The 57671-nt window shown below is 34.3% G+C and carries 47 protein-coding genes and 3 tRNA genes (2 of these 50 cut by a window edge); 27 read left to right on the top strand and 23 right to left on the bottom strand.

The window, feature by feature from the left end; all coding sequences use genetic code 11:
• Both BM024_RS05940 and BM024_RS05945 read left to right on the top strand, forming a co-directional pair.
• A protein-coding gene (locus tag BM024_RS05940) for a porin (protein WP_090678649.1) crosses the window boundary here: on the top strand, positions 1-1073 show its 3' portion. 103 nt of this gene lie to the left of the window's left edge; the window shows 1073 of its 1176 coding nt (coding positions 104-1176); the start codon falls outside the window, past its left edge; it ends in the stop codon at positions 1071-1073.
• 278 nt (positions 1074-1351) lie between these two features.
• On the top strand, positions 1352-2227 hold the full coding sequence (locus BM024_RS05945; protein ID WP_090678548.1) for an AraC family transcriptional regulator: 876 nt from the start codon (positions 1352-1354) through the stop codon (positions 2225-2227).
• A gap of 33 nt (positions 2228-2260) precedes the next feature.
• Here the strand turns inward: BM024_RS05945 and BM024_RS05950 are convergent.
• From BM024_RS05950 to BM024_RS05960, 3 genes are all read right to left on the bottom strand, one after another.
• Positions 2261-2331: transfer RNA gene (locus BM024_RS05950), tRNA-Trp, on the bottom strand.
• Positions 2332-2377: 46 nt separating this feature from the next.
• Positions 2378-2728 (bottom strand): DUF983 domain-containing protein, encoded by a 351-nt coding sequence (locus BM024_RS05955; protein ID WP_090678549.1) that lies wholly within the window; start codon positions 2726-2728, stop codon positions 2378-2380.
• A 209-nt stretch (positions 2729-2937) separates the two neighbouring features.
• A complete protein-coding gene (locus tag BM024_RS05960) occupies positions 2938-3327 on the bottom strand; it encodes a hypothetical protein (protein ID WP_090678550.1) in 390 nt (129 codons plus the stop codon).
• 350 nt (positions 3328-3677) lie between these two features.
• Between BM024_RS05960 and BM024_RS05965 the strand changes: the two genes are divergently transcribed.
• Both BM024_RS05965 and BM024_RS05970 read left to right on the top strand, forming a co-directional pair.
• Positions 3678-4097, top strand: a complete 420-nt coding sequence (locus BM024_RS05965; RefSeq protein WP_090678551.1) for a DUF1801 domain-containing protein — start codon at positions 3678-3680, stop codon at positions 4095-4097.
• Positions 4098-4131: 34 nt separating this feature from the next.
• The gene (locus BM024_RS05970; protein ID WP_090678552.1) at positions 4132-4671 is read left to right on the top strand and encodes a hypothetical protein; all 540 of its coding nucleotides are present in this window, start codon (positions 4132-4134) and stop codon (positions 4669-4671) included.
• Between the two features lie 679 nt (positions 4672-5350).
• Here BM024_RS05970 and BM024_RS05980 read toward each other — a convergent pair.
• The 3 genes from BM024_RS05980 to mce form a co-directional block, all read right to left on the bottom strand.
• Positions 5351-5424: transfer RNA gene (locus BM024_RS05980), tRNA-Ile, on the bottom strand.
• A 33-nt stretch (positions 5425-5457) separates the two neighbouring features.
• Positions 5458-5531: transfer RNA gene (locus BM024_RS05985), tRNA-Ile, on the bottom strand.
• Between the two features lie 72 nt (positions 5532-5603).
• Positions 5604-6005, bottom strand: coding sequence for a methylmalonyl-CoA epimerase (gene mce, locus BM024_RS05990; RefSeq protein ID WP_090678554.1), 402 nt, complete (start codon positions 6003-6005; stop codon positions 5604-5606).
• 72 nt (positions 6006-6077) lie between these two features.
• On the opposite strand from mce, the gene rbfA reads away from it, so the two are divergent.
• The 4 genes from rbfA (at position 6078) to BM024_RS06010 (ending at position 9169) form a co-directional block, all read left to right on the top strand.
• A complete protein-coding gene (gene rbfA, locus BM024_RS05995) occupies positions 6078-6470 on the top strand; it encodes a 30S ribosome-binding factor RbfA (protein WP_090678555.1) in 393 nt (130 codons plus the stop codon).
• Between the two features lies 1 nt (position 6471).
• Positions 6472-7674: an ABC transporter permease gene (locus BM024_RS06000; RefSeq protein WP_090678556.1), complete on the top strand. Its 1203-nt coding sequence runs from the start codon at positions 6472-6474 to the stop codon at positions 7672-7674.
• A 112-nt stretch (positions 7675-7786) separates the two neighbouring features.
• Complete coding sequence (locus BM024_RS06005) at positions 7787-8203, top strand: hypothetical protein (protein ID WP_090678557.1); 417 nt, start codon at positions 7787-7789, stop codon at positions 8201-8203.
• Between the two features lie 180 nt (positions 8204-8383).
• Positions 8384-9169, top strand: a complete 786-nt coding sequence (locus BM024_RS06010; protein ID WP_090678558.1) for a DUF3575 domain-containing protein — start codon at positions 8384-8386, stop codon at positions 9167-9169.
• Between the two features lie 134 nt (positions 9170-9303).
• On the opposite strand, the gene BM024_RS06015 is transcribed toward BM024_RS06010, so the two are convergent.
• Genes BM024_RS06015 through BM024_RS06025 form a run of 3 tightly spaced genes read right to left on the bottom strand, consistent with a single transcriptional unit; the run spans position 9304 to position 13439 of the window.
• The gene (locus tag BM024_RS06015) at positions 9304-11688 is read right to left on the bottom strand and encodes a TonB-dependent receptor (protein WP_090678559.1); all 2385 of its coding nucleotides are present in this window, start codon (positions 11686-11688) and stop codon (positions 9304-9306) included.
• 40 nt (positions 11689-11728) lie between these two features.
• The gene (locus tag BM024_RS06020) at positions 11729-12592 is read right to left on the bottom strand and encodes a carboxypeptidase-like regulatory domain-containing protein (RefSeq protein WP_143077730.1); all 864 of its coding nucleotides are present in this window, start codon (positions 12590-12592) and stop codon (positions 11729-11731) included.
• A 34-nt stretch (positions 12593-12626) separates the two neighbouring features.
• On the bottom strand, positions 12627-13439 hold the full coding sequence (locus BM024_RS06025; RefSeq protein ID WP_090678561.1) for a tetratricopeptide repeat protein: 813 nt from the start codon (positions 13437-13439) through the stop codon (positions 12627-12629).
• 605 nt (positions 13440-14044) lie between these two features.
• Here BM024_RS06025 and BM024_RS06035 point away from each other — a divergent pair.
• Positions 14045-14704: an ATP-binding cassette domain-containing protein gene (locus tag BM024_RS06035; protein WP_090678563.1), complete on the top strand. Its 660-nt coding sequence runs from the start codon at positions 14045-14047 to the stop codon at positions 14702-14704.
• 108 nt (positions 14705-14812) lie between these two features.
• Positions 14813-15073: a VF530 family protein gene (locus BM024_RS06040; RefSeq protein WP_090678564.1), complete on the top strand. Its 261-nt coding sequence runs from the start codon at positions 14813-14815 to the stop codon at positions 15071-15073.
• A 134-nt stretch (positions 15074-15207) separates the two neighbouring features.
• Here BM024_RS06040 and BM024_RS06045 read toward each other — a convergent pair whose 3' ends face one another.
• The 4 genes from BM024_RS06045 to BM024_RS06060 are packed head-to-tail and all read right to left on the bottom strand — an operon-like array spanning position 15208 to position 21440.
• Positions 15208-18387 (bottom strand): efflux RND transporter permease subunit, encoded by a 3180-nt coding sequence (locus tag BM024_RS06045; protein ID WP_090678565.1) that lies wholly within the window; start codon positions 18385-18387, stop codon positions 15208-15210.
• A 20-nt stretch (positions 18388-18407) separates the two neighbouring features.
• Entirely contained in the window at positions 18408-19472 is a 1065-nt protein-coding gene (locus BM024_RS06050) for an efflux RND transporter periplasmic adaptor subunit (protein ID WP_090678566.1), read from the bottom strand.
• A 16-nt stretch (positions 19473-19488) separates the two neighbouring features.
• Entirely contained in the window at positions 19489-20826 is a 1338-nt protein-coding gene (locus tag BM024_RS06055; RefSeq protein WP_090678567.1) for a TolC family protein, read from the bottom strand.
• Positions 20826-21440, bottom strand: a complete 615-nt coding sequence (locus BM024_RS06060; protein ID WP_090678568.1) for a TetR/AcrR family transcriptional regulator — start codon at positions 21438-21440, stop codon at positions 20826-20828. Before BM024_RS06060 ends, BM024_RS06055 begins: the two co-directional genes overlap by 1 nt.
• A 275-nt stretch (positions 21441-21715) precedes the next feature.
• Here BM024_RS06060 and BM024_RS06065 point away from each other — a divergent pair, with 275 nt between their 5' ends.
• On the top strand, positions 21716-22690 hold the full coding sequence (locus BM024_RS06065) for a polyprenyl synthetase family protein (RefSeq protein ID WP_090678569.1): 975 nt from the start codon (positions 21716-21718) through the stop codon (positions 22688-22690).
• 1 nt (position 22691) lies between these two features.
• Positions 22692-23033, top strand: coding sequence for a hypothetical protein (locus tag BM024_RS06070; protein WP_090678570.1), 342 nt, complete (start codon positions 22692-22694; stop codon positions 23031-23033).
• Here the strand turns inward: BM024_RS06070 and BM024_RS06075 are convergent.
• The gene (locus BM024_RS06075; RefSeq protein ID WP_090678571.1) at positions 23017-23565 is read right to left on the bottom strand and encodes a hypothetical protein; all 549 of its coding nucleotides are present in this window, start codon (positions 23563-23565) and stop codon (positions 23017-23019) included. The two genes, BM024_RS06070 and BM024_RS06075, sit on opposite strands and share 17 nt — an antisense overlap.
• A gap of 113 nt (positions 23566-23678) precedes the next feature.
• On the opposite strand from BM024_RS06075, the gene BM024_RS06080 reads away from it, so the two are divergent.
• From BM024_RS06080 to dgt, 8 genes are all read left to right on the top strand, one after another.
• Positions 23679-26435 carry a 2-oxoglutarate dehydrogenase E1 component gene (locus BM024_RS06080; RefSeq protein ID WP_090678572.1) on the top strand — a complete coding sequence of 919 codons (2757 nt, stop codon included), beginning with the start codon at positions 23679-23681 and terminating at the stop codon, positions 26433-26435.
• Between the two features lie 49 nt (positions 26436-26484).
• Positions 26485-27705 carry a 2-oxoglutarate dehydrogenase complex dihydrolipoyllysine-residue succinyltransferase gene (odhB, locus tag BM024_RS06085; RefSeq protein WP_090678573.1) on the top strand — a complete coding sequence of 407 codons (1221 nt, stop codon included), beginning with the start codon at positions 26485-26487 and terminating at the stop codon, positions 27703-27705.
• Between the two features lie 364 nt (positions 27706-28069).
• The gene (locus BM024_RS06090) at positions 28070-28972 is read left to right on the top strand and encodes a DnaJ domain-containing protein (protein ID WP_090678574.1); all 903 of its coding nucleotides are present in this window, start codon (positions 28070-28072) and stop codon (positions 28970-28972) included.
• Positions 28973-29324: 352 nt separating this feature from the next.
• Complete coding sequence (locus BM024_RS06095; RefSeq protein ID WP_090678575.1) at positions 29325-30302, top strand: ribonucleotide-diphosphate reductase subunit beta; 978 nt, start codon at positions 29325-29327, stop codon at positions 30300-30302.
• A gap of 45 nt (positions 30303-30347) precedes the next feature.
• The gene (locus BM024_RS06100) at positions 30348-32762 is read left to right on the top strand and encodes a ribonucleoside-diphosphate reductase subunit alpha (RefSeq protein ID WP_090678576.1); all 2415 of its coding nucleotides are present in this window, start codon (positions 30348-30350) and stop codon (positions 32760-32762) included.
• A 129-nt stretch (positions 32763-32891) separates the two neighbouring features.
• Positions 32892-33116, top strand: a complete 225-nt coding sequence (locus tag BM024_RS06105) for a hypothetical protein (protein WP_090678577.1) — start codon at positions 32892-32894, stop codon at positions 33114-33116.
• 157 nt (positions 33117-33273) lie between these two features.
• Complete coding sequence (locus BM024_RS06110) at positions 33274-33987, top strand: AAA family ATPase (RefSeq protein WP_090678578.1); 714 nt, start codon at positions 33274-33276, stop codon at positions 33985-33987.
• A 24-nt stretch (positions 33988-34011) separates the two neighbouring features.
• Positions 34012-35352 (top strand): dGTP triphosphohydrolase, encoded by a 1341-nt coding sequence (gene dgt / locus BM024_RS06115; protein WP_090678579.1) that lies wholly within the window; start codon positions 34012-34014, stop codon positions 35350-35352.
• 170 nt (positions 35353-35522) lie between these two features.
• Here dgt and BM024_RS06120 read toward each other — a convergent pair whose 3' ends face one another.
• The 3 genes from BM024_RS06120 to rplU form a co-directional block, all read right to left on the bottom strand.
• Complete coding sequence (locus tag BM024_RS06120) at positions 35523-36704, bottom strand: hypothetical protein (RefSeq protein WP_090678580.1); 1182 nt, start codon at positions 36702-36704, stop codon at positions 35523-35525.
• Positions 36705-37032: 328 nt separating this feature from the next.
• Entirely contained in the window at positions 37033-37293 is a 261-nt protein-coding gene (gene rpmA / locus BM024_RS06125; protein ID WP_090678581.1) for a 50S ribosomal protein L27, read from the bottom strand.
• Positions 37294-37316: 23 nt separating this feature from the next.
• Positions 37317-37679 carry a 50S ribosomal protein L21 gene (rplU, locus tag BM024_RS06130; RefSeq protein ID WP_090678582.1) on the bottom strand — a complete coding sequence of 121 codons (363 nt, stop codon included), beginning with the start codon at positions 37677-37679 and terminating at the stop codon, positions 37317-37319.
• A 154-nt stretch (positions 37680-37833) separates the two neighbouring features.
• Here rplU and BM024_RS06135 point away from each other — a divergent pair, with 154 nt between their 5' ends.
• The 3 genes from BM024_RS06135 (at position 37834) to BM024_RS06145 (ending at position 41707) form a co-directional block, all read left to right on the top strand.
• Positions 37834-39159, top strand: a complete 1326-nt coding sequence (locus tag BM024_RS06135; RefSeq protein ID WP_090678583.1) for a M16 family metallopeptidase — start codon at positions 37834-37836, stop codon at positions 39157-39159.
• 17 nt (positions 39160-39176) lie between these two features.
• Positions 39177-41225 (top strand): M16 family metallopeptidase, encoded by a 2049-nt coding sequence (locus BM024_RS06140; protein ID WP_090678584.1) that lies wholly within the window; start codon positions 39177-39179, stop codon positions 41223-41225.
• An 86-nt stretch (positions 41226-41311) separates the two neighbouring features.
• Positions 41312-41707 (top strand): cation transporter, encoded by a 396-nt coding sequence (locus BM024_RS06145; protein ID WP_090678585.1) that lies wholly within the window; start codon positions 41312-41314, stop codon positions 41705-41707.
• 143 nt (positions 41708-41850) lie between these two features.
• Here BM024_RS06145 and gldD read toward each other — a convergent pair whose 3' ends face one another.
• The 3 genes from gldD to mutY all read right to left on the bottom strand — a co-directional run bounded on the left by gldD (position 41851) and on the right by mutY (position 44099).
• A complete protein-coding gene (gldD, locus tag BM024_RS06150; protein ID WP_090678586.1) occupies positions 41851-42420 on the bottom strand; it encodes a gliding motility lipoprotein GldD in 570 nt (189 codons plus the stop codon).
• A gap of 154 nt (positions 42421-42574) precedes the next feature.
• On the bottom strand, positions 42575-43021 hold the full coding sequence (locus tag BM024_RS06155; protein WP_090678587.1) for a single-stranded DNA-binding protein: 447 nt from the start codon (positions 43019-43021) through the stop codon (positions 42575-42577).
• Positions 43022-43058: 37 nt separating this feature from the next.
• Positions 43059-44099 carry an A/G-specific adenine glycosylase gene (mutY, locus tag BM024_RS06160; protein ID WP_090678588.1) on the bottom strand — a complete coding sequence of 347 codons (1041 nt, stop codon included), beginning with the start codon at positions 44097-44099 and terminating at the stop codon, positions 43059-43061.
• A gap of 138 nt (positions 44100-44237) precedes the next feature.
• On the opposite strand from mutY, the gene BM024_RS06165 reads away from it, so the two are divergent.
• Positions 44238-44534, top strand: a complete 297-nt coding sequence (locus tag BM024_RS06165) for an HU family DNA-binding protein (protein ID WP_090678589.1) — start codon at positions 44238-44240, stop codon at positions 44532-44534.
• Positions 44535-44843: 309 nt separating this feature from the next.
• Positions 44844-46391: an Rne/Rng family ribonuclease gene (locus BM024_RS06170; protein ID WP_090678590.1), complete on the top strand. Its 1548-nt coding sequence runs from the start codon at positions 44844-44846 to the stop codon at positions 46389-46391.
• Between the two features lie 63 nt (positions 46392-46454).
• On the opposite strand, the gene pbpC is transcribed toward BM024_RS06170, so the two are convergent.
• From pbpC to BM024_RS06185, 3 genes are read right to left on the bottom strand one after another with little or no spacing between them, the layout of a single operon-like run.
• On the bottom strand, positions 46455-48818 hold the full coding sequence (gene pbpC, locus BM024_RS06175; protein WP_090678591.1) for a penicillin-binding protein 1C: 2364 nt from the start codon (positions 48816-48818) through the stop codon (positions 46455-46457).
• Positions 48819-48874: 56 nt separating this feature from the next.
• Positions 48875-54364: an alpha-2-macroglobulin family protein gene (locus BM024_RS06180; protein WP_090678592.1), complete on the bottom strand. Its 5490-nt coding sequence runs from the start codon at positions 54362-54364 to the stop codon at positions 48875-48877.
• A gap of 17 nt (positions 54365-54381) precedes the next feature.
• Positions 54382-54822, bottom strand: a complete 441-nt coding sequence (locus tag BM024_RS06185; RefSeq protein WP_177190167.1) for a nucleoside deaminase — start codon at positions 54820-54822, stop codon at positions 54382-54384.
• Between the two features lie 74 nt (positions 54823-54896).
• Here BM024_RS06185 and BM024_RS06190 point away from each other — a divergent pair, with 74 nt between their 5' ends.
• Together BM024_RS06190 and BM024_RS06195 are read left to right on the top strand one after the other, a co-directional pair.
• Positions 54897-56657 carry a 1-deoxy-D-xylulose-5-phosphate synthase gene (locus BM024_RS06190; protein ID WP_090678593.1) on the top strand — a complete coding sequence of 587 codons (1761 nt, stop codon included), beginning with the start codon at positions 54897-54899 and terminating at the stop codon, positions 56655-56657.
• Positions 56657-57671, top strand: partial view of a DUF3078 domain-containing protein gene (locus BM024_RS06195; RefSeq protein ID WP_245753864.1) — the 5' portion only. The gene runs 227 nt beyond the window's last position; the window shows 1015 of its 1242 coding nt (coding positions 1-1015); the start codon lies at positions 56657-56659; its stop codon lies beyond the right edge, outside the window. Before BM024_RS06190 ends, BM024_RS06195 begins: the two co-directional genes overlap by 1 nt.

A 57671-nucleotide genomic window follows, 5' to 3' on the forward strand; every position in this document is an offset into this window, starting at 1 on the left:
ATTTAAAAGAGGAAGGTTTTTTGAAGAATATCGATGCGTATTTCTATTCTAGATTAGGGTTTCTAAATCATTCTGAACATGGGCGTGATGATGATTTTACCGAATTTCGAAATAGCTATGTGGCGATGGGTATTCGTGGACAGATCCATGAAAATATTGGATTTAGTTATCGTCAAAGATTTAATAAGAGTAGTGAGCGACAAAGTTTGGATTTACTCGATAATTCGATTGAGTTGGCTTATGTAGATTTAAAAGTAGCGCCTAAAACGCAACTCCAATTAGGAAAAATGTCTGCGTACTTTGGCGGATATGAATATGAGTTTAATCCAATTGATGTGTTAGAATACAATGAAGTTTCTAGTAATTTATTGGCTTATGTTTCAGGTGTAGGAATTACTCATCAAATTGCTAAAAACCATCTATTGGGGTTTCAAGCTCTAAATTCTCGCACCATGCGTTATGCCGATTTATATGAAGGGAAAGTAGAAGAGAATGTTCAAGAACCTAAATGGCCATTGGCTTTGGTTTTGAAATGGCAAGGTGATTTTTATGACAAGAAATTTCAAACTATTTATAGCATTAGTCGATACCGAATTGCTAAAGGTCATGCAACAACCTATGCAGTTACTTTGGGGAATAAATATCAAACTGAAAAATGGACTTTGATGTACGATTTCAATTATAGTCATGAACAATTGGATACGAAAGGAATAGTAACTTCAATTTTAAATACGGAGAAAATAGCACAGGATGCTTCGTATATTGAAAACTGGTTGAGAGCCGAGTATATGATTTCCTCTAAATTTCAAGCCTTACTAACCTTAATGAATAGTAATTCTTATGCTGAAAATGCAAAAGGTGAAAATAGTGGTTTCGATCATTTAAAAACAAGTTATGGAGTTATTCCTACACTTTATTATAGGCCATTCAAGGAAATAGATGTTCGCTTTTATGCTTCTTACATAGGTCGATATTACACATTTTCAAATTTTGTTAAAAAAGATTTAGATATTTCTAATTATAATACCAATGAGTTTCAAGTAGGATTAATGGCTCCTTTATGGGTTTTTTAAAAAAGGTTCACGACAAAATAAACAGTGTTTTTTTAGATGTACTTTTTAAATTTTACTAAAATGAGGCACTTTTCTTGGATTTAAGACCGATTAGCTGCTCTTGAGAATTTGAAGATGGTAAACTACTAGTAGTAAAGACTGTGATTACAGTGTTGCTCTATAGAAGAGTTCGTTTTATATTAAAGTGTTTTATTTTTAAAGATGAATTGCACGGTTTGGATTATAGGCAGATTGATACGCTTAAATATTTTGTATTTTTGACTTCTTATTATTTGAAGATGCGTGAAATTACAGTTTTAAATATTGATGAATTAAATCAGAACAGCTTTCAAGGTGATTTTTATGCTAGTACTTTGACAGTTCATTTGAAACAAAATCACGCACGTATAGAAAAACCGCATAGACATAATTTTTATGCTTTATTTTTATTTACCCGAGGTACTGGGGTGCATGAAATAGATTTTAATAAATATGAGGTGAAGTCTGGGAGTGTTTTTTTATTATCACCAGGACAGACTCATAGTTGGGAGTTGTCTGATGATTCAGAGGGCTTTGTGTTCTTTCATACTCAGGAATTTATAGATCTATTTTATGTTAGGGAGTTTTTGAGAGAATACCCTATTTTTAGGACTACTTTTTATGGAAATTGTATTCAAACTTCTAATGATTTTTACAATGTTGTTTTTAAACTGTTTACTAAAATAGAGGAAGAGTCAAATAATTCGTTGTGGAAGAAGGACTCTCTAATTGCAAGTACAATCTTGCAATTGTATATCGTTTTAAATCGGTATGTATTAGAGAAAGGGGGAGATGTTAAAAGTCAAGGTAGTGCATATGGTGTATTGTTACAAAAATTGGAGGATTTAGTTGAATTGAATTATAGAAAGCAAAAATCAGCTTCTTTTTATGCTGATAAAATGACTATAACGACAAAACATCTAAATCGTGTATGTATGGAGTTGGTTGGAAAGACTACTACGTCTATTGTATTAGATAGGGTTATTTTAGAAGCTAAAAGATTATTGCTTTATACTGGTAAAACTTTTACGGAAATTTCTACTGAATTAGGATATGAAGACTATTCGTATTTTTCCAGAGTGTTTAAAAAAACTGTTGGAGAGACCCCAAAGCAGTTTATGAAGAGATATAAATAAAAAAGACGTCTTGAAGACGTCTTTTTTATTGTGCACGGGTGGAGGGATTCGAACCCCCATCAACGGTTTTGGAGACCGCTATTCTACCCTTGAACTACACCCGTAACTGTTTTAAGTGGCGCAAATATAAGAAACTTTATAGTATATAAACTATTCTTTTTGGTAAAAAATATTCAGCCAAATTATACGGGATATTCTGTAATTAAAAGTAAATAGAAGAAATGCAATTATTGTGATGGCAATGAACATATTAAGTACAGATATGTTGAAAAGTAATCCAATTACCATCACAGCGACCATTTGAGCGACTGTCAAAGCATAGCTTACATACATTGCACCAAAGTAAAATCCAGTTTCTCTATGAAAGTTGTAATGACATTCAGAGCAAGTGTTTTTCATCTTGGGTAATCTGAACAAAAAGATGTTTCCTTTATCGTAAAAAAGTTTGGTTTTACCACAATTGGGGCAATTACCGCCGATTATTTTTTTCAAAAAAGACATATTGTTATTTTTTTACAAATTTCGACAAAAATAATCAATTACAGAGGGACAATTGGGTGCAATTTTGGTACTATTGAGACATTATTGTATATGAATCAAATAGGAGGTATCAAAAAATACCTCCTATTTGATTGTAATGCTAAAGTTGAATTAATAACTACAAGTTATTATAACTTGTAGTTATTAAGCAGTTTCTTTTAGGTGAAGTCTTAACGATTACAATTGGCGGTCCATACTTTACCGTCTTTGGTATAAGCAATAATTAATTTGCTTGCATCAATACGGATTAAATGAGCTTCGTCGGAACCGATATTAATAACTCCGCTATCTCCATCTTTTTCGAATTGAATACCTGTTAAATCTGGAATTTTATCTGAAAAGATAAAATTGTAATTTTTACCTACTTTAATTACTTCGACACTTCCATCGTCTTTATTTACTGTCATGTCTGAGTCTGCATATGAAATGCTTCCTTTATATTTTCCGACGAATAAGTCATTGTTGGTCGGGTCGTCATCTTTGCTACATGATGCAAATACTAAAGCAGTTAGCATTACTACTCCTAAAAGTTTAAACATTGTTTTAAATGAATTTTTCATAAGTATATTTTTTTAGTTATAGTAAAGGTAATTCAAAAAATGTGCTAAATAATAATGATTAGTGTAAAAAAATATTGAAATAGCGTTGGTTAATGGGGTTTTGTTGGGTTTTTATTTTTAAAAACATACTATCGAAAAGAATTGGAGTAAAAGTGATTGTGTATTTTTTTCTCGTACTGTTGTTTTTTTACGGAAAAGTGAATGTTTTTCTCTAAATGATATGTTTTGAATGGTGGAAATAGTATTTTATAGTGATTAGTGCTCTAATATGCCCTAATTAATTAATGTGCAATTTGCTTTAATAGGATGTTGGTGTTTTTTGTACATTAGAAAAAAATAGAAATATAAACATGGCGAAGAATAAAACTGAGGAGACACAAGAAGATGTTTTCAATTTTATTGAAAACTTTTGTAATAATGAACAAAAAAGAAAGGATGCGTTGGATCTAGTAGAATTTATGAAGAAGATTACTGGTTTTAAACCAAGAATGTGGGGGTCTAGTATTATAGGATTTGGTCATTATCATTATAAATATGCAAGTGGACACGAAGGTGACGCTCCTCTTATTGGTTTTTCTCCTCGAAAGACAGCAATTTCACTTTATGTTTTCACAGGGCTTGAAGAGCATAATCATTTGCTTGAAGGATTGGGGAAGTTTAAAAAAGGGAAAGCTTGTATTTATGTAAATAAGCTATCGGATATTGATGAAGCTGTATTAGAGAAACTGATTAGAACTACTATTGATTATTTACATAAAGTGTATTCTTAGGTTTTATGAAGAAGTTTTAATAATATTATTTAATATGATTCTCAATGAGTTGTTTTTGGAATTTAATAAATCTAAAGGAATAGTTGCAGTTGATGGAATTGCGTTTGGAATTTCATTACATGCGCAGGCTGTTGCTATTAGAAATTTAATAGGAGTGAAGGATGAGGCAGATAGAGCTTTGATGTTTTTGGTGGTAACTCCGTTAGATTTTAGCAGTTTCCTAAAAATGGTGATACAGGATTTTAAACTACAGCTAGTGTTACAAAAAAGCAATGGAAATGTATGTTTTATGGAGCAAAACGAGGAGCTTCGAGATGACTTTAAGGTAGTGTTCTGCATTTTAGATGTAGTGGACTATGTGTACGCATTGCTGTATTCTTCTAGATGTTCAAGCTTGAATATAATAAAACTATCTTGTGTAGATGCGCCGAAAACAGTGACTCAATTTTGGAAATTAGTACGATTAGGGAAATTGATAAGAGAAACTTTATATGGAACATTTTATACTAATGACGTTGAGCAAAAGGAGGTTTTAGAGTCTTTAATTCGCAAGATAGATATTGAATTAGCATAGTGTTGTTGTAGTTCTATTTTCGATTGTTTGTTTAAAATGATTTAATTTTTAAATCAATTCTTCTGAAGGGGGATGTTCTCCGTTTTAAAAGCTAAGTCACTTCGGTTTTTCTATTTTGACCTGTTTAAAGGAAGGGTTTTTTGATGAGTGCATCTATAGTGCATCTATACTCCATCTATAGATTGAGGTGTTTTTATAGATACACTATAGATGGAGTATAGGTTGATTTTAGATAGATAACTACATTGATGTAGTTTGTAAATCAAAAAAAGTCAAAAATATGTTTGTTGTTTTGTTTAATTAGAAGATACTTATTTCAGGAATAATATCTAAAATATTAAAATCTATTTGCGTTACAAAACAGAGTTTGTTTGGAGATATGTTTTGCAGTTCTATTTGTCGTTATCGATGTTTAATATTTGGCTATATTCTTCGAAGCGATGTTCTCGAATAGGACGTATATATGGTTCTGTCTTGAAATAGAGGAGGAGGCATGGGCTAATTTTTTTGTAGCTATCAACAAATTCATATTTTATGAGTTCGCCATCATTAATACGTTGTTTTATTTTGTTGTGGTAAGGATACATTGATAATAGTTTTATAAGCTAAATATAATAAAATTGGATTATAAGAGAGTGCTTAATAAAAAAAGCACCTACATTTCTGTAAGTGCTTTCTGTGGTCCCACCTGGGCTCGAACCAGGGACTTGCTGATTATGAGTCAGCTACTCTAACCAGCTGAGTTATAGGACCGGAGTTAAAAACGTTCTTTAAGAGTTACCTTAGTGGTCCCACCTGGGCTCGAACCAGGGACTTGCTGATTATGAGTCAGCTACTCTAACCAGCTGAGTTATAGGACCGGTATTAAAGCGTTTTTAACGGTTGCAATATTACTGCGTTTTATTGGTTTATGCAAGCGTTCGAAAGAAAACTTATTTAATTTCTTGACAAAGTTCAATCAATACCCCATTTGTGCTTTTTGGATGTAAAAAACAAACCAATTTATTGTCAGCTCCTTTTTTGGGTTTTTCGTTTAGTATAATAAAACCTTCTTTTTGTAGTCGCTCCATTTCAGCTTCTATATCTTCTACGTCAAAAGCTATATGATGTATACCTTCTCCTTTTTTTTCAATGAATTTGGCAATGGGGCTCTCAGAGTTGGTGGCTTCTAATAATTCTATTTTATTAGGACCGCTCATGAAAAAAGAAGTTTTCACTCCTTCACTTTCAACTTCTTCTTCTTTGTAAGGAGGGGCTCCAAAAAGTTTTTCATAAATAGCATTTGCGCTTTCAATATCTTTAACGGCTATGCCGATATGTTCAATTTTTTTCATTGTAATTGTACTATTATATATCAAAGGCAAATATAAAAAACATTACAATCCAAAAAATTGTATTTTTGCAGTATGGAAACGAATAGACAGAAAAAAATGGGAGCTTTATTGCAAAACGATCTAGTAGATATTTTGCAAGGTGAAGTACGTAAAAATGGAATTTCTAACTTGATTATTTCAGTATCTAAAGTTAGTGTAACCACCGACTTGGCAATCGCAAAAGTATATTTAAGTATTTTTCCATCCGCTAAAGGTGGAGAATTGTTAAAAAGTATACAGTCGAATGCACCACTAATAAAACATGACTTAGCTCAGCGTGTAAAAAATCAATTGAGAAAAGTTCCAAATCTTATTTTCTATATTGATGATAGTCTAGAGTATATAGAGAAAATTGATAAGGCTTTGGAAGAAAAAGAAAATCCAATTGAAAACAGGGAATTATTAGCTCCAAGAAAGAAAAAATAATTTGAGAGTCCCTCTTTACATAGCTAAACGATATGCCTTCAGCAAGAGTAAAAGCAAAGCTATTAGTGTAATTACTAAGATAGCTTCTGTGGGTATTGTTGTAAGTGCTATGGCGATGTTCATTGTAATGTCTGTGTTTGGTGGTTTAAGATCTTTTAGTTTGTCCTTCACACATGAGATGGATCCAGACTTAAAGCTTTTTCCTACAGAGGGAAAATATTTAAAAGTATCAGACGATCAACTTCAAAAGATTTCTGATACGGAACTCTTCGATGGTGTAGCTAAAGTTGTTGAAGATAGAGTTTTGTTTCTTTTTAAAGAAAAGCAATTAGTTGCTCACGTTAAAGGAGTTGACGCAAATTACTCTTCGGTGAGTCCTATGGAGCAAAATCTTTTATATGGACATTGGCTTGATGTGAATTCCGACGAAGCGGTTGTTGGAGTTGCAATTTCTTATCAATTGTCAATGGGGCTCTTTGATACAGAAAATTCTTTTCAGGCATATGCAATAAAACCAGGAAAAGGTGCCATTGAAAATCCGCAAAATGCATTCATTAGAAAACATCTTACTCCAGTTGGTGTTTATACTTTGAGGAATGATGAATTAGATAATAAATATGTCTATACTTCATTGAATGTTGCTCAAGAACTTTTGAGTATAGATTCTACACAATATACTAATCTAGAGTTTGCTGTGAAACCTGAGATTTCTGAAAACAAAGCTGTTGAAGCTATTCAAAACGTATTTGGAGATTCTGTTGTTGTCAAAAATAGAGTTCAGCTTAACGATGGTTTATATCGGATGTTGAATACTGAAAATGTAGTTGTATACTTAATTGTTACTTTGGTGGTTATTATAGCTCTATTTACTATAATTGGTGCAATGATTATGATTATCTTAGAGAAGCAGAACAACATGAAGACTTTAAGTAATTTGGGTATGTCTTTAAAGCAAATTCGTCGTGTGTTTTTAGCTCAAGGATTGATTATTAGTTTTTCAGGTGGAGTAGTAGGAGTTATTCTTGGAGCTATAGTGGTTTTTCTGCAAAAAAAATACTGCTTATTAATGATTCAAGGCGATATGCCTTATCCTGTTTCGCTTTCATTCTTTAATCTTGTATTGGTTTTAGTTACCATATTTACACTCGGCTTTCTAGCTTCTTGGATGGCTGCTTCGAGAGTTAATTCTAAATACTTAGAATAACTTCCTTTTTATTGATAATTTCATTTTTTTTAACTTTTTTATTAAGAATAAGTTTTATTTTTGTCTCTATGATCTGTCAAATGAACATTTAGAAGAACAAACAACAAAACCCATGAACGGAAAGTACAAAGAAGACTATTTACAGTTTATAGCCGAAGCTGTGAATGACGATGACCAAATTACAGGTTTGGTACAGAATTATCTTCATAAAAATAATTATGAAGATTCAAAGGATTGGTATAAAGCGCATGCGCTTTGTCAATTGAGTTATCAAATAGGAGTATTGGATGAGGATACCGAAAAGTTATTCTATCAAATAATGGAAAAAGATACAATGCTTAGGAGCTCAGAAAATTTGAATGAATTAGATTACGAAGAATGGTTTGGAGTTACCAAACGATTGAATGATATATTTATAAATTTAGGATATAAACGGGTTAATCAATTTCAATATAATTTATTGAGTACAGCTAGAGATGGATTTTTAGATATTGATGCTGCAAATAAATATCTAACAAAAGAAATTTAGAAAGGAGATGTTCTTATTTTTATAAAGTTACTTTGAAAGAGTTTTGTTTTTAATAAGACTCTTTTTTTTATTGTCATTTATGTTTTGTCTCTATGTTGTTATATAAGTATAAAATACCTATTTGTAGGTATTTGAAAGAATGATTTATTGAAATATTTTTGCCTTAAAATAGCATCAATTATGAAAAAGAAAATTCACCTTATTATCGCAACATGTTTTATTACTGGGGCGTTATTTGCCCAGACTGCCGAAACAGAATCTGTTCAATTTGAAACTGAAACAGAAAAGGAAGTGTCTAAAAGCAATTTAATTAAATTCAACATAGCTCCATTAATTTGGGGTACGGGATCTTTAAGTTATGAGAGAAAAGTAACCAAAAGAGTAACAGCTGGAGGAACATTGAACTACAGACCGAATGGACATGCACCTTTTAAAAGTAATTTGGAAGATATTATTAGTGATGGAGATAATTCTAGTTTTGATGTCAACGCTTTAAAATATTCCAATTTTTCATTTGCACCTGAGGTTAAGTTTTATCTTGGTGAAAAAGGGGCTTTCCACGGGTTTTATATGGCAGCATTTGCTAAATGGGAAAATACAAAGGTAGATTATCTATACAGATTTGAGGAGTTGACTCTTATTGATAAAGATCCAGAATTACCATTAGATGGAACAGCGAAAGCTTTTTCTGGAGGTGTTTATTTTGGAGCCCAATGGCATTTAGGTAAGAACATTTTTTTAGATTGGCAAATTATTGGAGGAAACTTTGGTTCTGCTAAAATAGATATAACTGCAAGCAAGGATTTAACCATCGAAGAACAAGATCAATTGAGAGATTTTGCAGAAGATTTAAAAGATAGTTTTGAGGATATAGATTATGAAATTAATGGTAAAGGCGCAAAGCTAAAAGGAAAAATGCCGTGGGCTGGATTGCGTACTGGAATCAGTATTGCTTATAGGTTTTAAATTGAAGTTTGCAATAACAGGATTAATAATAAATAGAAAAGAGAGTTTGGGAGTTTTAACTCCCAAACTCTCTTTTCTATTCTACGTTATATATGAAAGACTAAAAACCATTTTGAATGATAATTAACTACTGACTAACTCCCTCCTCTTCCTGATTCCTCTTGGTTAGAAGTTTGTCTTTGACTGACATTAATTTTGGAATTTCCAAAACGATAGGATAGAGATAGTCGGACTAATTGCGTGTCATAATATTGTGTGAACGATTGTTTTACTCCTTGAATTTCTGAACTCATAGTGTTGAAATCCCTCTTGAATATATCTTCGAATGCCAGTCCTATCGTTAGTTTCTTGTCGAATGCTAGGTATTTAAAACCTAAATCCAAATAATATTCGGGAGTAGCTCTATACTCTCTAATTTTACTTGCAAAGCTGTATCTAAAGTTGACTTCTCCAAGAAAGGTTTTGTCGGCTGTGAATGTTAGAGAGTTATAACTCTTAAAATAAGATGAAGAACCCGAAAAAGAAGGAGCTAATAGATCGGTGTTGTTTTTAGATTCATTGTAAGTTAGACCAAACTCATTGTTAGACTCCAACCAAGTAAATGGTTTTACTGTAGATGAAATCACAAGTCCTAGATAGTTTGCTTTGTAGTAGTTTAATCGTTTAAAAATTTGTGTTTGCTTTTCAACGTCGTGTACTGTGATTTGTCCATAACCGTCTTGCATATTTTGATAATACGCTTTTATATGTAAATAATCTGAATAGGAATAGTTGAGTTCAAAGTTGTATACAAATGCAGGTTGTAAAAATGGATTTCCTTCTCCATAAGAAGTAGCATTATTATACCATCTGTTTGGATTCATTTCCCAATAACCTGGACGTTGAATTCTTCTTCCGAAATTTGCATTAAAATTATGGTTATCATTGGGTTTATATTGTACATAAACAGTAGGAAAGATTTTGAAATAATCATTCTTATCAACTTGATTATTTTTTACTGAGTTGGATTCAGTTTGCGTATATTCTCCTCTAAGCCCGACTTTACCCATCCATTTTTTTGAGAAGTCTACAGAGTAGGATGCATAAACTGCTTGAATACTTTCGTTGTATTTAAATTCGTCTTTCTGAGATAGAGTAATCTGATCGTTTGATACGTTTTTAAATTCTGAGAATACATTATAGTCAGTATTTGTACTGCTTGCTTTAGCTCCATATTCTAATGTTCCGAATTTATAAGGCATATAGAAATCTACTTTTCCCGAAATATTATCCATAGCTCGATCACTATCGTTAACGGCACTCGTAATAAGATGTTGTTGTTGACCTATATTGTTCATATCTGATAGAAAGGGACTTTGTTCCTTTCCTTTATTTGTCCAATAATCTAAGTCGACTGTTACTTTTTTACCTAAAGTATCGAACTTATGGTCAAAGTTAAGGTTTAAAGAGTGGTATTGATTTTCGCCTTTAGAATCACTTTTAGTAAAATATTCTTTGATTAGTTCCTGATTAGAATAACTATGTGTTTGATTCTTCTCATCGCTTTTAGAATCATTATCTCCTCCGTTGTATTGAAGACCTATGCTATTTTTGTCATTGATTTTATAATTTAGTGTCAACAGACCTCCAAAACCTTTATAGCTGTTTTTGTTATGCATATTTTCTTGCCAATCTTCTGTAGGATATAGATAGTTGATATCATTGGTATAAATGTTTTTTCCATCATATTGGTAGATGTCGACTAAGGCTGAGAGTTTGTTTTTATCATAAGAAAAATTTACTCCATTATTGAAAGTACCATAAGTAGCTTGACGGTAAGACGAACGCAAAGTAGAACTCCAAGCGTCTTGTTTAGCCTCTTTTAATACGATATTAATAAGTCCGCTATTTCCTGAAGCCTCATATTTGGCTGGAGGATTGGTAATTACCTCGATTTTTTTGATGTTGGATGCAGGAATACTTTTCAGGTAGTTCATCAAATCTTCTCCACTCATTTGAATGATTCTGTCATTAATCATAACTTGTACGCTGCTCTTTCCTGCTATATTGATACTTTCATTTGAAATGTTGAGTTGTGGGGTGTTTTTTAAAGCGTCTAAAGCATCACCACCTAGTGCAGTAACTGAGTTTTCTACATTGAAAACCAAACGATCTACTTGTCGCTCAATGAGTTTTGCTCTTGCCTCCAATACGATTTCGTCTAATTGGGAGTTGTTGTCTATTTTAAGAATTCCTAGGTCGGTATTGTTTTGCACATTGATAGATTGCTCTAGAGTTAGTTTTGCAAAATAATGAACTTGTAATTTATAGTTTCCTGAAGCAACTTCCTTAAAGTTAAATGCACCAGCTTCATCTGTAAAGGTGTTTTGTACTAGTGTCTCTTCGTGGTCAAGAAGGTAAATTTCTGCAAAGTCTATTTTTTTGGATTCGGTGCTTTGAACGATTCCCGTTACGGTGTTTTGTGCAAGCCCCAAGCTTGTTAGTAGTAAAAAAAGAATGCTAATTATAATTCGAGTCATAATAATGGTGTTTCGTTGGTTGGGTTCTATGTTGAATTAGTTATTCTATTTCAATTTCTGTTACATCAAGTTGAAGTGCCATATTCTGTCTTAAATATTGCCAAGTAGCTTCGCTTTTAGGTCGAAAAAGATGATTCTTCTTTTTACTTGTATTGTAAGTGATTCCAAAACATTTTGGTTTTTCTCCTTCTACTAATCCTTCTATCCATTCCAATCCAACACCTATTTGTTTTTTATCCTTTACAGCAATAGAGTAATTCTGTAGATCTATAGTAAAAAGGCCTTTGTTTCCCTCTGAAACTTCAAAAATGATATCTTCTTGATTGAATGTAGTGGTCGGTTCTCCATTCACAATATCATAAAGTTTCAGTCTTAGCTTTATATTCTGATATTCATTACAACCAATATGAAAACTAATTTTATCGATAATAATATCATTTTCTATATCGAAGATGATCGCTTGTTCTCTACCTAGTAAGTCATCTTTAGAGGAATCGTATTCATGATAAAACTTAAAAAGCATTTTGCCATATTCAGTACTTCCTATTGTATATTGATTAATGGTTTTTTTAATTATTGAAATTTCGGGTAACACGTCAGATTTGGGAGTTAGGTAAAAAACTTTATTACTAGCTTCAAATTCATTAAGTGAAATACTGTAATCTTGGTAGCCAATTAGGGAGGAATTAATGATGTCTGTTCCTTTTAAAGATTGATTTATTTTCATTGAAAAGCTTCCATCTTCTTTTGATACAGTTCCCATTACTTTATCCACTACGCCAATGCTGACATAGGCATGAATGGTATTGTCGGAGCTGTTTTTCATGGTGCCTGTTATGCTGTTTTGAGTATACCCTAGGCTAGAAAGTAGTAAAAGCAGCGCGCTAATGAATAGTTTAATCATAGTTATGGTGGTTTTAGAGATCCATATTTGATTTTTATTTAGATTTAAATTGATAAGGATACGTTTCATAAATCTCGTTTGCTTCTCCTAGGCTATATCCCTGTTTTCTATATTTAGTAGCTTTCTCTAATAAAGCAGTGTATTCTTCAGATGGACGATCTAGTTTATAGAGAGAAATCGCTTTGTAGTATATCGCATCTGAAAATTTAGGATATTGCAATATTGCTTTATCGAAATATGTGATTGCTTCCTCAAACTTTTGCTGTTCATATTTCGTAATTCCATAATAGAAAAGAACATTATGATGGATTTCACCAAAGGCTGTTTCGTGTTTGAGAATTGATTGTTGAAAATAGCTTTCTGCTTTGTCAAACTCATTTAATTGAAGATAAGATAAGCCTATATAGAAAGAGTAGGTGTGGTCCATTTCAAAACTATCTCCCCATTTTTTCATGCAATCTTCGAAGTCATCAATAGTCTCTTGGTACGTTTTAGAAAAAATACATTTTATAAAAGCTCTATAAGGTTGGTATCTTTTTGGATCAAATTTTACTGCTTCATCAATATAGACCATACCTACTTCATATTTTCGTGCTTTAAAATAGGGCATTGCTTTTTGTTGCCATAAATAGGCGATGGTACTATCTTGTTGCAATCCCTCATCCAAATACTGTTGCCATTCTTTCATATGAATGTTATAATTGTATTTGTGAGCACCATTGTAGGTGTATTTTTCAATAATGGCTTCTTGGCTCGTTTTTGCTAATACCGGCTGTACTGTTTCGTTGGGTTGAGCAAAGGAAGTAAGAGTTCCGAAGAGAGATAACATTAAGAAGTACAGTTTCATATATGGTTTTGAAAATAATAAGTAAAATGTATTAAAACACATTTATAATAAGATAATGTCGTATTTTAAATAGTTGTTAATTTGTTATAATAAAATCTAAAACTAGTTAATCTTTGTTTTGAGACAAAGCTGTTTGTGTTTATTTTAACAAAATAGATAGTTTTGATATATATGTTGTTAATGGAGTTGTGAAGAGTTGAGTTGGGTTATTTAAAATAAAGTGCTTAATTTTATTTATAACAACAAAATCTTTAAGTTTATGAAACATTTTATTTCTTTATATAAGAATCTAGTAAAAATAATTTAAGCCAAAGACTTATGATGAAAGGGCAATCTCTATCCTTATATTTTAATTTTCACAAAAGTACTTTGATTGTGAATTGGGCTATTTCTCTAGCAGTTTCGCTTGTTACATTTTCAGTGTTTAGCTTTGCTGTTACGAGTTTTACAGCTGGTTTTTTAATGGCATTATTTTATATAGAGCTAGTTAAAAAAAACGAGTACTTTTTTTACTATAATCTTGGGATATCCAAAAGAGGATTGATTGTTTCGAACTTCTTGTTTAACCTTGTTTTTGCTGTTCTACTAATTATAATAACTGTACTATGGAAAATTGTTTAGAGGTAGATAGTATTTATAGAAAAGTTAATGATAATCTGACTCTTTCAGATATCTATTTTAAGTGTGAAGAGGGAAAAGTAGTTGGGATTGTCGGAAGAAATGGTAGTGGAAAATCAATATTGATGAGGATTGTTTTTGGAATAGAGCAAGCAGATAATAAGTTCATAAGAGTTTTTGGTAAGAATTTTAAGGCTCCTTATAAAAAGCGGGGGTTACTAGCTTATCTTCCTCAGCATTCGTTTCTTCCTCAGAGTTTAAAAGTAGCTCAGGTTATCAGATTTTATTTAGGGCAGGATTTGGAAAGCTCTTTTGCGAATGATGAAATTATTGAAAAGATAAAGTACCGTAAAGTAAGTACACTATCTGGGGGTGAGTTGAGATATCTAGAGGTGAGAATAATATTAAAAATGAAAGTTAGGTTTGTTCTATTAGATGAACCTTTTAGTCAACTATCTCCTTTATTAAAAGAGAGATTGAAAGGATTTGTTAAAGAGGAATTGAAAAATAAAGGAATAGTAGTCACGGATCATGATTATTTTAATTTAGAGCCAATACTAGACACGGTATATCTAATGAACCGAGGAAACTTAAAGCTTGTAAAGGATAAGGAAGATTTAGTTTTTTGGAATTATTTACCTCAATAAAAAATAACAGGTTTGCTTTCGAGAATATTAAAAATTGAGGGGCCTTTCTCTTTTGAATCTATATGTTTTAAATAAAGAAAAGAATACGACTATATTTGTAAAAAAAAAATGGAAAACTCAAAGAACCCTTTGCACGGAAAAAAGTTAGCTGATATTCTGGAAGAATTAGTGAGCTATTATGATGGTTTTGAAGAACTGGGTAATCAAATTAATATTAGATGCTTTCAACATGAACCTAGTATAAATTCCTCTTTGAAGTTTTTGCGAAAAACACCGTGGGCGCGTGATAAAGTAGAGAGTTTGTACCTTTATGTATTGCGTCAAAAAGCAAAAAAAGAGAGGTTGGATAATAATACAACATTAGATTAGTTTTCTCTAGGCTAATTTATAGTACTAAATTCTTCGAGTAGATCAAAGGGTTTGTTATTCTGAAATTAAATAAATAAAAAAATCCCGTTGTGAACTTTTCACAACGGGATTTTTTAAAGACAAATAACAAATTTTTAGTGATTGCTTTTCTTTTCGAATTCATCTACAAAACTTTCGTTTGGAACGTAGTCTTCTTCTATTAAACCAGCATAATCTACTTTTTCTTTTTGACCAAACATTCTACCTATACTGTCAAATGCTGAATAAATTACAGGAACAATAACAAGAGTTAAGAATAGAGATGATAATAGACCTCCCATAACCACAATAGCTATTCCATTGTTCATTTCAGCTCCTGCTCCTTTAGCTAATGCAATAGGTACCATTCCAATTACCATGGCAATGGTAGTCATTAGAATCGGACGTAAACGTGCATGGTTCGCTGCGATTAACGCATCATGTGTATTGTCTCCGGCTTCTTTTCTATGATTTGCAAAGTCAACAAGTAAGATGGCATTTTTACACACCAAACCAATTAACATGATAATCCCTAGAATCGTAAAGATATTTAATGAGGTGTTAGTTAAAGCTAAAGCTAGTAAAGCTCCAATAAACGACAACGGTACTGAGAATAATACGATAAATGGTTTAGAGAAACTGTCGTAAAGGGCTACCATTACTAAGTAAACTAAAACGATCGCTGCCAATAAGGCGATTCCCAAAGTACCAAACCCTTCTGTTTGGTTTTCCATATCTCCTGCCCAAATAAAATCTACTCCAGGTTTCTTGTCTAATTGAGAGAATTTAGATTCCCATTCTTCAGCTATAGTACCTGTAGGACGACCAATTGCTTGTGCTTGTACAGTTACAGATGGACTCTTATCTCTACGTTCTAATAATGATGGTCCTGATCCATATGCGACAGTTGCAAATTGATGTAGTTTAATGTTTTGCCCCTCATTGTTCACAAATGAAATGTTACGAACATCTTCAATGTTAGAGCGATCAAATTCTTGATAGCGAATGTTTATGTCATATTCGTATTCTCCGGCTCTAAATTTCCCATCGGTGTTCCCACTAAAAGCGGTTTGCATAGTCATACCTACTGTTTGTAGGTTTAAACCTAAGGCAGCCATTTTATCTCGGTCAACTTGTACATTAACTTCGGGGTTACCGTCTTCAGAGGTTAACTTTATTTCTGATGCTCCTGGTATGTCTCGTAAGATAGCTTCTGCTTGTAGTGCAAATTCCATAGCATCTTCCATAGAAGACCCCGTTACAGTAAGTGCCAATGGTGCCATTTCGGCTCCCATTAATCCTACAGGTACTGTTTTAACTTTCGCTCCTACTAGTTCTTTTTCTAGCTCTCTTTTTAGTTTGGCAGCATAGATGAAAGAGTTGTCTTCACGTTCTGATTTGTCTACCAAGGTAACAGCAATCTCCGCTTTATATTTAGTTGCTTGTACAGAACCCATTCCTTCACTTGACTGACCTACTGTTGTAATTAAAGTAACTACTTCAGGTTTAGTTCTCAAAAACTGTTCAGCTTGTTGTGTGACTTGATTTGTTGTTTCAATAGAAGCGTCTTTTTCTAATTCTATTTGCACCAAAAACTCACCTTTATCCGTTTGAGGGAAAAACTCACCACCAATGAACCCTAGTGGAAGCAGCGCTATTGAAGAAAAGAAAAGTATTAATGTTATTGCTAAAACAATAATTCTATTCATTGTTGAACGCAACGCCCACACCAATAAATCAGAAATAAAATGTGTGAATTTTTCTAAACCTCTTTCAAATCTATTTAAAATACGACCGAAGAAAGAGTGTGAGCTGATTACTTCAATTTTACCATAACGTGAATATAACCACGGAACGATAGTAAATGAAACCAAAAGAGATAGCAATGTTGCAAAAATCACGGTTACACAGAATTGTGTAATAATATTAGATACTAATCCTGAACTCATTGCGATTGGTAAGAATACTACAACAATTACTAAAGTAATAGCGGTTACTGTAAATCCAATCTCTGCTGTACCATCAAAAGCTGCGCGCACCTTGTTTTTTCCCATCTCCATGTGACGGTGAATATTTTCGATTACAACAATGGCGTCATCCACTAAAATTCCCACAACCAACGAGAGTCCTAATAAACTCATTAAGTTAAGGGTATATCCCATAATATAAAGACCTATGAAGGTTGAGATTAATGCCAGTGGAATAGCAATCATTACGATTAAGGCATTTCTAAAACTGTGCAAGAAAAACAACATTACAAAGGCTACCAATACAATAGCTAATCCAAGGTCGAACATTACTCCATTGGCTGCTTTAAGCGTAAATTCACTCGTGTCATTCGCTATAGTAACTTTAATATCTTGGTCTGCATAGTTCTTTTCTACTGTTTTAATAGTTTCCTGAACCAGTCTACTTACTTCAACTGCGTTGGCATCAGATTGTTTAATTACCTCTAGTAAAATAGTATTCTTTTGGTTTAAGCGTGCTATTTTTTCAACGTCTTTGTGACTGTCTTGAACATCGGCTAAATCACTTAATCGAATTTGGATACCATCTTTTGAAGCGACGACTAGATTTCTTAGCTCTTCTACGTTTTTGTATTTTCCTGCTAAACGAATTAGAATTTGTTCATTTCTTGTTTTTACACTCCCTGTAGGGAAATCAAGATTCGAAGCTAATATCATTTGTTGTAATTGAGGAACGCTTAGTCCATATGATTCCATTTTCTTGGCATCAATCATTACTTGTATTTCACGTTCTTCCCCACCGATAAGGTTCACCTGCGCCACCCCGTTAATACGAGAGAAAATAGGTTGAATCTTTTTATCCAAAAGGTCAAATAATCCCTTTTCATCTAAATTACTAGTTACCCCTAGAGTTACAACTGGTAAGTCACTTAATGAAAATTTCGCTAAAGATGGAGGGTCCACATCTTCCGGTAAGTCTTTTAAAATGGCGTTAATTTTTCGTTGCGCATCATTTAGAGAGTAGTCGACATCTGCTTCTGGCTCTAGAGATACGATTACTACAGATAAACTCTCATAGGATTTTGCTTCAATCTTTTTTACGTTCTCTAATGAGGATACTGCATCTTCTATTTTCTTTGTTACTGTGTTTTCTATTTCAGAAGGGGACGCTCCTGGATAAACAGTAGAGATAGTAACAACGTTAATTTCAAACTTAGGTACGAGTTCGTAACTCAAGTTTTTATAACTAAAAATCCCCCCGAGCATCAATATGATAAAGAGTACTATAATAATACTCGGGCGTTTTATGGATATTTCTGCTATTTTCATTTCTTAGTTTTGTTAGCTAATTATTTAATGATGTTAATCGGTGCTTGATCAATCAAGTTGATTTGTCCAGAGATAATTACATTTTCTCCTTCTTTCAGTCCACTGATAACTTCTACTTCATTACCAAAGTTTCTTCCAGTACTAATGGTTTTTAACGTTGCTTTGTCATTTGAGGCAACAAAGACTTGGTTGGAGCTCACACTTCCAACAAAAGCTTCTCTAGGTACAGTAAGTGTTTCTGTGTTTTCACCAGCAAAGGCTTGGAAATAAGCCGTTCCGTACATTCCTGCTCTCAAAGGGGCATCTGTTTGGTTTTCTATAATCATTTCAATAGGGAAGTTTAAAGATGCATCTGCTTTGGGAGCAATGAAGCTTATTTTTCCTTCGAAATCTCTATTTGGATATACACTTGCTTTTACTTTGATTTTGTCTCCTAGTTTTAAGCTAGCTACTTGACTTTCATCTACGTTGATGCGCAATTTTAATTGACTTACATTTACCAATTCGAATAATACGGTGCCAGGAGATACGAAACTCCCTGATTCAACTAATTTTTTGTTGATAATACCACTTATAGGTGCTTTAACGTTGGCGTCATTCGCTGTAATTTGTGCTGATCTCAATTGTGCTTTTGCATTTTCAAGTGATAATCGCACTTGGTCTAATTGCTGTTGTGTTACTCCTCCAGTTTTATAAGCGCTTTCAAAACGTGCAGCATTTGCTTGTGCAGTTGCGTAAGCGGTTTGTGCGTTTTGTAATTGTACACCAATTTGGTCACCATTAACTAAGGCTAATGTTTGACCTGCTTTTACGACTGAACCTTCATCAACTAATAATTTTATAACACGACCAGATGTTTCAGCTGCAATTTTTACTTCTTGTTCTGGAATGAAATTTCCATTAGCTGTATATGTTGCGTTGATAGATCCTTTTTTAACTGGAGCAATACGTACTGCTATGGACGGATTGGTTTGAGCAGCAATTTGAGTGTCAGCCTCGTTTTGAGCTTTATTTTTATTTAGTACAAACACAATTCCTGCTAGGACAGCGACTAGTACAATTCCTGTGATAATTTTATTTTTCATGGATGCTATTGAGTTTTTATTTTAGTAATGTTGTTAGTTCTCCTTGTGCTTTAATCAAAGCAACTTCTGCTAATTTGTAATCCAATAAAGCAGTGGTATAGTTATTTTCTGCTTCTGTAAAGGCAGTTTCTGCACTTAACAAATCAGTTAAAGGTGCAATTCCGTTGCGGTAGTTGTTCTGTATATTGTACATTACATCTTTAGCTAGGGCAACGTTTTCCTCTTGAATGCGGATAGTGATTAAAGCATTTTGAATTTGTGTTTGTGCATTTTTAAAGTCTAAAGAAAGTGCCTGCTTCGTATCTTTGATATCCAATTCGATTTTTTGAAGGTCGATTTCTGCTTGCTTTACTTTAGCACGAGTTCCCAGTCCTTGAAAAACCGGGATTTTAAGTGTTAGTCCAACCATTGCACTATTGGTCCAATAAACTTGGTCTTTAGTTTCTTTAAACCACGGAAAATTATCACCGAGACCTTGGTAACCAAAATTTCCAAAAAGAGCAAGAGTAGGGTAGTGTTCAGATAGCTTAGCTTTCTTTTGATAGGTGTAAAGTTCTTCTTGTTTTTTTAACAATTGCATTTCAGTTCGGTTTTCAATATTGCTTTCTGAGAACACGACTGCTTCATTTATATCAAATGTGCTGTTAGGCATTTTTATGGCACTATGTAAGTCCATTCCAATCAAGAATTTTAATGAATTTTCTTGAAGCTCTATGGAGTTGATAATTTGTTGCCTTTTAGCCTGTAAGTTACTTAGACTTACCTTAGTTCTATCTAAATCGATTTTTGTTGCAAGACCATTAGAGTAAAGGTTTTCGATAATGTCTTTTACCTTAGTGGTACTCGACACATTGCTTTCAATGGTTTTTAACATTTGTTGCGATTGGTAAACTTGATAGTAGCTTTGAGCTACTTTTTCTATCAATTGTTCATCGGTGAGGGTGCTGTTTATTTTATAAAACTCACGGGTTGTTTTAGCTGCTTTTAATCCAGTAAATACAGATTGATTGAATAGTATTTGTGAAACACTAGCAGTTAGAGAAGACCCCCATTCTAAACCAAAAGGTACCATTAGTGTTGTTCCTGGTGCTCCTATTATTTCACCAGGTAAGGCGCTTTTTTGAATAATCGGGTTGTTTGTGAGACTCCCTTCAATATTGATTTGCGGTAGAGCCATAGCTCTTACCTCTTGAATCTGATAGTTGCTGTTTTCAACTTCAAGACGTGCTTTTAATGCTTCTGATTTGTGTTCTAAAGCATAGTTTAGTGCCTCTTTTAAGCTGAGGTTTACTTCTTGTGCTTGTGCTATGAATCCTATGAGAAATAGGGAAAGCGCTATTTTGTATTTTTTCATTAGTTTGAGTTTTTAATGCGATCTTTTTTGAGTTCTTCTATTTTTTGATGTCCTTTTTCAGTAGCGATGCTTCGTAGGTAGTATTCTAAATGTAATTTGTGTATTTGTATTAAGTCGAAGTCTTTTTCGGGGAAAAACGCGGTGTCTTCTAATGCAATATTAGATGCGAAGAAGAAACGAGAACTAAATTCAATATCAATGTCAGAGCGAAACAGCCCTTGTTCTATGCCTTTTTTAATGTTTCCTTCTATAAGTTGCAAATATTGAGGTAAATGCAAACTGCGTACTTTTTGAGCTATTTTGGGATAATACTTTTTGAGTTGATGTAAGGAAGCCGAATTATTGATAGTCAGTACTTCATCGATTTTACGATGAGCTTCCAGCATTTCTGTAATAGAGTCTAAGTCATTTGACATTTGACAAGTCAGTTCATGTAATATTTTGGAATTGATGAATAGCATGGTTTTTTCTACTAATTCCAATTTCGAAGCGTAATACTGATAGATTGTTTTTTTAGAAATGCCAAGCTCAGTAGCTATATCATCCATAGTAACACTCTTAAACCCTTGAGCTAAGAATAGTTCGGATGCTTTATTTAAAATTGTCTCTTCCATTTCTATTTAAATTTACGGCAAATATACTATGGAAACTTTTAGTGTTTCCGAAGTTTCCATGATTTTATGTTTGTTTTAACATTCTGTGCTTTTAGTGTTTTGAAGACAGAGGTAAAAAATGATTTTTAATTAATAGAAGTGAGTATGTAAAAGGTGTTGGAAGAAAGTGTGATTTGAAAGGCGTTTTTTAAGGTATTATTAAGAAGAGGAGTAAATGAAGATAAAGGTGTGAAGAAGTTGGAAAAAAACGCTTATTTTTACCCAAATTTTTAGAAATGCAATCAATTAGTAAATATAAAGAGCAAATAGCTACCTATATCGATTCTATAAAACTGGACGGTCATCCAAAGGAACTTTATGAACCTATAAGTTATATTTTGTCTTTAGGAGGGAAACAAATTAGACCAGTGTTGACTTTGATGTCTTCGGAAGTGTTTGGTTCATCACCAGAGAAAGCGATTTATGCAGCAACAGCGATTGAATTGTTTCATAACTTTTCATTGATTCATGACGATATCATGGATGTAGCTCCATTGAGGAGAGGGCATCAAACAGTGCATGAGAAGTGGAATGTGAATACGGGGATTTTATCCGGAGATGCTATGTTGATTTTAGCGTATCAGTATTTTGAGAATTATGAGGCACCTATATTTAAAGATTTAGCAAAGTTGTTCAGCAAGACTGCTATTGAGGTTTGTGAAGGACAACAATTAGATATCAACTTTGAAACTAGGAATGATGTAGCTATTCCAGAATATTTGAAAATGATTGAGTATAAAACAGCTGTCTTAGTAGGGGCTGCTCTGAAAATGGGAGCTATCGTTGCTGAGACTTCTGAGGAAAATGCACAAAAGATTTATGATTTTGGATTGAATCTTGGTATTGCTTTTCAATTGCAGGATGATTATTTAGATGCGTTTGGAGATGTCGCTGTTTTCGGAAAGACAATTGGAGGTGATATCTTAGAAAATAAAAAAACTTACCTATATCTTAAGGCTTTGTTGAATGGTTCAACAGCTCAACGTGAGGAGTTGGAGGCATTTTTCGCTGTGACGGAAGGTGATGGGGTTGAAAAAATTCGCAGAGTGAAAGAGCTTTTTATTGAAACAGAATCTGCAAAAGCTTCACAAGGTTTAATTAAGGAGTATACTGATAATGCACTAACAATTTTAGAAGCTTTAGATATTCCAGAAGATAAAAAAGAATTACTTCGTCAATTCAGTTTAGAGTTGATGGATAGAGAGGTTTAGTATGTCTGAAGTAGTTACATATCTAAATGATAAACTTTCTGATTTCAATTTGCTAGATGCAATGAGAAGACAATTGGAAAAGGATTTTTATAGTGCTACTTTTATAGAGGTCTCTTTTGATGGCTTAACCATTGAAGAATTGGTTAATCAGGTTCATCAAGAGATTAATAGAATAGTTTCAACCGATGTTTCTAAATTTTCTAATCTATTATATAGAGTAGATGTTTCAGAGGCATCGGTTGATGCATTAAAAGGGTTACCTATTGATGTATATTGGGAGCAAATTACTTTTTTAATTCTCAAGAGAGAATGGCAAAAAGTATGGATTAGAAATACACTCTAATAAAAGGCATATAAGCTCCACCGTAAACATCGTCTCTTTTATTATATAATACATTATAACGTAAACCCACTGTTACATTTCCTGTATTGTATCCTGCTCCTAGAAATAAAGCGGTATTCCAGAAATCGTGATCATAATCTGGGCCAGAAGTTGTTTTGTAGCTATTGTTTACTCTTAATTGTTCCAATTCTGCTGAAAGTTGGATTTCAGGAATTGGATTAAAAAGTCCAATAATACTACCTCCATACATAAAAGAGGTGTAGTAGTTTTTACTCTCTACGTAACTTCCTTGTAGCCCGATTCCTACAGCAACCATATTGTTGACTTGATAAATTGCACTAGGTGCAATCATGATGTCTGTGTAGCCACTTCCGAATCCTAAACCAAGTCCTCCACCAAATCTTAGATTTTTTGCAAAATCGTTGTTTTGAGTTTTATTGTCTTGATTCTGTGCGATATTGGAAAAACAACCCGTTAAAAAAAACGATATAAGTAAAAAACGTGTTAAATTGGTGATGTTAAATCTTGTCATTCTTGTATTATAAATTATTTGTGAGATAAATGTAAGTAAAAGATTGTTGAATTGTTAGAAAGTGTTGTATTTTTGTCTAAATATATTTAAACAAAAGGTCTTTAGACAAAATTATGGATAGATATTCCTTTTTAAATGCGGCACATACAGCATTTTTTGCAGAGTTATATGATCAATATTTAGAACACCCTGATAGTATAGAGCCGAGTTGGAGGAGCTTCTTTCAAGGTTTTGATTTTGCAAATGAGTTCAGCGATGGGCCTGTTGAGCAATTATCAAAAGCGTACAATACAACAGAAGGTGTTACAAATGGAGGGCAAATTCAGAAAGAGTTTGCTGTTTTAAAGCTTATAGAGGCTTATAGGACTCATGGACACTTACTTACTAAATCAAATCCACTTCGCGATAGAAAAGTTCATGCTCCTGATTTGAGTTTGGAGAAATTTGGTCTTTCATCAGCTGATTTAGGTACTTCTTTTGAGGTAGCTAAAATTATTCAGCTTCCAACTACTACTTTATCTCAAATTCTTGAAAGATTAGAGAAGATGTATTGCTCTACTTTAGGTATTGAGTATAAATACATGGCAAATGAAAAGGCTGTTGAGTGGATAGAAAAGCACTATGAAACTCTAGAGGCTAAATTTGATAATGAGCAGAAAAAAGAAATCTTAGGAAAGCTGATTGAAGCTGTTTCTTTTGAAAACTTTTTAAATACAAAATATGTAGGTCAAAAACGCTTCTCTTTGGAAGGGTTAGAAGCTGCAATTCCTGCTATAGATTTCTTGATTGAGTCTGCAGCAGAAAAAGGAGTGAAGGAAATCGTTGTTGGAATGGCTCACCGTGGTCGTTTAAACATTTTGGCAAACGTGTTCAAAAAACCTGCACAAGAAATTTTCTCTGAATTTGACGGAAAAGACTATGATGCGGTTGAAGGTTTTGATGGTGATGTTAAGTACCACTTAGGACTTAGTTCTACTAGAAAAACAAAATCGGGTAATGATATTCACTTGGATTTGACACCGAACCCTTCTCACTTAGAAACAGTTGGTGCTGTTATTGAGGGAATTTCGAGAGCAAAGCAAGATAAAAAATATAAATCAAGTCCATCACAAGTGTTGCCTATTGCATTGCATGGTGATGCTGCTATTTCTGGACAAGGTATTGTTTACGAAATTGTCCAAATGGCAAAGCTTCGTGGATATAAAACAGAAGGTACAATTCACATTGTGTTAAATAATCAAGTTGGTTTTACGACTAACTTTGAAGATGGTCGTTCTTCTACTTATTCTACGGATATCGCAAAAGTAACTTCTGCTCCTGTTTTACATGTGAACGCAGATGATACAGAAGCGGCAGTACGCGCTTTGTTGTTTGCATTGGAGTACCGTATGGAATTTGGAACAGATGTGTTTGTTGACTTGGTAGGGTATCGTAAATATGGGCATAACGAAGGTGATGAGCCAAAGTTTACACAACCTATATTATATAAATTAATCTCTAAGCATCCAAATAGTAGAAATATTTATAGCGCTAGATTGTTGGAAGACAAAGTAGTGGATGAAAGCTATGTTGGGACTTTAGAGAAGCAATATAAAGATGCTTTAGAAGTGTGCTTAGAGGAATCTCGTAAAAACGAGTTCGCTAAGATTCGTACGTTTATGCAAGAAGAGTGGGAAGACTACAGAATTGTTGCTGAGGACGAAATGTTGAAAACGTATGACACTAAAGTTTCGAAAGAAAAGCTTACAGCGATAGCAGAAGTGATAACTAAAGTTCCTGAAGGGAAAAAGTTTATCAGTAAAGTTAAACGTTTAATAGGTGATCGCAATACTATGTTCTTTGAAAAAGACAAGTTGGATTGGGCTATGGGTGAGTTGTTGGCATATGGATCGTTGCTTGTTGATGGTTATGATGTTCGTATTTCAGGTCAAGATGTAGAGCGTGGAACATTCTCTCACCGTCATGCTGTTATAAAAACAGAAGATACGGAAGAGTCTGTAATTCTTTTGAATCAATTAAAAGACCAAAAAGGAACGTTTGATATATATAATTCATTGTTGTCAGAATATGCAGTTGTTGGTTTTGAGTATGGTTATGCCTTGACAAGTCCAAAGACTTTGACTATTTGGGAAGCACAGTTTGGTGATTTTTCTAATGGTGCTCAAATCATGTTAGATCAGTATATTTCTGCGGCAGAAGATAAATGGACAAATCAGAATGGATTGGTGATGTTGTTACCTCATGGATATGAAAACCAGGGAGCGGAACATTCATCAGCTCGTTTAGAGCGTTATTTGCAGCTTTGTGCAGAACACAATATGTATATTGCTAATTGTACTACGCCTGCAAACTTTTTTCACTTGTTGAGAAGACAGATGATTACTGATTTTAGAAAACCATTAATCGTATTTACTCCTAAGAGTTTGTTGAGACATCCTTTAGCAGTTTCTTCTGTTTCAGAGTTTTCGGAAGGAGAATTTGAACAAGTGATTTTAGATCCAAACGTAAAAGCGGAGGAAGTGAAATCTTTAGTTTTCTGTTCGGGTAAATTCTACTATGATTTAATTGCGGAACGCGAGGAATTGGGTAGAAATGATGTGGCTGTTGTTCGTGTAGAACAGTTGTTCCCATTACCTGTTGATAAGATGAAAGAGGCTATTGCAGCATATCCAAATGCAGACGATTATGTTTGGGCACAAGAAGAGCCTAAGAATATGGGGGCTTATGGATTTATGTTGATGAACTTCCATGAAGTACCATTTAGATTAGCAGCAACTAAGGCGTATAGTGCTCCGGCTTCTGGAAGTAGTGTACGTTCGAAAAAACGTCATGCTTATGCTGTAGCAAAAGTATTTGACAAAAATTTATAATAGAATAATTCGTATTTTTACATAAACAATATCTAAAAAGTATATACTGATGAGTATCTTAGAAATGAAAGTTCCTTCACCAGGGGAGTCAATCACAGAAGTTGAAATCGCTACTTGGTTAGTAAAAGATGGAGATTACGTTGAAAAAGACCAAGCTATTGCTGAGGTTGATTCAGATAAGGCAACTTTAGAATTACCAGCAGAAGAAAGTGGAATCATTACGCTTAAAGCGGAAGAGGGTGATGCGGTAGCAGTAGGTCAAGTGGTTTGTTTAATTGATACTAGTGCGGCTAAACCATCAGGTGGAGCGGCGGCGGCATCAACTCCAGCAGATGCTCCTAAAGTTGTTGAAGCACCAAAAGCGGAAGCGACACCAGCGGCTACATCTACGTATGCTACGGGATCTGCTTCTCCAGCAGCAAAGAAAATATTAGATGAAAAAAATATAGACCCTGTAACTATTCAAGGTACTGGAAAAGATGGTAGAGTAACTAAAGAAGATGCTGTTAAAGCAGTTCCTTCTATGGGTACACCTACTGGAGGTCCAAGAGGTGAAGAGCGCAAGAAAATGTCTATGTTGCGTCGTAAAGTAGCAGAGCGTTTGGTTGAGGCTAAAAACACTACTGCTATGTTAACTACATTTAATGAAGTTAACTTAACAAACGTGAATAAATTAAGAAGCGAGTATAAAGATACGTTTAAGAATAAACATGGTGTTGGTTTAGGATTCATGTCTTTCTTTACAAAAGCTGTAACTCGTGCATTGGAATTATACCCAGATGTTAACTCTATGATCGATGGTCAAGAGCAAATTAAGTTTGATTTTGCAGATATTTCTATCGCGGTATCAGGTCCTAAAGGATTGATGGTTCCTGTGGTTAGAAATGCAGAGTTATTATCTTTTAGAGGTATTGAAAATGAAATCAAACGTTTGGCTATTCGCGCTCGTGATGGACAAATTACGGTTGATGAGATGACTGGTGGTACTTTTACAATCACAAATGGTGGTGTATTTGGTTCTATGCTTTCTACTCCAATTATCAATCCTCCACAATCTGCAATTTTGGGTATGCACAATATTATTGAGCGTCCTATTGCAGTTAATGGAAATGTGGAAATTCATCCAATGATGTATTTAGCACTTTCTTATGACCACAGAATCATTGATGGACGTGAGTCTGTTGGTTTCTTAGTAGCTATTAAAGAAGCTTTAGAGAATCCAGTTGAATTGTTGATGGATAACAATCCTACAAAAGCTTTAGAACTATAGTTTATAGTGAATCTAAGTGATACAAAAAACGACTTCCTATTCCTATTGGAGGTCGTTTTTTTTTGTAAAAAATATTATATTACATAGATATAACTTGATTGAGTAGATGCTCTCGATATGATAGGGATTTGTGGTCGATGTTTAATGTAGATTATATCGAGTGGAGAGCGACTATAAGCTATTTGCTAAGAAAGGTATCTATTAATTATGTTAGAGATCTTAAAAAAGGAAGAATAGATAAGGATGGAGTTTTCGTTTGTAGAAAAGAGTAAGTGTGATTTTTTTGTGATTTCAGTCGTGTTGATTAAAAGATGTCACTTTTAAGAGTTAAATTCACTTTTTTAAAATGACATTATAGAAGTCTATGGATTATTACAAGGTTTTAGGATTGACAAAGGGTGCTTCTACTGCAGAGGTAAAGAGTGCTTATAGGAATTTATCTAAAAAATTTCATCCAGACTTGAACGGAAATAATCCGCATTATACACAAATGTTTATTCAGGTTAAAGAGGCTTATGATGTTTTGAAGGATGAAAGTAAACGAACTGCATATGACTCGGGAAGTAGTGCTTCTTCGAATTATGATTCGGTTTTTTATCAATCTGCTACTAAACGACAAAGTATTAATGCTCCAATAATATATTCATTTGTCAGTGAATTACCTTATTTTTTCGAGGGAGATGTATTGATGTTTTCATGGGATTGTAGGTATGCTGATACTATACAAATACTTCCATTTGGCTTTGTCGATTCTTTGACAGGGAAGGTTAATTATCGAATTAATAATTATCGTAAACGGTACTTACCTGTTGAGTTGATTGCTACAGATTCTAAATCTGGAAAGAGGGTTAGTAAGAGGATTATTTTAGAAAATGGATTGTATAGAAAATTTTCCGAAGATGAAAAAAAGGCTAGTGAAGGGGTTTATTCTGAGAATGAAGAATTGAGATTTAAGACTTTCTTTAATCCTGTCGGTAGGTTGTCTAGAAAAACGTATGCTAAGAGAACTTTGGCATTGGTTTTTTTATGGTTCTTTTTTTATGCGTTGCAGGGAGTTGATTTTCTTGGGGCTATTTTTAGACTGGTAACTATTGTGGGTAGTTTTGTTTTTTTAGTTCAAACTGCAAGGCGATTTCAGGATTTAGGTTGGAGTGCTGTTTTTAGTTTTTTGATATTGATTCCATATGTTAATGTTGTTACTTATTTAGCATTGCTGTATTTTAAGGGGGATTCTGGAATTAATAGATTTGGAAGGCCAGTTGAATGATTTTTCAAATAGCTTTGTGGATTTGATTTTGGTGTCTATAGTTGTTTTCTTTTTGTTTAATTGTGTTTTCTGGGATACCGATTAAACCCTTGTGTGTATAAGGGTTTGTTGTAATATTAGGAAATGATTTTGATTTGTTTTTAGTATCGCTCTCTTGCCTATTGGTGTTAAGTGGTTGAGCTTTAGTGATTTTTTTAATTTATTCTGTTGCTTTATTGATTGTTGACAACTTAGCTTTTTTGTGAATAAGTTTAAGAAATTCAATCTTCTTATTGTAAATAAAAAAGCTAATATTTGTATAGATTGAATTTGTCGCTTGACATTTTTTATAAACATTTAGAATCAACACACTATGTCTTTTCAAGAACCTATTTTAACTGAGAATAAAAACCGATTTGTTATTTTTCCAATCAAACACCATGATATTTGGGATTGGTATAAAAAAATGGAGGCTAGTTTTTGGACAGCAGAAGAAATTGACTTGCATCAAGATTTATCTGATTGGAATAACAAACTGACAGAAGATGAGCGTTATTTTATTAAACATATCTTAGCTTTTTTTGCTGCTTCAGACGGAATTGTTAATGAGAATTTAGCGGAAAACTTTGTAAATGAGGTGCAATATCCTGAGGCTAAGTTTTTCTATGGTTTTCAAATAATGATGGAAAACATTCATAGTGAAACGTATTCGTTATTAATTGATACTTATGTTAAAAATGAGGAGGAAAAGGATCAACTGTTCAGAGCTATAGATGTGTTTCCTGCCATTATGAAGAAAGCAGCATGGGCTTTGAAGTGGATTGAATCGGATTCTTTCGCAGAGCGTTTGATTGCGTTCGCAGCAGTTGAGGGTATCTTCTTCTCAGGATCGTTCTGTTCTATCTTTTGGCTTAAAAAGCGTGGTTTAATGCCAGGGTTAACATTTTCAAATGAATTGATTTCTCGTGATGAAGGTGTGCACTGTGACTTCGCAGTTCATTTGCACAACCATCATTTAATAAATAAAGTACCAAAAGAGCGTATTCGTGAAATATTGGTAGATGCTCTAAATATTGAAAGAGAGTTTATTACAGAGTCGTTACCAGTTAGTTTAATTGGGATGAACGCTAATTTGATGACTCAATATTTGGAATTTGTTACAGACCGTCTATTAGTAGAGTTGGGATGTACAAAAGAATATAATTCTTCAAATCCTTTTGACTTTATGGATATGATATCCTTGCAAGGAAAGACGAATTTCTTTGAGAAAAGAGTTTCTGAATATCAAAAGTCAGGTGTGATGAACAAGGATGAAGATTCTAGTAAAATTAGTTTTGACGCTGATTTTTAATTAAAAGATTTTGGGCTTATGCCTATAACTATAAAAGTATAAAAGATGTTCGTAGTTAAAAGAGACGGTAGAAGACAGCCGGTAATGTTCGACAAGATCACTGATAGAATTCGTATTCTTTGTTATGAATTAAACGAATTAGTAGATCCAGTGAAAGTTGCAATGCGTGTTATTGAAGGATTGTATGACGGAGTGACTACATCAGAATTAGATAATTTAGCAGCTGAAACTGCGGCTTCTATGACTGTTTCACATCCTGATTATGCTTTGTTAGCTGCTAGAATTGCGGTTTCTAATTTGCATAAGAACACTAAAAAATCATTCACTGAAACGATTGAAGATTTATATCACTATGTAAATCCAAGAACGAATTTGGAGTCTCCATTGATTGCAGATGATGTTTATGAGGTGGTACAGAAACACGCCGATCGATTGGATGCTACTATTATCTATCAGCGTGATTTTAATTATGACTTTTTTGGTTTTAAAACTTTAGAACGTTCTTATTTGTTGCGTATTAACGGACAGATTGTTGAACGTCCACAGCATATGTTGATGCGTGTAGCTGTTGGTATACATTTAGACGACATTGATTCTGTGATTGAAACTTATGAGTTGATGTCTAAAAAGTATTTTACTCATGCTACTCCAACTTTGTTTAATTCAGGTACTCCAAAACCTCAAATGTCTTCTTGTTTTTTATTGACAATGAAGGATGACAGTATTGATGGAATTTATGATACGTTAAAGCAAACAGCGAAGATATCGCAATCAGCAGGTGGTATTGGATTATCTATTCATAACGTACGTGCAACTGGATCTTATATTCGCGGTACAAACGGTACGTCTAATGGAATTGTTCCAATGTTACGTGTCTTTAATGATACGGCTCGTTATGTAGATCAAGGTGGAGGTAAGAGAAAAGGTAGTTTTGCTATCTATTTAGAGCCATGGCATGCTGATATCTACGATTTCATAGAATTGCGTAAGAATCACGGAAAAGAGGAGATGAGAGCGCGTGATTTGTTTTTAGCAATGTGGATAAACGATTTGTTTATGAAACGTGTTGAAACAGATTCTACATGGACATTGATGTGTCCGAATGAATGCCCTGGTTTAAGTGATGTGTACGGAGAGGAGTTCGAGGCTTTGTATATTTCGTATGAAAATGCAAATAAAGGGAGAAGGACCATTAAGGCACGTGATTTATGGGAGCGTATACTTGATGCACAGATTGAAACGGGAACTCCGTATATGTTGTATAAAGATGCGGCAAACAAAAAATCGAATCAAAAGAATTTAGGAACAATTCGTTCTTCTAATCTATGTACAGAGATTATGGAATATACAGCTCCTGATGAAGTAGCTGTTTGTAATTTGGCTTCCATCTCTTTACCTATGTTTGTAGAGGATGGACGTTTTAACCATGAGTTTTTATTCGATGTTACGAAGCGTATAACTAGAAACCTTAATAAGGTTATAGATAGAAATTATTATCCTGTTAAAGAGGCTGAGAACTCTAATATGCGTCATAGACCTGTTGGATTAGGAGTTCAAGGTTTAGCGGATGCTTTTATTATGTTGCGTATGCCGTTTACAAGCCCTGAAGCTAAGGCATTGAATCAAGAGATTTTCGAAACTATATACTTCGCTGCTGTAACTGCTTCTAAGGAAATGGCTATCGAAGAAGGTGCTTATTCTAGTTTCAAAGGGTCTCCAATATCAGAAGGTCAGTTTCAGTTTAATCTTTGGGGATTGAACGATAGCGATCTTAGTGGTCGTTGGGATTGGGAATCTCTTAGAAAAGAGGTTATGGAGCACGGTGTTAGAAACTCATTGTTACTGGCTCCGATGCCTACAGCTTCTACTTCGCAAATATTAGGTAATAACGAGGCTTTCGAACCGTATACTTCTAATATTTATACAAGGAGAGTATTATCAGGAGAATTCATTGTTGTCAACAAACACTTACTTCACGATTTAGTTGAATTGGGAATGTGGAATGAGACATTGAAGCAAGAGATTATGAGAGCTAATGGTTCTATTCAACATATCGATTATATTCCTTTAGAGATTAGAGAACTTTATAAAACGGTTTGGGAATTGAGTATGAAAGATATTATTGATATGTCTCGTCAACGCGGTTACTTTATTGATCAGTCTCAGTCATTGAATTTATTTATGGAAGGTGCTACCTATGCAAAATTGACGTCTATGCATTTTTATGCTTGGAAATCAGGTTTGAAAACAGGTATGTACTATTTGAGAACGAAATCAGCTGTGGATGCTATTAAGTTTACTTTAGATAATGAGGTGAAAGTTGAGACTGTTAAAGCTCCTGTTGCTTCAAAACCTAAATTAGAATTGGTAGAAGAAATAAGTATTAGTGATTATAAAGATATGATACAACGTGCACAGCTTTCTTCAGAAGATGAAGATTGTGAAATGTGTGGATCTTAATTAAAGAAAAAATCATAATTAATTAAAAAGCAATCTTTAGGGGTTGCTTTTTTTGTGGATAGTTGAGCTTTATATTTTGTTGAACTGCCGTTAACTGTTGTATATTTGCATTATTAAAAGTCATTTAAAATGTCGAAAGAAACTAAAAAAGGGGTATTTCAAGGAATTATTGAAAGAGATGCCGATGGAAATTACTTCTGTGGTCCGTATTTGTTGGATTATCAATATACTGAGTCAAATTTTAAACTAGGTGATAAAATTAGTTTAAAAACAGTTATTGCAAACCCTAGCTTTAAAAGTAGGGAAGCATATGCTATGAAATCAATGAAATTTTTTCTAGCAGGGGAAGAATAATCAATGATTATTACTGTTAATTGTAGCGGTGTACTTGTGAAATAAATGAGGATGTAGTGTGTGAAACTGCGTCCTTTTTTTGTTTTTGAATGATAAGGATGATTTTTTAGGAGTATATTTGCTTTGTAATTTTGACTAAATATTTGCTGAATTAAGAATGAGTTTATTGTATTATATAGATAGAACTAAAGTGTCTTTAGACGAAGTAGTTTTTAATTCTACTGTGTCTCTACAGGTTGAACAGTTCTTGAAAGAATATCGATTTCGAGAAAGTTTGTTGAAATATGATTTGCCGGTTTCCAACACTATTTTAATGTATGGGAAAACGGGATGTGGAAAAACGATGACTGCGAAAGCAATTGCTCGTCACTTAGATAAAAAATTAATTGTGGTTAATTTAGCTACGATTGTGTCTTCTAAGCTAGGGGAGACTGCACGAAATATTGAAAGTTTATTTAAGGAGATTCAGTACGAAAGTGCCATATTGTTTTTTGATGAATTTGATACACTTGGTCAGATTCGCGATTATGACAATAAGGATAATAGTGAGATGAAACGTGTTGTTAATGCGATACTTCAATTGATAGATAATTTTCCTCAAAAGTCAATCTTAATGGCTGCGACTAATCAGATTCAAATGATAGATGAGGCTCTTAAGCGTCGTTTTGAAGTACATTTAGAGTTTACTGCGCCTTCAGAGGAAGCCTTGAATTCTTATTATGACAAGATGCTTATGAAATATCCTGAACCCTACAGGTCAATGGAGCGTTTGTATGAGGTGTCTTTTGCAGAGGCAAAAAATCAAGTGTTTAAATCTGTGAAGAAGAATATAATTGAAGAGCAGTTAAAGTTGGAAGGAAATTCAAATTAATACAGAATGTTAAGTTTTAAAAATATGATGAAATGGGAAAAGCTGTTGTCTTTAAAAAAACACGGCGACACATTTGTTAGGAATAGAAAAGACGAAAAAGAAACTCGAATTGGTTTTGAGGTAGATTACGATAGAATTATTTTTTCGTCCGCATTCAGAAGTTTACAAGATAAAACACAAGTTATTCCGCTGTCAAAAACAGATTTCGTTCATACAAGGTTGACTCATAGTTTAGAGGTTTCTGTAGTAGGACGTTCTTTAGGGCGTTTGGTAGGTGCTGAATTGCTAAGCAAGTATCCTTATCTATCAGGTGAATTAGGTTATACTGTTAATGATTTCGGAGCTATTGTAGCTGCTGCCTCGTTGGCACATGATATTGGGAATCCTCCTTTTGGTCATTCGGGAGAAAAGGCAATTGGAGATTTTTTTAGCAGAGGAAAAGGACTTGTTTATAAGGAATCGTTAACAGACAAAGAGTGGCAGGATTTAATTGAGTTTGAAGGGAATGCGAATGGTTTTTCATTGCTTACGAAGTCAAGACCTGGTATTGAAGGAGGTCTGCGTATATCTTATGCTACGTTGGGTGCTTTTATGAAATATCCGAAAGAGAGTTTACCTAAAAAACCTACACGTGATGTTTGTGATAAGAAATATGGTTTTTTTCAATCAGATAAAGAAGCATTTATAGATGTAGCATCAGAATTGGGATTGTTGATGAAAGATCGTTTAGAAACAGGTTTTTATAGACATCCCTTGGCTTATTTGGTTGAAGCAGCAGACGATATTTGTTATACAATTATTGATTTCGAAGACGGGATTAATTTGGGATGGATTCCAGAAGAACATGCTTTGGAATTTTTAATTAAAATAGTTCAGAACAGTATCAATTCTCAAAAATATGCACAGCTTACTTCTAAAGAAGACAGGGTTAGTTATTTAAGAGCTTTGGCAATAGGTAGTTTGATTAATGAAGTAACGCGTGTTTTCATAGAAAATGAGGAGCGTATTCTAGCGGGGGATTTTCCGTTTGCCCTTACTGAGAAATGTGCTTTTGTAGCTCAGATGAAAGATGTTATTTCTGTGAGTATTAATAATGTTTATCAAAGTAAGGAAGTGATTGAGAAAGAAGTGGTTGGATATCAGGTGATACATACTTTGTTAGAGCATTTCTGTACGGCGTATAACAATCATTATTATGGTGAAGAAACACATTATGATTCATTGATTTTAAAATTATTACCAGAGAAATATAGAGGTGAATCTGATAGTGTTTATGAACGTTTGATGAATATATGTCACTTTGTTTCTATGTTGACTGATGGTAAAGCCCTTGAGTTATATAGAGCGATTAAAGTGTCTGCATAAGTTTTTTGGAAATTTATTAAGCACTTAAGGAAAAACGAAATCATAGAAGTAGGGTTGTCTATAAATTAGATAACCCTACTTGTTTATATGGATACCACTTTAGGTATAATGTTCAATAGGAAAGCGGTTTGAAATATTCAAAACCGCTTTCTTTCTTCTCATAGTAATTTTTATTCTTTAACGTATTCTGTGAAGTTAGCTGTTAGATCGGCGCTACTATTGAATATGGTTTCTGCTTCTGCTTTCGTGCTCTTAGTGTCTCTGGCAATTTTTACAGAAGTATTTGCAATTTCTTTTAATTGTATAACATAGAAAGTACCTTCTTTGCTACCTAAGCCTTCTAGTAAGATTTTGTGGGTAGTGTTATTGTAGCCTATAATTTTCATATCATAAGGAGCGCCTGCATCAAAAGATACTTTTTCATTTGTGAAAGTATAACTGTATATACCTCCACCCATTGCAGTTCCGTCAAATATGTATTTTCCATTTAATGGTAAGTCAAAACTAGTGCTTGCTTCTTTTATGTATTCTGTAAAGTTTCCTGAAACATCTTGGTTGTTTTCGTAGATTGCTTCCGCTTCTGTTTTAGTAGACTTGGTATCTCTTGCAATCTCAACAGAGTTTTCTTTTATGTTTTTTAGTTGAGCTACATAAAAAGTACCTGCTTTGCTTCCTAAGCCTTCTAAAAGAATTTTGTTGTTTTCTTTATTGTGTTTCAATATTTTCATTTCATAAGGAGCACCAGCGTCGAAAGCTATCATTTCATTACTAAATGTATAGCTGTAAATACCTCCACCGAATGCAGTTCCATCGAAAATGTATTTTCCATTTACTGGTAATTCAATAGGGTCTTCGTTAGACTGAGATCTTGTTAATGGTAACCATCCGAATTGACCCCCATCGTGACTTCCCATTGAAGCACTTGGATCTGGATACACCGCTTTGTTTGCTGCTTCTTCTGTGTCAAAAGTGTGGTCCATGTTGATTTCCATAGAGTTCTCTTTAATGTTGCGTAAGAATAGAGCAAGGTACTTTCCGTCTTCTTGTTTTAAAACAGCTTTATTTACATTCTCTTTGTTTACAAATAAAGTAATTAATAGGCTATTGCTGTTTTCTTGTCCTAAAGCTGATGTTTTTACTATAAAGTTAGTTTTAGTAAATTCAAAAGGAATGTTTGCCCCAGCATGTTTGAAATCAAATATTCCAGTTGTTTCAAATGTAGATCCTACTTTCTTTTGATTGGAGTCAACTTGTTCATCTGGTTTTTTTATTATGCTATTATCGTCGTTTGCGCACCCAACTGTTAAGAGTCCAAATAATCCTATAAAGGCAAGTAATTTGATGGTTTTCATATTGTATATTTTGATTAGATTTATTTAGACCAAAAATAAATAAGAATACCAAAATACGCTATTATTTTTAATAATTTTTTAATAAAACTATAAATGGTTGATTATGTGTTGGGTATACGGGGGTATGGTGGTTATTTTATTTAGAAAGAATACAAATAACATCTATTGTGTGGAGGTTGTTTTCTGTTTTTCTGCTTATTTTAAGAATAATGAGCTTTTGAGGAACTTCTTTTTAAATAGATAAGTATGGAGAAATTAGGGAATAAAAAAAGACGCTCTAGAGCGTCTTTTACTATTTTTTGATTTGCTTTTGGCAAATACTAAATTCTTAAGCTTCGAATGGAAGAATAGAAACGAAAGACTTATTGTCTTTTTTCTTTTCAAACTTCACTAATCCATCAACTTTTGCATGAAGAGTATGGTCTTTCCCCATGTAAACGTTTTCTCCTGGATTGTGCTTAGAACCTCTTTGTCTAACGATAATGTTTCCAGCAATTGCAGCTTGACCACCGTAGATCTTAACGCCTAAACGTTTCGATTCCGATTCTCTACCGTTCTTTGAACTACCGACACCTTTCTTGTGAGCCATGACGTATCCGTTTTAAATGTTAATTACTCAGCAGCTTCTGCTGTTTCTTTTTTAGTCGCTTTTTTCTTTGTTCCAACTGCATTGATTCCTTCAATAACAATTTGAGTCAAATACTGTCTGTGACCATTTTTCTTTTTGTAACCTTTTCTTCGTTTCTTTTTGAAAACGATTACTTTGTCACCTTTCAGGTGTTGTAAAATTTTAGCTTCTACAGAAGCACCTTCTATAGCTGGGGCGCCTAAAGTAATGTTGTTGTTGTCGTCAATTAAAAGAACTTTATCAAAAATGATAGCTGTTCCTTCATCTTGAGCCAAACGGTGAACATAAACTTTTTGGTCTTTGCTTACTTTGAATTGTTGCCCTGCTATCTCTACGATTGCGTACATAACAATGAAATTAATGTTTAAAAGTCTGCAAATATACATTTTATTTTTTATACAGTACTTCTTTTTTTTAAAACAAAACGATAAAGTTTTGTAACACAATGAATAGTTTGACGACTAACTTGAGTATAATCTATTAAGTACTAAAAATAATATTATGAGAAAATCTTTAATGGCTTTGGGGACTGCCTTGCTTCTAGGTGTCACTGCCTCAGCTCAAAAAGTAGAGTTTGATGAATACACTCTAGACAATGGTCTCCATGTAGTATTACATCAGGATAAATCAGCTCCTGTTGTTGTTACTTCTGTAATGTATCATGTTGGAGCTAAGGATGAAAATCCTGAACGCACTGGGTTTGCACACTTTTTTGAACATTTGTTGTTTGAAGGAACTGAAAATATTGAAAGAGGGGGATGGTTTAAATTAGTTACGGCTAATGGAGGACAAAACAATGCTAATACTTCTGATGATAGAACTTATTATTATGAGGTGTTTCCTTCAAATAATTTGGAGTTAGCTTTGTGGATGGAATCAGAACGTTTAATGCATCCAGTTATCAACCAAATCGGAGTTGATACACAAAACGAAGTAGTTAAGGAAGAAAAGCGTCTACGAGTAGATAATCAACCTTATGGAAACTTGCTTACGGAAGTTAAAAAGCAATTGTTTAAAAAACATCCTTATCGTTGGGCACCAATTGGGTCTATGGAACATTTAGATGCTGCTACTTTAGATGAGTTTTTAGCTTTCAATAATAAATTTTATATACCAAATAATGCTGTACTAGTAGTTGCTGGGGATTTTGAAAAAGGTCAAGCAAAAGAATGGATTGAAAAATATTTTGGTGCTATAGAGAAAGGTGAGTCTATTCAACGTGTGAAAATTGAAGAAGATCCAATCGTTGAAACTATTAGGGCTGAATATCAGGATCCTAATATACAGTTGCCTATGATGGTTGCTGCTTACCGAATCCCTTCTATGAAAACTAGAGATGCTAGAGTGTTAGATATGATTTCTACTGTTTTGTCTGGTGGTAAAAGTGCTAGATTGTATAAGAAAATCGTAGACCAAAAGAAAATGGCGTTAGAAATTGCTTCTTTTAGCTTTAGTCAAGAAGATTATGGAATGTATTTTATATATGGTATTCCAATGCAAGGAGTTTCGGCAGAAGACTTGTTAAAAGAGATTGATGAGGAAATTGTAAAAATGCAAACAGAGTTAATTTCAGAGCGTGATTTTCAAAAGTTACAAAACACTTTCGAAAATCAATATGTGAATAGTAATTCAGATTTAGAGAGTTTAGCGGAAAACTTAGCTTCTTATTATATGTTGTATGGAGATATTAATTTAATTAATACTGAAATCGATATGTATCGCTCTATTACTAGAGAAGAGATAAGAGACGTTGCTAAAAAGTATTTAAAACCAAATCAACGTTTGATTTTAGATTATGTACCAGTTAAAGAATCTAACAAAAACTAACACTAGAAATTAATAAAATGAAAAGAGTATATATAATTGCTGCTAGTTTGTTGTTTACATTTACAGCTATGCAAGCACAAGAAAGAAAACAACCGGTAGCGGGACCTGCTCCGATTGTAAATGTAGAAAAACCACATTCGTTTGTTTTAAAAAATGGATTAAAGGTATTGGTGGTTGAAAATCATAAGTTACCTAGAGTATCTTACACTTTAACTATCGATGCACCATTATATGCAGAGGGAAGTAAAGCGGGAGTTTCTTCAATAACTGCTGGAATGATTGGTTCTGGAACTAAGAAGATGAGTAAGGAGAAGTTCGATGATGAAGTTGATTTTCTAGGAGCAAATGTTCGTTTTTGGTCGTCAGGAGCATCGGCTTCTGGATTGTCAAAATATTCGGAGACTATATTAGGCTTAATGTCTGATGGAGCTTTGAATACCATTTTTACTCAAGAGGAGTTTGATAAAGTAAAAGCACAAGCTATTGAAGGAGTAAAATCTTCAGATAAAAACGTTAGTGCGATTGCTAGACGTGTTGAAGGAGCTATTTTGTTTGGAAAAGACCATCCAGCTGGTGAGTTTGAAACAGAAGAAACTTTACAAAATGTAACACTTCAAGACGTAAAAGATTATTACGCAAAGTTCTTCACTCCTGAGAATGCTTATTTAGTGGTTGTTGGAGATGTGAAGACTAAAGATGTAGAGAAGTTGGCAACTAAGTTGTTTGGTGATTGGAAAAAAGTAACTAATAAAGTTGCTTCTTATACTGTTAAACCAAACGTAGCTAAATCTGAGATAGATTTTATAGATATGCCTAATGCTGTGCAATCAGAAGTTGCATTGGTAAATACGGTTGAATTAAAAATGACTGACAAAGATTATTTTGCTGCATTGATGGCTAATCAAATCTTAGGAGGTGGTGGAGAAGGGCGTTTGTTCTTGAATTTGAGAGAAGCTCATGGTTGGACTTATGGAGCATATTCTTCTACAAGTACAGCGCGTAAGTATCCTGGAAAGTTCAAAGCTTCTGCTTCTGTTCGTAATGTTGTAACTGACAGTGCTGTTGTTGAGTTTTTCAATGAAATTGACAAGATCAGAAAAGAATTGGTTTCTGCTGAAGAGTTAAAGATTGCAAAAGCTAAATTCGTTGGTAATTTTGTAATGGAGATTCAAAAACCAGAAACAATCGCTCGTTTTTCTTTAAATAAAGAATTACATGGGTTGTCAAATGATTTCTATGAAAATTATATTAAAAACATCAATGCTGTTACAGTCCAAGATGTTCAAAAAGCTGCTCAAAAATATTTCTTGAAAGACAATATGCGTGTAGTTGTTACAGGAAAAGGGACTGATGTTTTGAAAGGGTTGGAAGGATTGAATATGCCGATCAATTATTTTGATAAACTAGGTAATCCAGTAGCAAAACCAGAATATAACAAAGAGGTTGCTGCAGGAGTTACAGTTCAAACTGTATTGAATAAATATATCAATGCAATTGGAGGAGAAGCTGCTGTAAAAGGAGTTCATAGCATGTTTATTAAATCTTCTGCGACTATCCAAGGAATGCAAATGGATATGACCAGTAAGGTTACTGATAAAGGAGAAATGGTGATAGAGCAATCTATGATGGGAGCTGTAATGTCTAAGCAATTGATTACTCCAACAAAAGCGGTTGTGACAATGCAAGGGCAAACTCAAGAAGTTCCAGCAGAGGAAGTAGAAGAGATGAGAAAAGTAGCTGTTCCATTTGCTGAGTTAAAACAATTAGGTGATTCTAGCTTAAGTATTACAGGTGTTGAATCTATTGATGGAAAAGATGCTTATGGTGTTAAAGCTGGAAAAACAGTTAGTTATTACGATGTTGAAACTGGATTGAAAACAGCGACATTTACAACTATGGAACAAGGAGGACAAACTATGGTTCAAGAGGTTTATTATAGAGATTATAAAGATGTAAAAGGAGTTAAATTACCGTTTACAACTTTAATGAATGTAGGAATTGAAATCGAGTTAAAAACTTCAGAAGTTAAAATCAACGAAGGAGTTTCGGCAGCAGATTTTAAATAAGACGTTTTTTACAATAAATATGAAAAGAGCTATCAGATTAATTTGGTAGCTCTTTTTTTGTATTTTTGTATTGAAATGATTAAAAGATGAAAACTATGAAATATGTTGCTGTATTAGCACTTGTAGGTCTTGCTTTTACTGCTTGTAAAAATGAGGCAAAAGTTCAAGAAGGTACTGTTCAAGTAGAAGAGACTACTTCAAATGCAAAAGAAGTTGTTGCTCAAGGAGCTATTGAAAAAGCAAGTTTTGAAATTGAAGGTATGACTTGTGCTTTGGGTTGTGCGAAATTGATTGAAGGTAAGTTAGCTGGACTATCAGGAGTTAAGAATGTAGTAGTGGATTTTGAAACAAAAAAAGCGACCTTAGAATTTGACGATGCTCAACAAACAGAAGAAACAATTACAGCAACAGTTGAGAAAATTGCTAATGGTATTTATACAGTAGTTAATATGTCTACTGAAGAAGTGAACGAAGCTATTTAGTTTCCTTCTTATTAAGAGGGCTATTATATAACACAAAAAGAGGCTAAAGCCTCTTTTTGTGTTTTTGCATTTGTTAGAACATGAATGGCAAACAAAAATGTTGCTACACAATCTTGTCAAAAGCGAAGCTACGAAACCGTCTTTTAATTTTTCTTCCATTCTAATGATTCCATGATTTTACGCATATCGTTTTTCACATAGTCGGTAGCAGGTAATATGGAGTCGTAATTAGGTTTGGCATAGAAGTATAAAGAAGCAACTATAAAGTTGTTTAAACTGTCTGTAGCGTAGAATTGAGCGTTTGTTGCTGCATTGCCCTCTACTTCATAAAACATTCCGTAAACCCCCTTTTCTTTGTTTATATAAGGTTGTTCACTTATTCCGTCTGCTTTTATGAAATGTTCATAGGTTAGTTTTTGCGCGTCACTTAAAAGTACGTCTATGTTGTTTTTAACTGGTTTGTAGTTAATATAGATAGTAGCCTTCATTTCTGGATAGTGAACTTCAAATCCACAATCTTTTTGTTCTTTAATAGAACTCCAATCGTTAGCCTCGAAACTATATGTACAAGATGTTTCTACAAGGTCGTATTTAGGTGAAGGATAGTTTAGTGCTAAAAAGGCATCTGGTTTAGGTTGGCTGATATCTTTACATGCAATTGTAAATAGTAATGTGCCTACTAATGTGCTATATGTAAGAATTCTTTTTGTCATTGCTTGAAAGTTTTGTGTTCTCGGTAAAACGCAATTTGTTGTTTATTGTGTCAATACGTTGGTAAATATACAATCTACAAAAACAATTATACTAGTTTTATTTGAAATTTGAAGAAGGCTAATAGAATAAATATGTTGTCTAAATCTTTAGAATTTAAAAGGGAATATAGTCGTCGTTATTTTCTTTAGGAATGATAAAGTTGTCAATAGCTTGCTTTTTTAATTGAGTCATTTGTTCTTCTTTACTAAGAGGAGCATTTTCTTTCTTGGTTTGTAGAAAAACGAAATCGTTTACGTGGATTTCTACGATGCTTTTTTGAGTTCCATCCTCGGCTTGCCATTGTCTACTTCTCAATCTTCCTTCAACATAGATTTTATCTCCTTTAGAAAGATGTTTTTCGCAAAGTTCAGCGGCTTTATTTCGTACTACTATTTGGTGCCATTCGGTATTAGTTATTTTTTCGTTGGTGGTTTTGTTAATGTAAACCTCATTAGTAGCTAAAGAAAAGCGACAAATGCAACTGCCGTTTTCAAAGTAGTGCATTTTTACATCTTCTCCCAAATGTCCGATTAACATTACCTTGTTTAATGTTGCGCTCATAGAAAATAAAAAAATTAGAAATCAAATATAAGGTAAATTATAGGTCTATTAGATTGTTGTTTATAAAGTTGTGAATTACAATAGGAAATCCGATTTTTTGGAGTTCCTCTATTGAGGAGCTGTTGTTTAGTGCGGTTTCCGTATGTATTTTCCAAAATCGAATATGTAGTTTTTGGTGAGATAATTTATGGATTATAGGGTCGGTGTTACATAATTCTATTTGCTTTATCGCAAGATTTGGGAACAGAGAAGTTAGTTGTTGTTTAATATCTATTAATTCAGTGGTTGTAGATTCAATTAAAGGGAATTCATAAAGCTGTTGCCATATGTCTTTTTTGGTTCTTTGTTGAATTTGTGTGTTGCCGTTTGGATCTAAGAAGATGAGGTAGTCAAAATGACGATCTCTAACTTTGGTTTTGCTTAGTTTTACTGGTAAGCTACTTACTTCATTTGTTTGATAGGCAATACATTCCAGTTGAAAAGGGCAGATAGTGCAATCTGGACTCTGTGGAGTACATTGCAAAGCACCAAATTCCATAATTGCCTGATTAAAAAGGGCAGGGGAGTCTTTGGGGATTAAAGAAGCGGCTAAAGCTTGGAACTCACGCTTGGTGGTTAAGGTTGATATGTCTGAATTAATACCAAATCTACGAGCTAGTACTCTGAAAACGTTTCCATCAACAACAGGAATAACTTCATTGTAAGAAAAAGAAGCAATGGCAGCAGCAGTATATTCACCTACTCCTTTAAGTTTTAGTAGCTCTTTGGAGTTGTTAGGAAAAATACCATTATAGTCAAAAGCTACCATTTTTGCAGTAGCGTGCAGGTTTCTAGCTCGGGAATAATAACCTAGTCCTTGCCATAAATGCATTACTTTATCTTCCTCAGCATTTGCTAAATCGAACACAGTTGGAAATTCATGTAAAAATGCCTCGAAATAGGGTAAACCTTGAGCTACACGGGTTTGTTGAAGAATGATTTCTGACAGCCAAATGGCATATGGGTCTTTGGTTTCTCGCCAAGGTAGTGAACGCCTATTTTGTAAATACCAAGCTGTTAGTTTGTTAGAAAAATGCATCTCTAAAAGTATTAAATGCAAACATAAAACTTTATATGATTAAATTTTAATCGATTAAGATTGAATAATTGGATTTTAAATTAATATATTTGCACACTCTAAAAAATACAGACAACAACAAAATAATTTATAACTAAGATGACAAAAGCAGACATTGTAGCTAAAATCTCAGAAAGAATTGGGCTTGAAAAAGGTGACGTGCAAGCAACAGTTGAAACTTTTATGGAAGAAGTAAAAGAGGCATTAGAATCAGGTGAAAATGTTTATCTAAGAGGGTTCGGTAGTTTCATTATCAAAACTCGCGCGGAGAAAACTGGAAGAAACATCTCTAAGAACACAACAATTAAAATTCCGGCACACAACATTCCTGCTTTCAAACCTGCTAAAGTGTTTGTTGAAGGAGTTAAGTCTAAAACGGAAGTGACAATAAAATAAGTATTAATCTCTAAACTACACACATTATGCCAAGTGGTAAAAAAAGAAAAAGACATAAGGTAGCTACGCACAAACGTAAAAAAAGAGCGAGAGCTAACCGTCACAAAAAGAAAAAGTAGTTTAATACTACTTTTTCTATTTTTAAAACAAACGTTCATTGAAAAGTGTTATATTACTTTAAATACTATTAAAGGGTATGGCAAATCGGGTATTATTACCTGTAATTAATGTTAAATCCATCTGTACAAACGAGTTTGGTTTGAAATAATCAAAAAGTGAACAAATGTGTATGGATAAAAATATACTGTTATGAATAAAGAGCTAATTATTAGGTCGAATTCTGATACTGTAGATTTTGCCTTATTAAAAGATGGAAAACTAATTGAGTTACACAGAGAACGTGAAGAGGAATCTGGTTTTCAAGTTGGCGATATTTTTATCGCCAAAATTAGAAAGCCAGTCGCGGGATTGAACGCAGCCTTCGTTAATGTAGGTTTCGAAAAAGACGCATTTCTTCACTATCATGATTTAGGTCCAAACCTAAAAACACTGTTGAAATTCAGTAAACTTGTAAGCGCAGGTAAATTAAAGGATTACTCTTTAAAGAACTTAGCTTTTGAAGATGAAATTGATAAAGATGGAACCATCACAGATGTGTTGAGTGCCAATCAATCTTTATTAGTTCAGATTGTAAAAGAGCCTATTTCTACTAAAGGACCTCGAATCAGTTCGGAGTTGTCATTGGCAGGTAGGTATGTTGTTTTAGTTCCTTTTTCAAATCGTATTTCAATCTCTCAGAAGATTGAATCAAAAGAAGAAAAAGAGCGCTTAAAACGATTAGTACAATCAATAAAGCAAAAGGGATTCGGAGTAATCGTACGCACAGTAGCAGAAGGCATGAAAGTCGCTGAAATCGATAAAGATTTACAGAACCTAATGTCAAAATGGAATGCTATGTGTAAAAGACTGGTAACAGCACATCATCCATCCAAAATACTAGGAGAAGACAATAGAGCTTCTTCGATTCTGAGAGATGTATTTAACGATACATTTACTGGAATTCATACGGATGATGAAGATCTGTTTTACCAAGCCAAGGACTATTTGCAAGAGATAGCTCCTTCAAAAGTTTCCATTGTGAAACACTATCAATCGAAAGAGTTACCTCTTTTCGAAAAGTATAATATCGAGAGACAGATTAAAACCTCGTTTGGAAAAACAGTTTCAATGAGTAAAGGTGCATACCTTATCATAGAACACACAGAGGCTTTACATGTTATTGATGTGAATAGTGGAAACCGCTCAAACAAGGCTCAAAATCAAGAAGACACAGCTCTAGAGGTAAATATGATTGCAGCTGCTGAAATAGCTAGACAATTAAGACTTAGAGACATGGGGGGAATTATTGTAGTAGATTTTATAGACATGGGCAATCCGGAAAATAGAAAGAAACTATATGATTTTCTTCGAGAAGAAATGAGTGATGACAAAGCGAAACACAAAATCTTGCCCCCTAGTAAATTTGGACTAATCCAAATAACTAGACAAAGAGTTAGACCTGAAGTCAATATCAAAACGAGAGAGGAAGACCCGAATAACGAAAACGCGGAAATCGAAGCTCCTATTTTAGTTGTTGATAAAATCAAGGCTAGCCTAGAAAGAATTATTAAAGACAACAAGAAGGTTGTCTTAAATACGCATCCCTTTGTGGCGGCGTATCTTACACAAGGGTTTCCATCCCTTAGAACTAAATGGTTCTTGGAACATAAAAAATGGATAAAAATAATACCACGTGACGCTTACACGTATCTAGAATACCATTTCTTTGACGAAAAGGGAAATGAAATATCAGAATAAAGAAAAACGCCAAGCTTAGCTTGGCGTTTTTTTTTGCTTTAAACTCAATTCAAAATAGTTTTATTATCTATCAACTTCAAATGAAATTGTTGATTCATTACCTTCTGCGTCAACAATCGTTAAAAGATGTGTTCCTTTAGAAGCTTCTATACTCAGTTCGTGAAAGTGAGAAGTAGTGCCAATAAATTCACTGTCTAAATACCAGTGTAATAATCCTTTTTTTGACGAAGTAGCAGCCTTTGCGACAAAAGGTTGTATAGTGGATTGAAAGCTTTTAGCTAGATATATTTTAGCTAGATGTTTTGGATATATGAAAACTGGTGGTCTCTTTATGGCTCCCATGCAATCCTCTCTAAAAGAGGGTAATGGTCTATAAGTAGATTGTTGTTTACTATAGTAATAAGCCATAGTAGGAGGTAATACAAACCAAGGTTTTGTATAGATATTTTCACTGGACTCACAACTGAGGTTGACTTGAAAGTTCTCTGCTTCATCAAGATGAAGTAATTCGTGATAAGGGCATAAACCAGTCTTTTTAGCACGTTTGGGAATTAGTTGTTCGCTAGTAGGACAATATTCTTTTGCTAGATAACCACTCTGACTGCATACCTGAGCATATTCTAGGTCATTTAAAGGAGTTTCAAACCACGCAGGAGGATTTGGTAGTAAATTAAACATATCGAACATTATAGGGGCGGCATTTCGGACACCGCTCAATGAAGGACGTCCTTCTCCAGTGGCATTCCCAATCCAAACTCCAACCACATGGTTTTTATCCATTCCTATAGCCCATGCATCTCTTCCGCCATAGCTAGTTCCTGTTTTCCATGCAATTTGTAAGGAAGAGTCAAAATGTTTCCATCCTTGATCTTCATCGGGTCTATTCACCTCTTTTAAGGCTTGCATAGTTTGCCAAATAGCTCCAGCACCTAAGGTTGTTTTTGTAAAACTGCTTTTTCCGAAATCACTTTCTTGTCCCAGTTCCCAATTCAGCGAGTGTACTTCCTTGCTTCGGTATTTTCCGTTGCTCTCTTGATAATAATTTAATGTACCGGACCAACTTGCATAAGCTTTACAAAGATCCCAAAGACTGCTTTCTGCTCCTCCTAAAATTAAGGATAAACCATAATGGTTAGGGTGTTTATTGATGGCACTTAATTCCAATTTTTGTAATTGATCATAGAAACGATAAATTCCATAATCCTGTAACATCAATACAAAGGGAATGTTCAAAGAACGTGAAAGAGCTTGGTGTGCTGGCACAGCGCCATCATAATTCAATTGATGGTTTTGAGGTTTGTAACCAGAAATAATGGTTGGAATATCCGGTACAAGAGCATGAGGTAATAGTGTCGCATCATCTAACATTGCTGCGTATAGAAATGGTTTTAAGATACTGCCAGTACTTCTAGGAGCCGTGATAATATCAACATCTTTTTGATGTTCAGCAGTCGTGGGTGAATTGCCTATATAACTAACAATATTTCTGGTTTTAACATCGACTACTATAACTGCTATATTATATATTTCGGATTGACTATAAAGTTCATAGTAAGATTTAACTATGTTTTGAGCCTGAGCTTGGATGTTGTAATCAACCGTGGTTGTAATTCGTTGTTGTGGTTTGCTCTGAGCAACTTTGGTCAATAAATGAGGTGCTAGTTGAGGCAACGGATGTGGTTTGCCAGGTAGAGGTTCTAGGATTGCAAGTTCATAGGTTTGTTGGTCAATAATGTTTTGTGAGAACAGCTTTTTTAGCAAGGTATTTCTTTTGTTGAATAATATTTCTTGATTTTTACCGGGGTAGATCAAACGAGGAGCATTAGGTAAAACCGCTAAAGTCGCAGATTCAGCCCATGACAGTTGGTCGGCTGTAGTTCCAAAATACCTCCAAGCAGCAGCATCTAAACCTACTACATTACCTCCAAAAGGAGCATGAGCTGCATATAAATTAATGATAGCATCTTTGCTGTATTTGAATTCCAAACGGGTTGCCTGAACGGCTTCTATTAATTTTTCAAAATAGCTTCTTTTCTTTCCGTCTCTTGCTAGTCTGATGGTTTGTTGGGTTAGTGTACTACCTCCTCGAATAACTCTTTTGGCTTTAAAGTTAGTGTATATCGCTTTTGAAATTGAAATGGGATTTATACCCCAATGATATTCAAAGTACGCATCTTCAAATTGGATTAAACACATTTTGAATTTCTCAGGTACCTGATTATGTATAGGAAAGCGCCATTGACCGTCCGCAGCAATTTGTGCCCCCATCAGCGTACCGTCATTACTGTTGATAACAGTAGAGTATGGTTTGTCGAACAAGGGAGATGGCAGGCAAAAACAATATGCAATTAGGGCAATAAGTCCCAATGTACATTTGATTTTGTGTTTGCTAACAAACGATTTGATTCGTTGAAGGAGTAAAGTCATATTTTTATAAATCACAAAGAAATGGTTGTTATGACCATTTCTTTGCGTTTGAATATTTAATAAACAACATCAATCCATTGACCCTGAGTACGCGCTTGATAGTTGGAATCGTACATCGCGTTTGCTTGTGCACCCGGCATATAGTAATGACCCAAATAACTAGCGTTTAGCGTTACTTTTAAAACTTTGGTTTGCTGAGGGTTTAGACTAAAATAAAAGTTAGTTCTATCATCTCGAATATCTGTGTGGTCCACCAAATTAGATTCTGAACCAGCATCTGCATATCGAAGGTTTACAATCTCCCAACCTGAAGGTATAATCTGAGTCAAGGCTATATTTGTTAGCGATTGATTGCCTGTGTTAGTGATAGAAATTTCACAGCTAAACTCGGTTCCTTGCGGTAATGAATTTACGGATAAAGGCATTCCAGTTAGTGTTTTGAATTGAGTGCGCAATTGTAATCCAGATTGTGAAATCAACTCTTCACCGACAGGAAGAATACCACTGTAGTTTAAGTTCACAAAAACTCTAGTGTTATTTTTATTTTCTAAAGTAATACTGTTTTCATTTCGAACACTTTTTAGGTTGTTCTCTATAAAAGCTCTTTTAGTATTTACTTGATTTGAAACAGCGTTGTAATTATAACTTAGAAGCATTCCTTCTGAATTAGCATTTTGCTTTAAGTATTTAGACATTGCATTTAGGGAATAAGCAGTTCCTTGTGTACTCATCCATTGATTAGAAGATAGGCGTTCAGCCAAATCGATTGCTAATTGATGAGCCTTTGTTTTAAGGTTTAAGCTTAAGTATGTTTCCAGTGCCATCGCCATGTTTCGTTCTTCAGAACCAAAATAGAATTTAGTACTGCCTCCCCAAGGAGTGTTATTTGTCAAAGAAAGGGCAGCCTCTTTTTGTCCCGCTAAAGCATAGGCTGCTGCAAGACGCAATTTAGTATCGTTGGAAATTCCTTTGGTTTCTCGGAGTCTATTCATAGAAGCCAAATCAGGAGCCCCAGCTAATGCTAAGGTATAAAGGCGATAACTTTGTGCTAAATCGTTTCCATATCTATTTTCAAAACGCCATTGTCTAGCTGTTTTTTGTTGGAATGAAATCCAATTTGTTTTGCTGTTAACAGGTAATACATAGCCTTTCTTCTCCGCCTCTATGAAGAAGTGACCAATATAAGAAGTAGACCAATCGTCAAAATATCTAGAACCCGTCCAATAAGTGAAACTACCGTCCGCTAATTGATTTGCTGCTAGTTTCTGAATTCCTTTGGTTACATTTTTCTGTATGCTCGATTTTTGAGTAGCAGTTAATTCCATGAAATCAGACAAGTATAGCTGTGGGAAAACACCAGAGGTGATTTGCTCCGAACAACCATGAGGATAGCTGATTAAATAGTTTAAGCGCGAATTTAAGTTCACACCAGGGAAAGTAGAGAATTCCAGAACAGCTTTGTTGCTGTTTGGTATTCCAAATGCCTCCCAGTTGAGTGTAGTTGTCGAATTTGGTTCTAATATTACTTTCTTCTGTTGAAAGCTTTCAGGGTTTGGATTGACAATATCTAATTCTACTTCGTAAAAAGCTTTTTCACGTCCAGAACTCACCTCAATGGCTACTTTTGTAATTCCAGTAGTATTTCCAACCTCCAATTCAAAATAAGCAACTTTTTCATCAGGTTCTTCAAAATAAAGAGATTGAGTTGAAGAGTTTGCCACCTTAAACTTAGAATCGGTTTTAAGCTGAATGTTTACGTTTTTAATGGCATTCTCCATGGCGAATACAGTAACGGGTAAAGTGATTTTTTCACCGGTTACTACTCGTCTAGGAAGAGAGCCAAGCACCATTAAAGGTTTTTTTACAGCGGTTGTTTTCTCTGCCTGTCCGTAAGCTCTTTGTTCTACATTCGAAGCTACTACCATGGTTCTTACTGAACCGATGTAGTTAGGTAGTTTGATAGTATGAGATGCTTTTTTACCTTTCTCAAGTTTAAAAGGACCTTTGAAAATCACAACTGGTTTAAAGCGGTTGGCTTTTTTAACCTTACCTGCTCCTAAGTCTTCGTCTCCACCGATACTAAAAACTTGGTTGATAGTTCCGCTATAGGCTCCAATAACATCGTTGTAAACATCCCAAGTTTTAACCCCAAGTGCCACTTTAGCGTAAAAACTATCCCAAGGTCTAGGGGTTGCAAAGCGGGTTAAGTCTAGTAAACCTTCTTCGACGATTGCTATGGTATAGGTCATTGATTGACCTGATTTCTCACTTACTTCAACTTTGAATTCTTGTTCAGGTTGTAATGCGTCAGGCATTTTTATAACAGGTTCTAAAATAGATGCCTTGTTGTGAACAAGTAAAGGAACAATACCATAAAGACGTATAGGTGCATTGTTTAAAGTGCTAGCATGTGGTTGAATCAAAGTGATGTTCACATACGCATTCGGTGCCATATTTTCAAGTATGTCGAGTTCGAAAACAGTTTCTCCTTTTGCTGTTTCAACCCAATGTGTTTCCAGAACTTGAGATCCATTTTCAATAGATATTAAGGCACGACCACCTTCACTAGATGGGAATGATATTTTAGCTTTGTCCTTAACAGAATAGTCTTTTTTGTCCAATGCGATAGAAAGCGTAACAGCTTCCTGACCTGCATTGTTTTTTGATTTACCAGACCAATAAGGCCAATCTATATAAAAGCTTTGGGAAGCAATATGACCGCTATCTAAATTGGTAACTACTAATTCATAACGTCCCCAATCTTCATCTGGAATCAGTGTTTCAAATGAAGCCTGACCTTGTGCATTGGTTCTAACAGTTGTACTGCTATATAATTGATGGTGTAGGGAGGTGCTGTAGTTAGAAATTCCATTATCAGAAGAATCCCACCACCATTGAGAATCTATTCTATATAAATCTACTTGAAGATTTGCAGTAACGGCTTGTCCTTTTGCAGAAAGTGCTTGAAGTTTAAAACTGTTTTTAACGCCTGTTTCCAACATGCCGTATTTGTTTCCTTCTGGACTTGCAATACCAACATAAGAAGGAAAAGGAGCATAGGTAACGCTCGATACATCTGTGCTCACATCTCCGCCTTGCTCGTGTATTTTAGTGGTTACTAATAATTGTAACATACCCGTATCACTAGCTGAGGTTATCTTGGGAAACACAAACGAAAAAGCACCGCTTTCATCTGTTCTACCTGAAAACAAGTTTAGTTCTTCTTGGTAGTTAGAAGAAAGACTATTGTTGAAAGAATATTTTTCAAACCCCTTAAAGCTTGTTTTTTGATGGCGTAGTTTGGCTTGTACTTCTGCTTTCAGATTCTTTGCTACGGTACCTTGTAGCCAATTTATTTGATAATGAACGGTTTTTTGAACCCCAGCTTGAATAACACTGCCTTCAATATCATTTTTGATTTTTAGGCGGTTAGGTTTTATGGTTTCTATTTTTATACGTTTATAGAATTTAGCACCACCAACACTTATTTGCACTTCCCAGTTACCTGTTGGAGCATTTTCAAGAGTGATTAACTCAAAAGTATAGTGATTTTCTTTATTCTTAAAAGTTGTTTGTTGTAGTACTACTTTTCCGTAAGGATCGGTTAGGCGTAAGTTTATAGGATGTTTTTCAGGTAATTGACGAGCGCCATCATCAAGGATGAAACCTAAATGAATTGCGTCTCCAGGACGCCATACGCCTCGCTCGGAATAAATAAATCCTTGAAGCCCTTTTTGTAAACTAGCTCCATCTACATCAAAATTACTAACAGATAGAGAGGTACCGTCGTCTAGACGAACATAGGTCGTATTCTTGTTTTTTTTAACAACTGCAAAATAAGCTGTTTTTTCCAACAGTATGTTTGCGATACCAGTATTGTTAGTCTCTAGTTTTTGCAAAAGTTGTTGCTGGTAGTCGAATATCTCTATACTAGCATTTGCTACAGGTTCCGTTGTGATTAGATTAGAAACTATAAAAGTATAATTCTGATTGCTTCCTTTCTTGACAATCACAGCTAAATCTGTAGCTAGTATATTTGTAGATACTTCTCTGTTATAATAGTAGGAGCTATGGCAAGGATTATCTCTTTCTTCCCAACGGTAGTTCATATAAAAATCAGAGTCGTAATAATCGTACTCATCCCCAAAGTTTTCTTCGGTGTCGTCTTCAGAGGTTTCTTCTTCTACAACAGTCTCTTCTCCTTGACAAGGATAGTTAGAATAACTTCTTTTGAAAGAAAATTCAACTCTGTAGATAGCTCCAGGATTAGGTTCAATAAGTGAAGACAAGTCTAAAGCGTATGAGCCCCATTGTCTTGAGGTCTGAGAGGAAGTAGTAAGTTCTAACGTCTTTTTTGCGATAGGTGAAGCTACTTTTCTCAGGTCGTATTTACTGTCAAGTGCGTTGTCTTGAAGAAATTGCAACACGTTGTTTTCAAAAATCTGATATACTTTCACATCGACTTTCTTTAAGTTGATAGCTTGAAAGTTTATTTTTAGGTTTTGTGAACTCGGCAATATAGTTCCACTTTTAATCAGACGAACCTCTGGCTTTGGAAGCTCAAAGTTCATTTCAAAAGTTTCTGTTGTAGTTGTTTTTACACCATTGCTACTTTCAATACCTGGATGAATAGTAAGGGTTAGGTTTTGGTTAAAAGGAGTATCACTACTCACTTTTAAAAGATTTCCATGCGTGCTAAATACTATTCTATCTTGGTGATTCAGGGTGATTAAACCGTCAAAGTCTTGATTCTTTTTTAATGTTTCTGAGAAATTGATTGAAAACGATTGCTGGTTGTCTAGATTGTTGTCTAGAATAGTTTTAAAAGCTTTGAAAACATTTCTTGCAGGAATGTCTTCTTCTACTTGACCTTTCAGTGTTTGATTGTCTATAGATTGATCCCAAAAAACCAATAGTTTTTCAACATCTGCTTGTCTTTTTATGTTCGAAATGCTAAAATCAAATACAGTCGCATCCACATCTGCGGAACCAGATACGTCTACTTTTAATTTTTGGCTACCCGTTTTTGCTTGAAGTAATTCTTCTACTTGCTTTTTAGACATCCAATCACTTGCGGTTAAACGACCATTAACCAAATAGGAATCTTCATCAAGAGATTGAAAATCTAACAAGTCCACTTGAACGTTTAAAGGAGAGGTCAATACCAAGAAATGAAAGTTCTTTAATTCATTAGGAACTTCTGTGAATTTAGAAAGATGTAAAGTGATTCTGTATTTTTCACCATGCTTTAGAGCTTCATTTGGAACAAATGATAAGGTGTTGTTTGGTAGGTATATCACTTTACCCTTAACATTGGGTTCAATGCTAAAAAACTTGTCATCTAATTCTTGATTTGGTGTCCAACCTTCAGGGGTGGTTTTCAAGCCCACTTGAAAAGTCCCTTTAGAAGAAATCATACCAGAAGTATAACTAGTGATAAAATCTTTAAAAAGAGTGGGGTCAGAAAGTTCAGCGTTCTTTTGATTACCACAAGATTGAACTAGTAGTGTAAGGACGGTAAGGAGTAGTAAATGGAACCGTTTCATAGCAGTTGTTTATTTAGTTATCTTCTTTTTGTAAAAAAGGAAAGCATTAAGTCACGGCACGGGTTTTCCAGAACTCCGGTTGTGATAGTTGTTTTTGGATGTAATTGACCACCTAAAGAGCGAAAACCTCTTTTTTCATCAGAAGCTCCAAAAACCACACGAGAAATTTGACTCCAATAGAGAGCTCCTGCACACATTTGACAAGGTTCTAGTGTTACAAAAAGCGTACAGTCCTTCAAGTATTTTCCACCGATATAGTTAGCCGCAGATGATATCGCTTGGATTTCAGCATGAGCAGTGACATCACAGAGTAATTCTGTTAGGTTGTGAGATTTTGCAATCACTTGTTGATTGGAAACCACTATAGCTCCAACCGGAATTTCTCCTTTGTCGAAGGCTAGTTGAGCTTCTTTTAAAGCCATTTGCATAAAATACTCATCAGTAAACAGATCCATCATTTTTAAAGCTAAAAGGGGTTTGTGAACTCAAAAGTAAAAACAATATCGTAATTTTGTTTTTAATTACACCTAAAATGTCTGATTTACTATCAAAAATAGCGGTTCCCGGGGATATACGAATGTTGGAAATCCCGGAATTATCCACCTTAGCTCACGAAGTGCGGCAATTTATTATTGATATAGTCGCTGTTAAAGAAGGGCATCTAGGAGCTAGTCTGGGAGTAGTTGAGTTAACCATAGCATTACACTATGTTTTTAACACACCAGATGATTTATTGGTTTGGGATGTAGGACATCAAGCTTACGGTCATAAAATACTTACAGGTAGGAAAAATGATTTCCATACCAATCGACAAAAAGGTGGAATTAGTGGGTTCCCGAATAGAAAGGAAAGTATTTATGACACCTTTGGAGTTGGACATTCTTCAACAGCTATCTCCGCAGCTTTAGGAATGGCAATTGCATCTAAATTGCAGAAAAAAACTAAAAGACAGCATGTCGCTGTAGTTGGAGATGCTTCTATCGCATCAGGTATGGCATTTGAGGGATTGAATCATGCTGGGGTTAGCGATGCAAATATTCTGGTAATACTCAATGATAATGCTATTGGTATAGATCCTAGTGTAGGGGCTTTAAAAGATTATTTAACTTCGGTTAAATCTGGAATAAACCCACCTGAAAATAATATGATAAAATCGTTGAATTTCGATTATTCTGGTCCTATCGATGGACATGATTTGCCGAGATTGATTCGAGAATTAAAAAGACTTAAAAAAGTAAAGGGACCTAAGTTCCTGCATGTGATAACTACAAAGGGAAAGGGACTTAAACAAGCTGAAGAGAATCAGGTAAAATACCACGCTCCGGGTAAGTTTGACAATCTAACAGGGGAGTTATTACCCAACGATGAAGGGCATTTACCCGCGAAGTATCAAGATGTTTTTGGATTGACGTTAGTGGAATTAGCTACTAAAAACCAAAAGATTGTTGGAATAACTCCTGCTATGCCAACAGGGAGTTCCATGAAGTTTATGATGGATGCATTTCCCGAACGAGGTTTTGATGTAGGAATTGCTGAACAGCATGCTGTAACATTAGCAGCTGGGATGGCAACTCAAGGGTTATTGCCTTTCTGTGCTATCTATTCCACTTTTTTGCAACGGGCTTATGACCAAGTGATACACGATGTTGCTCTGCAACAATTACCAGTTGTTTTTTGTTTGGATAGAGCTGGCTTAGTTGGAGAAGATGGGGCTACACATCATGGGCTCTATGATTTAGCATATCTTAATTGCATTCCACAAATACAAATCGTTGCTCCAATTAATGAATTGGAGTTGAGAAATTTGTTGTATACTGTTCAGTTAGGGATCGAATATCCTATTGCAATTCGCTATCCTAGAGGTAGAGGGGTGTTGAAAGATTGGAAAAAACCTTTTGAGAAACTTGATTTGAAAAAGGTGAAAATGTTGAAAAAGGGAACTAGTAGTGCTTTTTTAACTACCGGTACTATTGGTAATAATGTTATAAGTGCATTTGAGAGAGCTACTAATAACAAATGGGGGCATTATCATTTTTTAAGTGTAAAACCAATTGATGAAACGGTACTTCATGAGCTTTGTAAAATATATAAAAAATTAGTTACAATAGAAGATGGAACGGTAAAGGGTGGATTTGGCAGTATTATTGCTAATTTTGTAGCTGAGAATTATACCGATGTTGAATTGGAAATAAAAGGTGTGCCCGATGAATACATTGAACACGCCACTGTTGTTGAACAGCAAGAGTATTGCGGTATAGATACACAAGCTATTGTTGAAATAATAAATAATTAATGAATTCGATTACTTTACTTTTAAAAAATACCATCAAAATAATACTATTAGGAATGTCCTTAATTCTTTTTCAAGGGGTATATGCTCAGGAAACGGAAACAGTTAAGGATACAGTAAAATTCCGTGTTGCAGATAAAGTAGGAGACAAAGATGTCAGTGCACAGAATAATCCTTTCAATCCTCTTATGGGATTTTTACCTTTAAAGAATAACAGTGTAACCTCAAATAGAACTCGGATAGCGGTTATGTTTGATGGTAATAATGCAATACCTTATTTTAAACCAGAGATTTTTGTAGAAAGAAACAAGCCTAAATTAGCGCCTATAGTTGCTAATTATGTTCCAGCAAAAATCAACCTAAATTTCATACCTAAGAATGATACAATCATTGGGTATTGGGATAAAATTGTAAAGACGGGGTTAGATATGAATCAGATTTCGTTTGTGAATTGGAGTTCTGGGGGGGATAATTCTATTTCTGGTTTGGCCAAGATAGACTTGGGACTAAAGTTTACAAAAGGACGTTTGATATGGGATACCAATTTAGCTGTTCGTTATGGTTTAAATCAGCAAGAAGGTAGAGAGATGCGAAAAACAGATGACGTTTTGGAATTGAATTCTACTTTCGGATATAAATCAGGAACTCTTTCCGATTGGTATTATACTTCTAAGTTGAATTTTAAGACGCAATTTACAGAGGGTTATGCTTATCCGAATGTGGAGCAACCTATATCTATGTTTATGGCTCCAGCTTATTTGTTTCTAGGGGTGGGTGCTGAGTATTCTGAACCTATGACGAATATGAAATTCTATATTGCACCAATTACTTTGAAGTCGACATTTGTAATGGATGAAACACTTGCGAATCAGGGGGCTTTTGGTGTAGATGCAGCTGTTTACGATGAGAATGGTGTGCTTGTGAGTAAAGGTAAGAATTCAAGAAGTGAAGTAGGTCTTTTGTTGAGCAATGAATGGAAGAGGGAGATTTTTAAGAATATAACTATAGATCATAAAT

This window comes from Myroides guanonis, assembly GCF_900114085.1.
Classification (GTDB): domain Bacteria; phylum Bacteroidota; class Bacteroidia; order Flavobacteriales; family Flavobacteriaceae; genus Flavobacterium; species Flavobacterium guanonis.

Bases quoted from the DNA above. Each gene is read 5' to 3' on its own strand.
- BM024_RS06070 (WP_090678570.1), top strand. From the start codon at position 22,692: ATGTCTGAAGTAGTTACATATCTAAATGATAAACTTTCTGATTTCAAT.
- BM024_RS06075 (WP_090678571.1), bottom strand. From the start codon at position 23,565: ATGACAAGATTTAACATCACCAATTTAACACGTTTTTTACTTATATCG.
- BM024_RS06090 (WP_090678574.1), top strand. From the start codon at position 28,070: ATGGATTATTACAAGGTTTTAGGATTGACAAAGGGTGCTTCTACTGCA.
- BM024_RS06140 (WP_090678584.1), top strand. From the start codon at position 39,177: ATGAAAAGAGTATATATAATTGCTGCTAGTTTGTTGTTTACATTTACA.
- BM024_RS06025 (WP_090678561.1), bottom strand. From the start codon at position 13,439: ATGAAACTGTACTTCTTAATGTTATCTCTCTTCGGAACTCTTACTTCC.
- BM024_RS05955 (WP_090678549.1), bottom strand. From the start codon at position 2,728: ATGTCTTTTTTGAAAAAAATAATCGGCGGTAATTGCCCCAATTGTGGT.
- BM024_RS06180 (WP_090678592.1), bottom strand. From the start codon at position 54,364: ATGAAACGGTTCCATTTACTACTCCTTACCGTCCTTACACTACTAGTT.
- BM024_RS06170 (WP_090678590.1), top strand. From the start codon at position 44,844: ATGAATAAAGAGCTAATTATTAGGTCGAATTCTGATACTGTAGATTTT.
- BM024_RS06105 (WP_090678577.1), top strand. From the start codon at position 32,892: ATGTCGAAAGAAACTAAAAAAGGGGTATTTCAAGGAATTATTGAAAGA.
- BM024_RS06165 (WP_090678589.1), top strand. From the start codon at position 44,238: ATGACAAAAGCAGACATTGTAGCTAAAATCTCAGAAAGAATTGGGCTT.
- BM024_RS06020 (WP_143077730.1), bottom strand. From the start codon at position 12,592: ATGATTAAACTATTCATTAGCGCGCTGCTTTTACTACTTTCTAGCCTA.
- BM024_RS05965 (WP_090678551.1), top strand. From the start codon at position 3,678: ATGGCGAAGAATAAAACTGAGGAGACACAAGAAGATGTTTTCAATTTT.
- BM024_RS06035 (WP_090678563.1), top strand. From the start codon at position 14,045: ATGGAAAATTGTTTAGAGGTAGATAGTATTTATAGAAAAGTTAATGAT.
- BM024_RS06190 (WP_090678593.1), top strand. From the start codon at position 54,897: ATGTCTGATTTACTATCAAAAATAGCGGTTCCCGGGGATATACGAATG.
- BM024_RS06065 (WP_090678569.1), top strand. From the start codon at position 21,716: ATGCAATCAATTAGTAAATATAAAGAGCAAATAGCTACCTATATCGAT.
- BM024_RS06095 (WP_090678575.1), top strand. From the start codon at position 29,325: ATGTCTTTTCAAGAACCTATTTTAACTGAGAATAAAAACCGATTTGTT.
- BM024_RS06110 (WP_090678578.1), top strand. From the start codon at position 33,274: ATGAGTTTATTGTATTATATAGATAGAACTAAAGTGTCTTTAGACGAA.
- BM024_RS06055 (WP_090678567.1), bottom strand. From the start codon at position 20,826: ATGAAAAAATACAAAATAGCGCTTTCCCTATTTCTCATAGGATTCATA.
- pbpC (WP_090678591.1), bottom strand. From the start codon at position 48,818: ATGACTTTACTCCTTCAACGAATCAAATCGTTTGTTAGCAAACACAAA.
- BM024_RS06010 (WP_090678558.1), top strand. From the start codon at position 8,384: ATGAAAAAGAAAATTCACCTTATTATCGCAACATGTTTTATTACTGGG.
- gldD (WP_090678586.1), bottom strand. From the start codon at position 42,420: ATGACAAAAAGAATTCTTACATATAGCACATTAGTAGGCACATTACTA.
- BM024_RS06155 (WP_090678587.1), bottom strand. From the start codon at position 43,021: ATGAGCGCAACATTAAACAAGGTAATGTTAATCGGACATTTGGGAGAA.
- BM024_RS06100 (WP_090678576.1), top strand. From the start codon at position 30,348: ATGTTCGTAGTTAAAAGAGACGGTAGAAGACAGCCGGTAATGTTCGAC.
- BM024_RS06060 (WP_090678568.1), bottom strand. From the start codon at position 21,440: ATGGAAGAGACAATTTTAAATAAAGCATCCGAACTATTCTTAGCTCAA.
- BM024_RS06040 (WP_090678564.1), top strand. From the start codon at position 14,813: ATGGAAAACTCAAAGAACCCTTTGCACGGAAAAAAGTTAGCTGATATT.
- rplU (WP_090678582.1), bottom strand. From the start codon at position 37,679: ATGTACGCAATCGTAGAGATAGCAGGGCAACAATTCAAAGTAAGCAAA.
- mutY (WP_090678588.1), bottom strand. From the start codon at position 44,099: ATGCATTTTTCTAACAAACTAACAGCTTGGTATTTACAAAATAGGCGT.
- BM024_RS05945 (WP_090678548.1), top strand. From the start codon at position 1,352: ATGCGTGAAATTACAGTTTTAAATATTGATGAATTAAATCAGAACAGC.
- rbfA (WP_090678555.1), top strand. From the start codon at position 6,078: ATGGAAACGAATAGACAGAAAAAAATGGGAGCTTTATTGCAAAACGAT.
- BM024_RS06050 (WP_090678566.1), bottom strand. From the start codon at position 19,472: ATGAAAAATAAAATTATCACAGGAATTGTACTAGTCGCTGTCCTAGCA.
- BM024_RS06145 (WP_090678585.1), top strand. From the start codon at position 41,312: ATGAAAACTATGAAATATGTTGCTGTATTAGCACTTGTAGGTCTTGCT.
- BM024_RS06080 (WP_090678572.1), top strand. From the start codon at position 23,679: ATGGATAGATATTCCTTTTTAAATGCGGCACATACAGCATTTTTTGCA.
- BM024_RS05970 (WP_090678552.1), top strand. From the start codon at position 4,132: ATGATTCTCAATGAGTTGTTTTTGGAATTTAATAAATCTAAAGGAATA.
- BM024_RS06120 (WP_090678580.1), bottom strand. From the start codon at position 36,704: ATGAAAACCATCAAATTACTTGCCTTTATAGGATTATTTGGACTCTTA.
- mce (WP_090678554.1), bottom strand. From the start codon at position 6,005: ATGAAAAAAATTGAACATATCGGCATAGCCGTTAAAGATATTGAAAGC.
- BM024_RS06045 (WP_090678565.1), bottom strand. From the start codon at position 18,387: ATGAAAATAGCAGAAATATCCATAAAACGCCCGAGTATTATTATAGTA.
- odhB (WP_090678573.1), top strand. From the start codon at position 26,485: ATGAGTATCTTAGAAATGAAAGTTCCTTCACCAGGGGAGTCAATCACA.
- dgt (WP_090678579.1), top strand. From the start codon at position 34,012: ATGATGAAATGGGAAAAGCTGTTGTCTTTAAAAAAACACGGCGACACA.
- BM024_RS06185 (WP_177190167.1), bottom strand. From the start codon at position 54,822: ATGATGGATCTGTTTACTGATGAGTATTTTATGCAAATGGCTTTAAAA.
- BM024_RS06005 (WP_090678557.1), top strand. From the start codon at position 7,787: ATGAACGGAAAGTACAAAGAAGACTATTTACAGTTTATAGCCGAAGCT.
- rpmA (WP_090678581.1), bottom strand. From the start codon at position 37,293: ATGGCTCACAAGAAAGGTGTCGGTAGTTCAAAGAACGGTAGAGAATCG.
- BM024_RS06015 (WP_090678559.1), bottom strand. From the start codon at position 11,688: ATGACTCGAATTATAATTAGCATTCTTTTTTTACTACTAACAAGCTTG.
- BM024_RS06135 (WP_090678583.1), top strand. From the start codon at position 37,834: ATGAGAAAATCTTTAATGGCTTTGGGGACTGCCTTGCTTCTAGGTGTC.
- BM024_RS05960 (WP_090678550.1), bottom strand. From the start codon at position 3,327: ATGAAAAATTCATTTAAAACAATGTTTAAACTTTTAGGAGTAGTAATG.